Consider the following 56,774-nt stretch of genomic DNA (forward strand, 5'->3'; position numbering starts at 1 on the left):
GCACGAGCTCGGGCGCTGCACGCGCTCGGGCGGTCCACGAGCCCTGGCGGTGCGCGAGCCATAGCCGTAACGGCTGTCGGCCGCGGCGCCGGTCCGGCGGGGCCGTGCCCTGCGGCCGCTACCGGTCCCGTGTCTTGCGCAGAAGGCGGTCCATCGCCATCGAGAGCTCCGCGTCCACGACGCTCTTCGCCAGCGGACGCAGCCGGTCCGCACCACCCTCCGCGGTGTGGGCGCTCAGCATCCCGACGAAGAGTTCGGCCAGCGCGTCCGCGTGGGTGCGGACCCGGCTGCCCGCGTCCAGGACCACGGCGAGCGGTACGCCTTCCCGTACGAGTGCCGCCGAGACGTCCAGCAGGCGGCGGCTGATGTGGACGATCTCGTCGCCGTCCGTCGCCAGATAGCCGAGGTCCAGCGCGGCGGCCAGGTTCTCGGGAGTGACCTCGCCCTCGAAGTAGTCGGCGAGCTCTTCCGGGCTGAGCCTGACCGGCGTCTCCTCGGTGGGTTCGCCGAGGCCGAGCACCTCGCCGACGTCGCGTCCGCTCTCGAAGGCGGTGGCGAGATCCGCGATGCCGTTGAGCGTGTGGCCGCGTTCCAGCAGCGCGGCGATCGTACGGAGCCGGGCCAGATGATGCTCGTCGTACCAGGCGATACGGCCCTCGCGGCGGGGTGGCGGAATCAGTCCGCGCTCGCGGTAGAAGCGCACCGTGCGCACCGTGATGCCTGCCTCCTTGGCCAGCTCCTGCATGCGGTACTCGCGCCCTGCTCGTCCTTCTGCCACGTCGGCCAGCCTATGTTGTACCGGCAGTAACTCACCCGGCCGGACCCCTACCGCTGGGTATGGTGCTGCTCTACTCTCCAAACTGTGCCAGTGATCGCTGGCATGGTTGTGACGTTCAGCGGGAGGCGGCGGCATGGGCCAGCGCGAGCACGTACGAGTGGCGGTGATCGGATCCGGGTTCGGCGGCCTGGGGGCCGCGGTCCGGCTGCGCCGCGAAGGGATCACCGACTTCGTCGTCCTGGAGCGGGCGGACTCGGTCGGCGGGACCTGGCGGGACAACAGCTATCCCGGGTGCGCCTGCGACGTGCCCTCGCATCTCTACTCGTTCTCCTTCGCGCCCAACCCCGACTGGCCGCGCACCTTCTCCGGGCAGCAGCACATCCGCGCCTATCTGGAGCATGTCGCGGACACCTTCCGGCTCCGCTCCCACATCCGCCTCAACCACGAAGTGCTGATGATGCACTGGGACAAGGACGAGCTGCGCTGGGAGATCGAGACCTCGAAGGGGACGCTGACCGCCGATGTCGTGGTCTCCGCGACCGGGCCGCTGTCGGACCCGAAGATTCCGGAGATTCCGGGGCTCGCCGACTTCCCCGGCAAGGTCTTCCACTCCTCCCGCTGGGACCACGACTACGACCTGCGCGGCAAGCGCGTCGCGATGATCGGAACCGGTGCGTCGGCGATCCAGATCGTGCCGTCGATCCAGCCGGAGGCCGCAAAGCTGACGCTGTTTCAGCGGACCCCGCCATGGGTGCTGCCGCGCATGGACCGCGCGATCACCGGTGCCGAGCGATGGCTGCACCGCCGGCTGCCGTTCACCGGCGCCGCGCGCCGCGGGCTGCTCTGGGGGATCAGGGAGCTGCAGGTCAGCGCGTTCACCAAGCGGCCGAACGAGCTCGGTCTCATCGAGTCGATCGCCAAGCGCAACATGGGCCGCTCGATCAAGGACCCGGTGCTGCGGGCCAGGCTCACGCCCTCGTACCGCATCGGCTGCAAGCGGATCCTGCTGTCGAGCGAGTACTACCCGGCCCTCGCGCAGCCGAATGTGGATGTGGTGGCCTCCGGGCTGGCGGAAGTACGCGGGTCGACGCTGGTGGCGGCCGACGGCACCGAGACCGAGGCCGACGCGATCATCTTCGGTACGGGCTTCCGTGTGACGGACATGCCGATCGCCGAGCGTGTGGTGGGCGCCGACGGGATCACGCTCGCCGAGGCGTGGAAGGACGGGATGGAGTCACTGCGCGGCGCCACCGCGGCGGGCTTCCCCAACTGGATGACGATCATCGGCCCGAACACCGGGCTCGGGAACTCCTCCATGATCCTGATGATCGAGTCGCAGCTGAACTATCTGGCCGACTACATGCGGCAGTTGAACGTTCTGGGCGGGCGCGCGGCGCTCGCGGCCCGGCCGTCCGCCGTGCACACCTGGAACCGGCGGGTGCAGGAGCGGATGGAGCGGACCGTGTGGAAGTCCGGCGGCTGCAACAGCTGGTATCTGGACGCCAACGGCCGTAACACCACGCTCTGGCCGGGGACGACCGGAGAGTTCCGGCGGGCGACGCGTGAGGTGGACCTCGCGGAGTACGAGGTCGTCCGGGTGTCCGCGAAGGGCGCCGAGCCGGCAGTGGACGCCGAGTCTGCCGTCGAAGGTGTGGAGTCCGCGGAGTCCGCGGAGGCCGTGCGATGAGCCGGCTGCTGCGGCGCACGGACGCTCGTCCCGTCGCCGATCGCGAACTGACCGCCGTCTCCGCCGACGGGTCGCAGCTCCATGTCGAGGTGCACGGTCCCGAGGGCGCGCCCATCGTGGTGCTCGCCCACGGCTGGACCTGCTCGACGCACTTCTGGGCCGCGCAGATACGGGACTTGGCGGCCGATCACCGGGTGGTCGTCTACGACCAGCGCGGTCACGGCCGTACGCCGACCGCCGCGGTCGGTACGGATCTGCTCGCCGACGACCTGGAAGCGGTACTCGGAGCGGCACTGGCTCCGGGGGAGAAGGCTGTGCTGGCCGGGCACTCCATGGGCGGGATGACGCTGATGGCCGCGTCGGGCCGGGCCGCCTTCACGGAGCACGCGGCCGCTGTCCTGCTGTGCAGCACGGGCAGCGCGAGGCTGGTCGAGGACTCGCTGGTGCTGCCGCTGCGCGCGGGCCGTACCCGGACCCGGCTCACCCGGATGATCCTCGGGGCGCGCGCCCCGCTCGGCCCGGTGACACCGCTCTCGAAGCGCATTCTCAAGTACGGGACGATGGGCCCCGGTTCGGCGCCGGAGCGGGTGGCGGAGTGCGCGCGTATCGTGCACGCTTGTCCGCGGGCGGCCCGGGTGGCCTGGGCGCATGTGCTCGCCGAGCTCGATCTCGACGCGGGCGTACGGGAGTTGAGGGTGCCGACAGTGGTGGTGTCCGGCACGGCCGACCGGCTCACGCCGATGGTGCACGCGCGGCGGCTGGCCGCCGCGCTGCCCGAGTGCGTGGAACTCGTGGAGCTCGCCGGGATGGGACATATGACACCGGTGGAGGCGCCGGAGGTCGTCACCGCGAAGATCCGCGAGCTGGCCGGTACATACGTGAACGCGAACGCCAACGGGGACGGGAGCGCGACCGTGAACGCGAAGGCGACCGTGAAGCAGAATGCCAAGGAGGAGGAGGCCGCATGAGCAGGACCAGCCTGGAGGGACAGGTCGCGGTCGTCACGGGCGCGGCGCGGGGTGTGGGTGAGCTGCTGGCCCGCAAGCTCTCCGCGCGCGGCGCGAAGGTGGCGCTGGTGGGGCTGGAGCCCGATGTGCTGAAGGAGGTCTCGGAGCGGCTGCACACCGAGAGCGACCACTGGTACGCGGACGTCACCGACCACGAGGCGATGGCCCGGGTCGCCGAGGAGGTCAAGGCGCGCTTCGGCAAGGTCGACATCGTCGTCGCGAACGCGGGTGTCGCGTCCGGCGGCCCGTTCGTCGACTCGGACCCGGTCGCGTGGCGGCGGGTGATCGAGGTCAATCTGATCGGGAGCGCGGTCACGGGCCGGGCGTTCCTGCCGGTGCTGGTGGAGAGCCGCGGCTACTTCCTGCAGATCGCGTCGCTGGCGGCGATCACGCCGGCGCCGATGATGACGGCGTACTGCGCGTCGAAGTCGGGCGTCGAGGCGTTCGCGCACAGCCTGCGCGCGGAGGTCGGGTACAAGGGTGTGCGGGTCGGAGTCGGCTATCTGTCCTGGACGGACACGGACATGGTGCGCGGCGCGGACCAGGACGAGGTGATGCGGGAGCTGCGGCAGCGGCTGCCGTGGCCCTCGAACAAGACGTATCCGCTCGGCCCGGCGGTGGACCGGATCGTGGCCGGGATCGAACGACGGTCCTCGCATGTGTACGCGCAGTGGTGGCTGCGGGGAATGCAGTCGGTGCGGGGTTACCTGCCGTCGCTGATCGGGGCGGTGGGGCAGCGGGAGATGCGGCGCTTCGAGCCTCGGCTGGGGGGCGTCGGGAAGGGGCTCGTGGGGGCGGGCGGGGCGGCGGACGAGGAGGCCCGTACGCAGCGTCATTGATCGAAATGCGAGGTATGTTCTTGCGTGCCACGCTGGTCGAGGCCCAGGGGGCGTAACAGCCCCCGACCCCCCTCACACCCTTCTAGGAGTGAATCTTCATGGGCATGAAGGACCAGTTCAAGGACAAGGCCTCGAAGCTCGAAGAGCAGGCGAAGCAGACGAAGCGGCAGGCGAAGCGACAGACGAGCGGTGCGAAGGACCAGGCGCCGGAGCGGGGTTCGCAGCCGCAGCGTGGTACTCAGCCGCAGCGGGGTTCGCAGCCGCAGCGTGGTTCGCAGCCGCGGGAGGAATCCTCGGAGCGGATTTCGCGTGGCCGGGACCAGGACATGACCGGTAAGGCCATGCAGGACGCCGAGGACAAGTTCCACCAGGACTACGACATCTGACGCGAGCGCTTTCGCTGTGCCGCGTGGATGAGGGGCGCATCCGTGACGACGGGTGCGCCCCTTCCGCGTACGCGGCGCAGTTGCGGTGAACGGCACGTACCCCAAGGCTCAACGCTCCCTCACACCCCCCGCGGCGGGAGCTTCGGGCGGCGCAGGTCCGGGACGTTCTCGTAGCCGGGAGGCTCCGCCGGGGGGTGTGTCTTCAGCAGGTCCAGGCAGAGGCCGATCGCGTCGTCCATCTGGGCATGGCGGCCCTCCGCCCAGTCCAGTGGAGTGCGCAGCGCGTCCAGGTCCGGCTCCACGCCGTGGTTCTCGATCGACCAGTCGTACTCGTTGAACCAGGCCGCGTTCATCGGGACCGTGATCACCGTGCCGTCCACCAGGCGGTGGCGGCCCGTCATGCCGACCACCCCGCCCCAGGTCCGGCTGCCCACCACCGGGCCCAGGCCCAGGAGTTTGAACGCCGCTGTGATCATGTCGCCGTCCGAGGACGTCGCCTCGTCCGCCAGCGCGACGATCGGACCGCGCGGCGCGTTGGAGGCGTACGAGACGGGCTGGGCGTTGCGCGTCAGGTCCCAGCCCACGATCTTCCTGGTCAGCTTCTCCACCACCAGTTCGCTGATGTGGCCGCCGGCATTGCCCCGTACATCCACGATCAGTGCCGGCCGGGACACCTCGAGGCGCAGATCGCGGTTGAACTGCGCCCAGCCCGAGCCGCCCATGTCCGGGATATGCAGGTAGCCGCATTTGCCGCCGCTCAACTCCCGTACGACCTCACGGCGTTTGGCCACCCAGTCCTGGTATCGCAGCGGCCGCTCGTCCACCAGCGGGATCACCGCCACCCGGCGCGAAGGACCCTCGCCCTCCGGCGGCTGGAAGGTCAGCTCGACCGTCGTGCCGCCCGCCGCCGCGAGCATCGGGTACGGACCGGCCACCGGATCCACCCGACGGCCGTCGACATGCGTGAGGATCGCGCCCTCGCGGATACCCGTACCGGCCAGCGGCGAGCGCGCCTTGGAGTCCGACGATTCGCCCGGCAGGATCCGGGCGAGGATCCAACTCCCGTCCCGGCAGACCAGATTCACGCCCAGCAGACCTATCGGCCGCTGGTAGTGCGACGGCCCCTCGTTCCGCCGGGCCGGTGTGACGTACGCATGGGACGTGCCCAGCTCGCCGAGCACCTCGCGCAGCAGATCCGCGAACTCGTCGGGCGAGGCGACCCGTTCGACCAGCGGACGGTACTGCTCCAGCACCGCGTCCCAGTCGATGCCGCACATCCCCGGCTCCCAGAAGTACGCGCGGATGATGCGGCCCGCCTCGCCGTACGCCTGGCGCCATTCGGACGGCGGATCGACATCGTGCAGGATCCGGCGCAGATCCAGATAGACCGTCGAGTCGCTGTCGCCCGGCTCCGTGGCCGGGACGGCCCGCAGCTCACTTTCGTCCACGACCACCAGCCTGCTGCCGTCGCCGCTCACCGCGAACCAGTCGAGATGGCCGACCAGTTCGGTCTTGCGGGCCTTGGTGATGTCGAAGTGCTCGAGCGTGGGACGTCCGGAGGTGTCCGCCGGATTGGCGAAGGTCTCGCCGAGCGCGCCCGAGATCGGCCAGCGCAGCCAGACAAGTCCGCCACCGCTGACCGGATGGAGCGCGGAGTACTTGGAGGCCGTCACGGGGAAGGGCGTCACCCGGCTCTCCAGGCCCTCGATCTCGACCGTCACCGCCATGCCGTCCTCGGCCTCGGAGTCGACCAGCGGGTCGAGTCCGCCGGCCGCGGGCCGTCCGTCCGGCGAGAGCGCGAACGGCGACGGTGTCGCGGAGGACAGCGGTACGAGATAGGGGCGGCAGCCCAGCGGGAAGGACAGGTCCCCGGTGTGCACGTCGTACACCGGGTCGAAGCCCCGCCAGGAGAGGAAGGCGAGATAGCGGCCGTCCCTGGTGAAGACCGGATTCTCGTCCTCGAAGCGGCCGTTGGTGACGTCGACGATCGTACGGTCGGTGATCCGGGCCATCTTGATCTGCCGCAGCGAGCGGCCGATGCCCGGGTGCGACCAGGTCAGCCACGCACCGTCCGGTGAGAACGACAGGTCCCGCACCGGCCCGTTGGTGGAGTGGATCAGCTCCGTCACCGCTCCGCCCCCGGAGCTCTCGGCCGAGGAGGTGTCCCCGGAGCCTTCGGCCGTGGAGGTGCCCCCGGACTCCTCCGTGGCGTCGATCAGCAGCAGCCGCCCGTCGTGCGAGGCGATCGCGATCCGCTCACCGAGGGGGTCCGACACCAGCTCATGGACGCGGCCCAACTCGCCGGAGGCCAGCCGCCGCGGCTCCCGGCCCCCGCTCGCCCGTGGCAGATACGCGATCTCGATGGCGTCGGCACCGTCGGCGTCCGTGACATAGGCGACCTGGCCCGCGCTTCCGAGCATCTCCGGCATCCGTACCCGTACGCCTGGGGTGTCCGCGATCGTGCGGGCGGGACCGTCGCGGTGCGTGAGCCAGTACAGGCTGCCGCGTACGTTGACGGCGCTGGCCCGTCCCGTCTCGTCGACCGAGATCGCGTCGGCGTGGCTGGCGGCCGGCACCTGGTAGCTGCGGCGTCCGGCGCGCGGGCCGCCGAGCCGTACCTCCAGCTTGCGCGGCACCGCGCCCGGATCCGTCAGATCGTCGGCGATCCACAGTTCGCCCGCGCACTGGTAGACGACCCTGCGACCGTCGCTCGAGGCGTGCCGCGCATAGAAGGCGTCATGGTCGGTGTGGCGCAGGAGATCGGTTCCGTCGGGCAGGCAGGAGTAGAGATTGCCGACGCCTTCGTGGTCGGAGAGGAAAGCGATCCGCCCCGAGACGAACATCGGACAGTCCAGATGGCCGTTGAGGTCGGCGAGCAGCCGCTTGCCGTGCAGCCACAGTCGGCCCGTCGCTCCGCCCCGGTACCGCTTCCAGGCGGCCGGTTCGTGCGGCGGCTTGCCGGTGAGGAGCAGCGAGCGGTGCTCTTCCTCGATGTCCGCGACCTGGAGGTCGGCGACCGGGCCCCAGGGCAGCCGTCGGCCGGGGGAGCCGTCGGTGGCCACCTTGTAGGCCCAGGAGAAGTAGGAGAAGGGCTGGCTGTGCGAGGAGACGGCCAGGATGTTGCCGTCCGGGTCCCAGCCGCAGACCCGCGTGTCGGTGGAGCCCCAGTAGGTCAGCCGGCTGGCCGGTCCGCCGGCGACCGGTGCGAGATGGATCTCCGGGTCGAGGCTGCGCCAGGTCGTGTACGCGATATGGCGGCCGTCCGGGGAGAAGCGCGGATGACCGACTCTGGTCCGGTCGACGGTGAGCCGCCAGGCCCGTTCCGGCCGGTGCCCTTCCGGCACCAGGGGCGCGACCCAGAGATCGTCCTCGGCGGCGAAGCACAGCAAGTCGTCGTGCAGATGCGGGAAACGGAGATACGCGACGTCGTCACTCACCCTTCAATGCTTTCCGTGCCGGGTGGGTGCGGCAACTTGTGGGAGGGGGTGAATCCTCTTCGGAATCGTGACCGACACCACATGCGAAACGATTTCGTTTCGCTGAGGGGCTGGACTATCGTCGAGCTGTACGAAACCGTTTCGTTCGCATGCGGCAGGAGGTCGGCCATGACGCGCACCCGGCTCACGCCTGAGCGCGAGGCGGAGCTGTACGAAGCCGTCCTCGACCTGTTGCGCGAAGTCGGCTACGACGCCCTGACGATGGACGCCGTCGCCGCCAGGACCCGGTCCAGCAAGGCCACGCTCTACCGCCAGTGGCGCAGCAAGCCGGAGCTGGTGGCCAGGGCGCTGCGGCACAACAAGCCGGTGAGCGTCGCCGATATCGACACCGGCACCCTGCGTGGTGACTTCCAGGCGGTGCTCGACCGCACCGACGACTGTCAGATGGAGAAGGACTCCGCGCTGATGCGGGGTCTGGCCCAGGCCATCCATGGAAACCCCGATCTCCACCAGGCCCTGCGGGAACTGCTGATCGAGCCCGAGATCACCGGACTCGACACGCTGTTGCGGCGGGCCGTGGAAAGGGGCGAGGTCAGGGTGGACAACCCCGCACTCGACTTCGTCCCGCACATGCTGGTCGGCGCTTTCGTCGCCCGGCAGCTGATCGAGGACCGGACCCCCGACCGGACCTTCCTCACCGACTACCTCGACGCCGTGTTCTTCCCCGCCCTCGGCGTCTGACCCACAGACCTCCCCGCACCACCGGCTCCACCCTCCCTGCACCACCAGTTCCACCTTCCTGACGCGCGCCGCTCTCGTCGTCGGGCCGGCTCCCCATGCCCTGTTCACACCACTCAACGGGAGTACGCCCTCGTGGCCACGTTTCTCTACAAACTCGGGCGGTCAGCCTTCCGGCGCCGCCGCCTCGTCGCCCTGTTGTGGGTGGCGCTGCTGGCACTCGCCGGGGTCGCCGCGGCCTCCGCGTCCACCGCCACCTCCTCGTCCTTCTCCATACCGGGCACGGAGGCGCAGAAGGCCTTCGACCTGCTGGAAAAGCGCTTCCCCGGGGCCAGCCCCGACGGCGCGACCGCCCGGGTCGTCTTCCAGGCGCCCGACGGCCGGAAGATGACCGAGCCGGCCAACAAGGCCGAGGTGAACAAGGCGGTCGCGGAGCTGAAGTCCGGCTCCGGCCAGATCGCCTCCGTCACCGACCCGTACAGCGTCAAGGCGGTCTCCAAGGACGGCAGGACGGCGTACGTGTCGGTCTCGTACAAGGTCAGCTCGATGGAGCTGACCAAGGAGACCCGTAAGGCGCTCGAGGAGACCGGCACCGAGGCGCGTGACGCCGGGCTGACGGTGGAGATCGGCGGCGACGCGCTGCAGACCGTCCCGGAGAACGGGGCCGGCGAGATCATCGGCGTCGGCATCGCCGCGGTGGTGCTCGTGATCACCTTCGGCTCGCTGGTAGCCGCCGGACTTCCGCTGCTCACCGCGATCATCGGCGTCGGTATCGGCATCTCCACGATCACCGCGCTGGCGAACGTTCTGGACCTGGGCTCCACCACCTCCACGCTGGCGACGATGATCGGCCTCGCGGTCGGCATCGACTACGCGCTCTTCATCGTCTCCCGCTACCGCGCCGAGCTGGCCGAGGGCCGCGAACGCGAGGAGGCGGCAGGCAGGGCCGTCGGCACCGCCGGCTCCGCGGTCGTCTTCGCGGGCCTGACCGTGGTCATCGCGCTCGTCGGCCTCGCCGTCGTCAATATCCCGATGCTCACCAAGATGGGCTTCGCCGCGGCCGGCACGGTCGTGATCGCGGTCCTCATCGCGCTCACCCTCATCCCGGCGCTGCTCGGCTTCGCGGGCAAGCAGGTACTCGGCCGCAAGGCGCGCAAGGGCCGGCCGGCCGGCGACAAGCCGAACATGGGCACCCGCTGGGCGCGCTTCGTGATCCGTCGGCCGGTCGCCGTGCTGCTGGTCGGTGTCGTGGGCCTCGGTGCCATGGCCGTACCCGCCGCGTCGCTGGAGATGGGTCTGCCGGACGACGGTGCGCAGCCGGTCAGCACCACCCAGCGCAAGGCGTACGACCTGCTGTCCGACGGCTTCGGCCCCGGCTTCAACGGTCCGCTGCTGGTGGTCGTCGACGGCGACAAGGCCGCGGCCGACCGTACGGTCAAGGAGATCGAGGGCCTCGACGGCGTCGTGGCCGTCACCCCGCCGGCGTTCAACAAGGCCGGCGACACCGCGATGGTCACGGTCGTACCGAAGGACCGGCCGTCCTCGGTCGAGACCGAGGACCTCGTCCACTCCATCCGGGCCGGCAGCGGCGACGATGTGCTGGTCACCGGCGCCACCGCGATGAACATCGACTTCTCGCAGAAGATGAACGACGCGCTGGTGCCCTATCTCGCGCTCGTCGTCGGTCTCGCCTTCCTGCTGCTGATGGTGGTCTTCCGCTCGGTGCTGGTACCGCTGAAGGCGGCGCTCGGCTTCCTGCTCTCCGTCGTCGCGGCGCTGGGCGCGGTCGTCGCCGTCTTCCAGTGGGGCTGGCTCGGCTCGCTCTTCGGCGTCGAGCAGACCGGCCCGATCATGTCGATGATGCCGATCTTCATGGTGGGCGTCGTCTTCGGTCTCGCCATGGACTACGAGGTCTTCCTGGTCACGCGGATGCGTGAGGCGTACGTCCACGGGGAGCGGCCCGGCGAGGCGATCGTCACCGGCTTCAAGTACGGGGCCCGGGTGGTCACCGCCGCCGCGGTGATCATGATGGCGGTCTTCTCGGGCTTCATCGGCTCCAGCGAGCAGATGGTGAAGATGATCGGCTTCGGTCTCGCGATCGCGGTCCTCTTCGACGCCTTTGTGGTCCGGATGGCGATCGTGCCCGCGGTGCTCGCGCTGCTCGGCCACAAGGCGTGGTGGCTGCCGCGCTGGCTGGACCGGGTGCTGCCCAATGTGGACGTGGAGGGCGAGAAGCTGCACAAGGAGCTCGCCGACAGTCCCGAGGACCCGGACGAGGAGCGCGCGTTGGCGCGCGTCTGATCAGGCTCTCTCAGAGAGCGCAAAACTCCGGGGGCGCCGCTTGAGCGGAGCGTGCGTCCCCGGCAGCGCGTCGGCACCGTGGGGACGGGGGCCGCCGCGGAACCCGGTGGCCGTGCCCGTCATGCTGTGGTGGCGGGTGCGGCCACCGCGTATATGTGCCGCAGGAAGCGGATCAGCGACGTGGTGTCGAACTGCACCACCGCTACTCCATCCGGGGTATGGAACTCCACTATCGTCTGGACCCGGCCGCAGGGCCAGACCTCGATGTCGCCGAGGCGGGCGGGTGAGCGGAGCCCCGTCTCCAGCAGTGCCCGGGGGAAGGTCCAGTCGCGGCCGCTGGGGAAGGCGAAAGACACCGCCTCCGGGTTCTCCGCCGGGTCGTAGCGCAGTGCGACGCGCACGGAGCGGAACTGGGGAGCATCGGTGACGATTCGGGCTCGTGCATGATCTTCGACGGCTAGGGTCATTGGCCGGCTCCTCACACTCGCCCGATATGCCCTCTAATGTCCCATATTTTGGGCCGAGGGCGCCAGTTCATTTGTGACAGACCCGCTCTTGCAACTGATGTGCAATAGGGCACTATCATTGAACAGTTATTCATCTGTCCGAAGCGGAGTCCTCCATGCATGTCCCCGACGGATTCATCAACGCACCTGTGTCGTTGGCCGCCGGAGTCGTTGCCGCCGGTGCCGTCGCCGTCAGCCTGCGCGGCGCCCGCCGTGAGCTGGACGAGCGCACCGCGCCGCTGGCCGGCCTGGTCGCCGCCTTCATCTTCGCCGTACAGATGCTGAACTTCCCCGTCGCGGCCGGCACCAGCGGACATCTGCTCGGCGGCGCGCTCGCCGCCATCCTGGTCGGTCCGTACACGGGTGTGCTCTGCATATCCGTCGTCCTGCTGATGCAGGGCATCCTCTTCGCGGACGGCGGCCTCACCGCGCTCGGCGTGAACATCACCGTCATGGGTGTGGTCACGGTCGTCGTCGCCTACGCGCTCTTCCGCGGCCTGGTCAAGGTGCTGCCGCGGAAGCGCCGCTCGCTCACCGTCGCCTCCTTCGCCGCCGCGCTGATCTCCGTACCGGCCGCGGCCTGCGTCTTCACCGCGATCTACGCGATCGGCGGTACCACCGACGTCCCCGTCGGCAAGGTGCTGACCGCGATGGTCGGCGTTCATGCCCTGATCGGCACCGGCGAGGCCGTGATCACCATGCTGACGGTCGGCGCCGTCATCGCCGTACGCCCGGACCTGGTGTACGGAGCCCGGGGCCTGGCCGCTCCGCTGAAGCTGCGCGTCGGCGGCGAGCTGGTCGACGTCCCCGCCGCCCGGCCGGTCCCGGTCGCCGCCCGGTCGACGCGCGCGGTCTGGGCGACCGGCCTGGTCACCGCCCTCGTCCTCGCGGGCTTTGTCTCCTTCTACGCCTCCGCCAGCCCCGACGGCCTGGAGAAGGTCGCCGCCGACAAGGGCATCGACAAGAACGTCGAGGAGCACGCCGCCAAGGACTCCCCGCTCGCCGACTACGGCGTCAAGGACATCGCCGACGCCCGGATCTCGGGCGGCCTCGCGGGCGTGATCGGCGTCTGCGTCACGGTCGTCGCGGGCACCGGCATCTTCTGGTCCGTGCGCCGCCGCCACACGACGGACGCCGCGCCCACCCACGTACCGGAATCGGTCTGACATGGGCGCGGGCCACGCCCACAAGCTCTACCGGCACGGGCACTCCCCGGTCCACGACCTGCCTCCGCACTGCAAGCTCGCCGCCGTCTTCTGCTTCGTGCTGGTGGTGGTCTCCACGCCGCGCGAGGCGGTCTGGGCCTTCGGGCTGTACGCGCTGCTGCTCGCCGCGGTCGCGGCCCTGGCGCGCATCCCCGCCGGATTTCTGCTGCGCCGGCTGCTCATCGAGATCCCGTTCGTGGCCTTCGCGGTCCTCATGCCGTTCGTGGTCCCGGGCGAGCAGGTGTCCGTACTCGGCATCTCGCTGAGCGTCCCCGGCCTGTGGGGCGCCTGGAACGTCCTCGCCAAGGGCACGCTCGGCGTCGCCGCCTCCGTGATCCTGGCCTCGACGACCGAGCTGCGCTCCCTGCTGCTCGGCCTGCAGCGGCTCAAGCTGCCGCCGATGCTGGTCCAGATCGCGTCCTTCATGATCCGTTACGGCGATGTCATCACCGACGAGATGCGCCGCATGTCGATCGCGCGCAGGTCACGCGGGTTCGAGGCGCGCGGCGTGCGCCACTGGGGCGTCCTCGGCAAGTCCGCGGGCGCGCTCTTCATCCGCTCCTACGAGCGTGGCGAGCGGGTCCATCTGGCGATGGTGAGCCGGGGATACGCCGGGACCATGCCGGTCATCGACGAGGTGACCGCGACCCGTGCGCAGTGGACCGGTGCCGCCGCACTCCCGCTGACCGCCCTCGCGGTCTGTCTGCTTGGCTGGACCCTATGACCGCGCCCTTGTCGTCCGCGTCCTCCGCGTCCTCCACGCCGTCCGCGTCGTCCTTGTCCTTGGAAGTCTCCGGCCTCGCCTACGCCTACCCCGACGGCCACCAGGCCCTGTTCGGCGTCGACCTCGCGGTCGGACGCGGCGAGCGCGTCGCCCTGCTCGGCCCCAATGGCGCGGGCAAGACCACGCTCGTGCTGCATCTCAACGGCATCCTGGCGGGCGGGGTGGGTTCGGTGTCGGTCGCGGGCCTGCCGGTCGCCAAGGCGAACCTCGCCGAGATCCGCCGCCGGGTCGGCATCGTCTTCCAGGACCCGGACGACCAGCTGTTCATGCCGACGGTCCGCGAGGACGTGGCCTTCGGCCCGGCGGCGGCGGGTATGCGCGGTGCGGAGCTGGAGGCCCGGGTCGTCTCGGCCCTGACGCAGGTCGGCATGGCCCCGTTCGCGGACCGGCCGCCGCACCATCTCTCCTTCGGCCAGCGCCGCCGTGTCGCGGTCGCCACGGTGCTGGCGATGGAGCCGGAGATCCTGGTCCTCGACGAGCCCTCGTCCAACCTCGACCCGGCCTCGCGCCGCGAACTGGCCGACATCCTGCGGTCGTTGGACGTCACCGTACTGATGGTCACGCACGACCTTCCGTACGCGCTGGAACTCTGCCCGCGTTCGGTGATCCTCAGCGAAGGCGTGATCGTGGCGGACGGACGTACGCAGGACCTGCTGGGCGACGAGGAGCTGATGCGGGCGCACCGCCTGGAGCTCCCGTTCGGTTTCGACCCGAAGTCCGTGACAATGGGCTCGTGAACGAGGAAACGAGCGGAACGGCGGCGGCATCGCTGCTCCTTGACGACCAGCTGTGCTTCGCGCTGTACGCGGCCCAGCGCGCGGTGACAGCCGTCTATCGACCGCTCCTCGACGAACTGGGCCTGACCTACCCGCAGTACCTGACGATGCTGGTGTTGTGGGAGCGGGGGGAGATCCCGGTCAAGGAGCTCGGCGCCGCGCTGCGGCTCGACTACGGCACTCTCTCGCCGCTGCTCAAGCGGCTGGAGGCGGCGGGTCTGGTGCGGCGTGAGCGCTCGGCCGCCGACGAGCGTTCGGTACGGCTGGTGGTCACCGACCAGGGCGAGGCGCTGCGTTCACGCGCCGAGCGGGTGCCGGCCCGGCTGCTGCTGAGCACCGGTCTCGAGGCGCCGGAGATCGCGCGGTTGCGCGGTGAACTGCACGAGCTGACACGGCGGGTCGCGGTGGCGACGAATTCGGCTACCCCCGAGTAATACCGCTTCAATTCCCTTCGATACATTGTGCGCGATGTACTTATCGCTTTGCCATCAACTCGGGGACGCACAGTGAGCGACCGCGCCGACACCCGGCCGACAAAGATCATGTACGTCGCGGAGGCCACCGCGCACGGCGGCCGCGACGGCTATGTGACCAGCCATGACGGGCAGCTCGAGCTGAGCGTCGCGATGCCGCGGGCGCTCGGCGGCGACGGTCAGGGCACCAATCCGGAGCAGCTCTTCGCGGCCGGTTACAGCTCCTGTTTCCACAACGCACTCGTCCTGGTCGGCCGCAGGGCGGGCGTGGACCTGACCGGCTCCACGGTCGCCGCGAAGGTGGGGATCGGCCCCAACGAGGCACAGGGGTACGGGCTCGCGGTCGCGCTCAATGTCTCGCTGCCGCTGGTCGACCAGGAGCTTGCCGCAGACCTGGTGACGGCGGCGCACCAGGTCTGCCCGTACTCCAACGCGACCCGCGGCAACATCGACGTCTCGATCATGCTGAGCTGACCCTGCCCGGTCCGTGCTGAGCCGACCGGTCCGTGCTGAGCCGACCCGCGAGTCGAGTGGTCCGGACCACCCTGCACCATGGGGGGATGAGCGGCAGCGGGAGAGCAGGCGCGGTGGACGTCCGGGGCACGGTGGCGGAAGGCTTCGAGCCGGTTCACGACGCCTTCATACGCAACTTCGAGCAGCGCGGCGAGCGCGGCGCGGCCGTCGCCGTCTACCGCGACGGGCGCAAGGTCGTCGATCTGTGGGCGGGCAGCCGCGACGTGGACGGTCAAGCCCCGTGGGCCGTGGACACCGCACAGGTCGTCCGCTCCGCCACCAAGGGCGTCGCGGCGGCCGTGGTGCTCCTGCTCCACCAGCGCGGCCAGATCGACCTGGACGCCCCGGTCGGCACGTACTGGCCGGAGTTCAAGGCCGCCGGCAAGGAGCGCGTGGTCGTACGCCAGCTCCTCTCGCACCGCGCCGGGCTGCCGGTCCTCGACCGCCCGCTCACCCCGGCCGAGGCCGCGGACGGCGCGAGCGGCCCGGCCGCGCTCGCCGCACAGCGCCCCGCCTGGGAGCCCGGCACGGACCACGGCTACCACGCGCAGACCTACAGCTGGCTGCTCGGCGAACTGGTGCGCCGGGTCACCGGCAGGACCATCGGCCGCTGGGTCGCCGAGGAGATCGCTCGCCCGCTCGGCCTGGACTTCTGGATCGGGCTGCCGCAGGAGGAGGCCCACCGGGTCGGCCGGATCGGCGCCGTCGACGAGCCGCCCACGGCGGACGGCGGCGGCCTCAAGCTGCGCCCCAAGCGCGCGGTCTCCGAGGCCTACGCCAACCCCGAGTCGCTCAGCCGCCGCGCCTTCGGAGTGATCGACCCGCTTCCGGACGAGAACGACCCGCTGTACCGCGCTGCCGAACTCCCCGCCTCCAACGGCATATCCACCGCCCGCGCGCTCGCCCGCTTCTACGCGGCGACGATCGGTGTGGTCGACGGCGGACCGCGGCTCTTCGCGCCGGCCACCGTGACCCTCGCCCGCACCGAGGAGTCCGTCGGCCCGGACCGCGTTCTGGTCGTGGCCACCCGCTTCGGCCTCGGCTTCATGCTGCACGGCCCGGCCTGCCCCCTGCTCGGCCCCAGCTCCTTCGGCCACCCGGGGCGCGGTGGCTCGCTCGGCTTCGCCGACCCGGAGTCGGGCATTGCGCTCGGCTATGTAACCAACGGCATGCGCAAGGGAGTTACGGCCGATCCGCGGGCCCAGGCGCTGATCAGGGCGGTACGTTCAGCGCTATGAGCAGCGCTATGACACGTTTCGAGGGATACGGCGTACTGATCACGGGCGCGGCGCGCGGTATCGGTGAGGCGACCGCCCGTCGGCTCGCCTCCGAAGGCGCCCGCGTCCTGGTCACCGATATGGACGCGGAACACGCCGCGAAGACGGCCGGGTCCATCCCCGGGGCCGACTCCTTCGGCTGCGACGTGGGCGACCGTACGGCGGTCGAGGCGGCCGTCGCGTACGCCGTCGAACGCTTCGGCACCCTCGACGTCCTGGTCAACAACGCGTTCTCGTGCAGCCCCGACACCCCGCTCATTGAGGACCAGTCGGACGAGTCCTGGCACCGGGACCTGGACACCAGCCTGACCGGCGCCTTCCGGTGCGCCCGCGCCGCACTGCCCCATCTCGCCGCCGCGGGCGGCCGGGGCGCGATCGTCAACATCGGCTCCGTCAACAGCGAGCAGGACTTCGGCAACCACGCCTACAGCGCGGCCAAGGCGGGCCTCGCCTCACTGACCCGCACCCTGGCCGGCGACGCTGCCCCGCGCGGCGTACGCGTCAACCAGGTCAACCCGGGCACGGTCCGTACGCCCTCCTGGTCGGGCCGCGAGGCGAGCCTTGACGCGCTGAGCCACATCTACCCGCTGGGACGGGTCGGAGAGCCGGAGGACATCGCGGCGGCGGTGGCGTTCCTGGCCTCGCGCGACGCGGCCTGGATCACGGGTACGACGCTGCGGGTGGACGGCGGACTGCTCGCGGTGAACACGTCGTTCGGGCAGATCATCGCGCGGGAGTGAGCCGGTGGCCCCCCGAGCCGGTCCCTCGGCCGGATCCCTGGGGCCTGTCCGGCGGATCATGTGACCGTCGCGGCTTCGGGTCGTTGGCATGAGCATGGGGCGTGGAGATTCAACGCATGGGGAGTGGGCCCGGCTGAAGCCGCATCTGCCGAAGTCTGGGCGGCGCGGTGGCCGTTGGGCGGAACAATCACCGTCGCAGCGATCCGCTTATGGCTCCGACCATGATCCTCCGGGCAGACCCTAGCCCTTCGAGTCCGGCTTCCAGTCCTGGACGAGGAGACCGAGCAGCACCTCGTCCAGGAACTCGCCCATCACCCAGGCCGAGGAGCGCAGTACGCCCTCGCGGACGAAGCCGTTGCGCTCGGCGGAGCGCAGCATCGCGGCGTTGTCCGACAGCGTCTCGATCTGCAGCCGCTGCAGGCCGCGCACGACGAAACCGTAGTGGCACAGCACCGCGACCACGTCGCTGCCGTAGCCCTTGCCGCGAGAGGACGGCAGCAGCCCCAGCCCGATGTGCGCGGACCGATTGTGGTTGTCGATGTCCCACAGCACCGCGGTGCCGACCAGTGTGCCGCCGTCCAACTCCACCACGGAGAACGGGACGTGCCCCTGCTCCTTGTCGTCCACCACCAGCCGCGCGTCCTTCGAGCCGGGCGTGATCGGCCGCCACGGCCGGCCTTCGGCCCGCGAGGAGTTGACCACGTCGTCGTAGAGCTCAGCCCGCAGGATCGGGATGTCGTCCTCGTGCCGGGCCCTGAGCCCGACCTTGCTGCCGCTTAGCATGCAAGCTTCCTATCCGACCGGGCTCGCCGACGGCAAACCAATAAGGGCAACTGCATTGGCACCCCCAGGCCCCCATGGCCTGGGGGCGCGTCGCGGGCCCGCAAGGATCCGCCGGACAGGCCCGGGGCCTGTCCGGCGGATCGGATGCTGCCGGACAGGCCCCGGGCCCGGAAGGACTCAGCGCTTGAGCATGAAGGTGAAGTCGCCGGAGAGCTTGCCGCTCAGGCGCACGGAGGATACGAGATTCCCCTCGGCGATCAGTCTCTCGACCTCGGCTCGCGAAAGGCCGAAACCTTCCGCGATCAGTCGCACCGGCCGCACAGGAATCCGCGCCGCGAAACCGACCGAGACCTCGATCGCCTCGCCCTCCGGCTGATGCGGCTGATCCGGCCCGCCGCTGTCGAGGCGCCAGGCGTTGTCCCAGTCGAGGGCGATGCGATTGCGGCGCCGCACGACCGGGTCCTGGAGCAGCTCGGCCGCCAGGCCAGGGTCGTTGTTGTGCAGCAGGTCCAGGAGCTCAGGTCGTACGGAACGGACGTTCATCCGTTCCAGGACAGTGAGCTTGGTGGTGTCCCCGCACCCAGTGCACAGCGCGAGGAGCCAGGCGTCGAGGAGCTTGTGGTTCGCGTTGACGCGGAATTTGCCGTTCGCCCGGAAGCGCTCGGAGGCGCACCTGTGGCAACGGCGGAGAACGATTGGCAGGCAGGTGGGCACGACCACCCAGTTTTTGGACACAGAAATACACCGGTTCCAGTGAGAGGACCGCAGCGAAAAGGAGCGCGGCGCACATGTGCGACGCGCGACGGATCAGCGCTCGGGGGGTCTCACTTGGTGTACAACGGCACGTCCTTGACCGGATGGCTACGGGCGGGAGCACGCTAACGGCACACAGAAGTGCGGTTCCACTGATTTTCCGGGCGGGTGGCGATGCCTCGCGGCGGGCGCCCGCACCACCCTCGACCGACCGGGCAGGTCCTAGGCCTGGCCCGCGGCGACGCAGAACTCATTGCCCTCCGGATCGGCCATCACGATGTGGTGCCCGTCGACCTCCTCCCGGACCGTCCCGCCCGCCTTCACCAGCCGTTCGGACTCGGCCCGGATCCTGGCCCACCGCTCCTCGGGACTGCCGTGGCCCGGCACCCGGATGTCGATATGGAGCCGGTTCTTCGCCGTCTTCGGCTCGGGGACCTTGAGGATGGAGAGCCGGGGGCCGACGCCGTCGGGATCGCACAGCCACGCCCCGTCGCCCTCGGAGTCGTCCTCCGGCAGGTCGAACTGCGCGAGCCACTCCTCGCGGGTCTTGAACGGAGCGGGCGGGGGCTCGTCCACATACCCCAGCGCCAGCTTCCAGAACTCCGCGAGCAGCTGCGCGTCCGTGCAGTCGAGGGTCAAATCGATTCTGGCTGCCATGACCGGACCGTACTGCCCGCCTATGACAATCGGGGTGCCGCGCGGCGCTGCCCGGCCGCCAGCACGAAGGTGACGGTGATCAGCAGCGCCCATGCCCCGAACTTCGCCACGGACACCGGCTGCCAGCCGCTCAGCTGGTCCGGATAGCTCCAGGCGCCCGCGTACGTCGCGATGTTCTCCGCGACCCAGAGGAAGAACCCGATGAGAACGAACGACAGAGCGAGCGGCATACGGTGCTCCTGCGACCCCACCCGGTAGTGCACCCAGGTCCCTGCGGTCGCCAACAGCAGCGTCGCGGCCAGTGCCCAGCGGAGGTCGGGCAGCCAGTGATGGCTGAAGAAGTTCAGATAGACGGCACCGGCGAGCACCGCCATGATCCGGGGCCGGTAGCCGTCCAGGCGCAGTTCGAACAAGTGCCAGGCCCGGCAGACGTAACTGCCCACGGCCGCATAGAGAAAGCCGCCGTACAGCGGCACACCCGCGACCTTCGTCAGCGCCTCCTCCGGATAACTCCAGGACCCCATCCGCACCTTGACCAGTTCGAAGAGCAGCCCGATGAGATGGCAGCCGGTGATCACAGCCGTGTCGCGTGCACTGTCCCAACCGAGCTTCCTGGCCGCCACCGCGAGCAGGATCCCGTAGATCAGCACGAGGTCGTAGCGCGCGATGGGCAGTGCGGGCAGTAGGCCCGAGACGGCGATGCCGCCGACGAGCGCGATGGCGAAGGCACAGCAACGGGCCTGCAACAGGCCGAAGCGGAGCAGCTGACGTATTCGGTGCCTGATCATCCCCATGCCGGGTGGGACGCCCGCGGCATCCCTCGCGGTTCAGCCGGCCCGCAGCATCAGGCCGATGCCCACCACCATCAGTCCCGCCGCCGTGATCCTCGGCGCACCGAACCGTTCCTTTCGTGGTGTACCCGGCCATGCCCATGCTGACCAGATGCGCGCGCAACCGGAACGCGACGGAGACCTGCCCGCGTTCCGGTTGCTCCTCCGTCCGCACCGACGTGGATCGGTCGGAGCAGGGTCAGCCGTTCTTCACCTTGGCGCAGATGGCGTAGACGGTCAGGTCGACGGGGGTGGCGGCGTCAAGCACGGCACCCACCCAACCGCGACCGTTCGCAGCGGGGTAACTGCTCCGGAGAACGACGGAATCGAGGCTGTTCACCCGGACGCCACCACCGAAGACCTTCCATCCGGACGGGCACAGGACGGTGTGCTCTTCACCGCTGGGCGACTCCGGGAAGTCCTTCTGGACGATCTTGTACTTCAAGCCGCCGCCCTGAGCGTCATCCCCGCCCGACTGTGCGTGGGCCGTGAGGCTCGTGCCCATCAGGGCCGCCGCCGTCAGTGCACAGACGCCGAATATGCGCGCTATACGCATGTATTCCTCCACTAGCTGCTGATGATCCGATTTGGATCATTTGTCACCCTAGCTGCGTGTGCACGTACCTGCTGAGTCGTCGTAGTACGAACGGAGCAACCCACGCAGGAGCGGGCAACCGAGGAACGAACCGCTTGCGCAGCCCCCCCTCACGGCTGACCCACTCGCGGGAAACCGAGCCGGCGCACCCGTGCGGTCAACACCAGCAGCTTCGACGACTACGGCATGCCCGAAGGCGTCAACTACGGAGGGGACACCTCCAAGAGCGGCGACGAGACCTGTACTCGCCCTGAGCACACGCCTCGTGAGGCGGCGGAGCGGCTTGGCGGATGTCCTGGCCGGTTGGGGATCGAGCATGATCGGGGGACCGTACGACTACGACTACGGCTACTCGGGGAGGCTCGCAGGTTCCCGGAGTGAGCTCACCGACGAGCACCAGCTACAGCGAATCAACTGCAAGTTGGTCGACGACGACCGGGACCTCGAGCCCCAGCTCGCGCAGAGCCTCGGCGAAACGAGCGTGCGCGTCGGTGTGGTGACTGCTCATGGCCCGCACGCCAGCGGTGGTTGTGCGGGCCATGCGAGCTGCTTTTCCGGTCGTCCGGCGGATCAGCCGGCCTGTTCTCTTGCCGTCCGGCGGATCAGCGGGCCTGCAGCACCGAGGCGACCACCGGGCCTGCCGCGTCGCCTCCGTGCCCGCCGGACTGCACGACCGCGGCCGCCGCCAGATCGTCGGCGTACCCGGTGAACCAGCTGTTGGACTTGCCCTGACCGTCGACCTCCGCCGAGCCGGTCTTGGCGCCCTTGTCGCCACGGACCCCGGCCATCGCGGCCTGGCCCGTGCCGTACTGCGCGGTGGCTCTCATCATCTCGCGCAGGGCACTCGCGATGGAGCCGGGCAGCGGCTGCGCGGTGGCCAGTTCACGGTGGTCGAGGGACTGCGGGACGATCACCGGCTGGTGGAAGCCGCCGCTCTTCGCGGTGGCGGTGATGGACGCCATGTTGAGCGCGTTCATCGTGACCTTGCCCTGTCCGATGTACGAGGCCGCGGTCTCCGCACCCGCCGACTCGGGCACATTGCCGTCGACGGTGACGATGCCCGTCTGCCAGTCGAGGCCGATGCCGAAGTACTTGCGTGCGGTCTCGCCCAGCGCGGTACCGGCGATGTTCTTCTCGGTGAGCGGCTTGACGGCCTTGATGAAGGCGGTGTTGCAGGAGCGGCGGAAGCTGTCCTTGAGAGTGCCGTTCTTGATCTCGAACTTCTTGAGATTCTCGAACGGCACGCCCTCCCACGAAACGGTCGGCGGACACTCCACCTTGGCGCCGGGGCCCTGGACGATTCCGTTGTCCATCAACATCGTCGAGGTCACGATCTTCATCGTGGAGCCGGGCGCCTGCGCGCCCTGCACCGCCGCGTTGAAGCCGCTCGCCGGGTTGTTGGCGATCGCCCGGATCTCACCCGTACTCGGCTTCACCGCGACGACCGAAGCCTGCGCGTACTTCTTCACCGCCTGCTCGGCGGCCGCCTGCACATCCGCGTCCAAGGTGGTGGTCAGCTTGCCCTCTTTGCCCTTGGTCAGGGTCAGCAGGGTCTGGTCGGGCGTGGAGGCGTTCGCGGACGAGATGACCAGCTCCACGCCGGCGGTGCCGCCCGCGTCCTCGCCGTACTTCTTGCGCAGGCTGTCCAGGACGGGCCCGAGCGACGGGTACTTCTCCTTCGTCAGCTCCCGGCCACGGCTGTCGACGGCCTTGATCGGCGGGGCCGAGGCCTGGGCCGTCTTGAGACTGGTGCCCTTCGTCAGCTTCGGGTGAACCACAGTCGGCGCCCAGTCGACGAGCGGCCTGCCGGTGGTCTGCCCCCGCACCACGGTCAGCTCGGAGGCGTACGACCAGGGCTTGCTCTGCCCTTCGAACGTCACCGTCGCCTTGACGGTGAACGGCACCTTCGCGCCGACCGGTGTACCGGGGGTGATCACGGCGGCGGAGACACGGGCCTGATCGCGGTACCCGGCGAGCAGCGGTTCGGCTTCGGCGGAGTTGTTGGTCAACTGCGCCGCTTCCGGCGCGTTGCCCCCGGCCCACGCGGCCAGGAAGTCCTTGGCGGTCTCGCTGATCTCGTCCGCGCTGGGCGGCCCGGTCTTCCTCGGCGCCGACGCGGTCTTGGCGTCGGTCCCGCCATTGCCGCCACTGCCGGTCAGCCCGCTGTACAGGTTGTAGCCGCCGTAGCCCACGCCACCGGCGACCACCAGAAACACGCCGCCGACGATGGCGACTTTCGCTCCACTGCGCATTGCTGCGGTCCCCTCCCCCAGGAGCACATCTCCTTGACTGTGCCTATTGGAAAGCGTGTTCAAGGAGATGCATCGCGTGAACTCTACGGGACAGGAGTGACGGGGGCGGTGGCCGTTATCGGACCGCGACGATCGGGCCGGGAACCGCGGGATCAGTCCGGCTTTCGGTGTGCGGGGTCCGGCAGGCGCGGCAGTCTCCTGGTACCGGCGAGCGGAAGACCCGGTCGCAGTCACGCTCCAGCCAGGCTGCGACACCAGGTTCGGTTCGCCGCGGGTCCAGCGCGGCGAGTGCCGGATGCGTGAGGGAACGGCAGCGGTCACCGAGCCGATCGGTCCTGGCCGGCGCGGGGCGCAGCGCCCGCCACGCGCCGGGCAGGGCGATCAGCAGGACGACGGAGAGGGGGGCGAGGAGGACCGCCGTCCAGCCGAGGAACCCGTGCGGCGAGACGTCGCCCAGGGAACCCATCAGAAAGCCTCCGCTCCCGGCCGCGAAGATCACGAACAGGGAGCCGACGCAGGAGGGTATCTCCTGCCTGTGCTGCCGCCGCACCCAGCGCGGGAGTCCGTCCTTGTAGGCGCGGTAGAAGCTGTTGCTCGGCGGGACCTGTACGGCTTCTCGGTTGATGTGGCCGAGCGTGGCCGGGGTGCCGTGCTGCCGTATGGCCTCCAGCAGGCGGGCTGGGACGGGATGCGAGGGCGTCCGCGCCAGGTCCCTGCCGGCTGCGGTCAGCCGCACCACACCTTTGGTGTTGAGCACGATCAGGCCCTTGAGCAGCAGCGCGGCCGCCGCGGGGCGCTCGGCCGTGTGGCCGGTCGCGACGGCGTACGCGTAGTACGGGTCGAGGTCGAAGGCGGCAATCCGCGCGACAGCCCTGCGGTCGCGGACCCGGCGCATCACCCACAGCGCCCCGAGTTCCCCGTAGGGGACCAGGATGACGGCCAACGTGAGCTTGAGAAGGGTGAGTTGATGCACGTCACGAGGTTAGGCGGCGGCCGGTCGCAGGGTCGAGCGATGAGACCTGCGCCATGTGGACGGGCTACATGGGGTGTCGGAGGGCGCGCTGGTATCGGCGACGGTACAAGCGTTGTGCGAGCAGAAGCAGTGGGAACAGGGGCCGCCACGCACCCTTGGGGGCGCGGCTGGTCAAGGAACGCAGGGTCAGGGTGACGTCGCCGTCGGGGGCGTTGGACACGATGAAAGCTTCCTCACCGGACACTGGGTGACCGGGCAGTGTGCCGTAGGCGAAGCCGCATTTGTCAGGGGTGTCGACGACGGCGACGACCCGGACCGGTTCCTGAACAGCCAGCGGTCCCCACCCCGCCGTGATGCTGTATTCGGCCCCCTCGGTGACCCGTTCACCGGCGCCCGCCAGCGGTGTGACGCTGAAGCCGCTACGGCGCTTGATGCCCCAATGCAGGACGGCGTCGGAGGCGGCGCGCCAGTCGCTGTCGCCGTGCCCGATGACCACGGTCCGCTCGTAACGGCGGTAGCCCCGGATCCCGGTCGACCACATGTCGTCGCCGGGACACGTCGCGCCGGGCGGGGCGTAGGTGAGGGTGTCAGCCAACGGCCCACCACGTGCTTGGCGGCGGCCTGCCGGTCTGTCCGAGGGCATTGGGGCTCCTTCCACGGCGGCTGGTGGCTGGTAGATGAGCCTAAGGCCATCTCGGGACGACCGATACGACGACCACCAACGATGACGGCGGGGCCGGCACCAGTGGGTGCCCACCCCGCCGTCATTACCGCTACACCCAGGTGTCCAGCCACATCCGTTCCGCCAGTCCTCCACCGGGATCGGCCTCCCCGTGATCAAGGCGCCCCTGCCTGGAGGCGACCGAGAAGCCGCTGCCGTCGGCTTGCACTCAACTGCCTTGCCGGTCAGGGCAGTCTGGGAGGAATTCGCTCAGGCCGGAGGGGGGCATGTTTCGCGGAGTGGAGTCGTCTGTGAAATTGTCGACGGTGTACCTGTCGCGCACCTCGTCCGTTGCGTTGGCGATCCCGTCGCTCTGGCTGCCGAGGCGCGCTTCCGTCTGGTAGACGCCGTCGCCGGCGTAGGAGTAGACAGCCAGGTCGGGATAGCGGTCGTGGTTGTAGTCGGCGACGGCGATGCCGCGCGTCTCACCAAGGTCGAGGTCGCGGGTGCGCTGGCCGCCGCCCGCAACGGAGAACGGCCCCCACCGAACCTGGGCGACGCGCGGGTCGATCGGATCGTCGCCGCGCCACTTTCCCGTGGCCACCACCACAAGGTCGGTCCACCCGTCCTGGTCGAAATCTGAGACAGCGGCCAGGACGTCGTGCTGATCTTTCCCGGCGCTGCCGACCAGTTGCCTGGCCCCCACTGGTGTGCCGTAACCGGAGTCTTTGCCGAAGGCGATGGTCAGCCGCTTCCCGACATATGACGGATCGGAGACGCGATCGGCGTGCCCGTCGCCGTCCACGTCCACGACGAGATCGTTCGATCGCGTCAGACAGGGCTCGATCGAGGGCTTTCCGGTGGGGCGCGGGGGTGCGGGCGGGTCGATGGCGCACGCGGCGATCGGCAGCAACGCCGCTCCCATGGCCACCGCCACGGCCCCCCGCGTGATCCGGATCCGGACACGCGGGTGCGTGTGGGTCTTCATACGGGTTCAGACGCCGGTGGGTCACGAGCAGTTGCGGTGCACGCTGGTTGGCGAACCGGGGTTCACCGCGATCATTGAGACCTGCGGCTGCACCCCCATGCCCAGTGTGTAGTTCCGTCCGGGAATCTCAAGGTCCCCGACAGGATCCATTTCTGACGGCTCATCAGTTTCTTCTGTTGCTTGCAGCCCTCTTTCACTGCCATGTGAACTGTGAAATTGTACGGTCACACTTTCCGCGGGCATGACAGCTCCGGGAGTGCTCAACTTCCGTTGCCATCACGGTCCGCACCCCCCACCGCCGTGCCCCACGCACGGCTGCCGACCGGCCTGGAGGCCATCGCTATGCGCAGACCCCCCACCCTCAGGAAACTCGCCCAACTGCTGATACCTACCGTGGCCGCCGCCGGCCTGGGGCTCACCATGCTCGCCCCCAATGGCGCGGCGGCCCCGGCCGGCGCCGGGGCACCCAATCCCGCACCGAGGTCGGCCCCCGCCCCACAGCCCGCCTCCGCCACCGTGCTTGCCGCCGATCTCGCACCCGGACACGCCGTCGACCCCGCGCGATCGGCCACGAAGACCTCGAACGCCGCGCAACGCCCTCCGCTCCCCGCGGCCCAGAACGCCGCAGCGCGCAAGCAGGCCCGCTCTGCGGCGAAGGCCGCGGCGGACTGCAACGTCAGCGACTTCACCTCGAAGACCGGCGCTGCCCTGGTCGAGCAGATCAAGCGGTCGGAAACCACCTGCATCAACACGCTGTTCAGCGTGACCGGTGAGGACTCCAAGGCCCTCTTCCGCGAGGAACAGATGGTCACGGTGGCGAACGCGCTCAAGGATGTCGCGACCAACTACCCGGGGGACAACAGCACTTTCGCAACCCAGGTGGTGCTGTACCTGCGCGCCGGCTACTACATCCAGTACAACCAGCCGGAGAACGTCGGCGAATACGGCCCGACGCTGAAGAGCGCCATTCAGGGCGCCCTGGATGCCTTCTTCGGCTCGTCCCACGCCTTCGACGTCACCGAGGCCAACGGAGAAACCCTGGCCGAGACGGTCACCCTGATCGACAGCTCCGGAGAGAACACCCGCCACCTCGACGTGGTCAAGCGTCTGCAGAAGGACTACAACTCGTCGTACGACCAGTTCTACGGGATGCTCGCGGCGGTCAACAACACCTACACCGTGCTCTTCCGCGGCCACCAGCTGCCGGAGTTCGTGGAAGCCGTGAAGGCGGACCCGAGCGTCCTCACCGGACTGCGTGACTTCGCCGTCGCCCACGACGATCTGCTCGGCACCGACAAGTCCTACCTGGCCAGCAACGCCGGACGCGAACTCGGCCGCTTCCTGCGGCACGCCGACCTCAAGGACACCGTCAAGCCCTTGGTCAAGGAGCTGCTCGGCCGCAGCGAGATCACTGGACGCACCGCCCCGCTCTGGGTCGGCCTTGCCGAGATGACGGACGAGCACGACAAGGAGAACTGCGCCGAGTACGACACCTGTGACCTGCAGAACCGCGTGCGCGGCGCCGTGCTGACGGTCAAGCACGCATGCGGTCCGAGCGTGAAGATCCTCGCACAGGAGCTGACCGCGTCCGAACTGTCGGCCACGTGCGACAGCGTCCTCAAGCAGGACCCGGTCTTCCACAACATCGTCAAGGACAACGGTCCGGTCAAGGACGACAACAACACCAGCATCGAGATCGTCGCCTTCAACTCCAGTACCGACTACAAGACCTACGCCGGTGTCGTCTTCGGCGTCGACACCAACAACGGCGGCATATACCTGGAGGGTGACCCGGCAGCTGAGGGCAACCAGCCGCGCTTCATCGCCTACGAGCAGCCGGCCCAGGACGACGCCTTCCAGATCTGGAACCTCAACCACGAGTACACCCACTACCTCGACGGCCGCTACGACATGTACGGCGACTTCGCAGCCGGGCAGACCACCCCGACCGTGATGTGGATCGAGGGTTTCGCCGAGTACGTCTCCTACTCGTACCGCGGCATCACCTACGACAGGGCGATCGAGGAGGCGGGCAAGAACACCTACAAGCTCAGCCAGCTCTTCGGGACCACCTACGACAACGCCGACACCACGCGTATCTACCAGTGGGGCTATCTGGGCGTCCGTTACATGCTCCAGTCGCACCCCGAGGACGTGGCCACCCTGCTCGGCCACTACCGCGCAGGCGAGTACGACGCGGCCCACAGCCTGCTCCGCGACACCATCGGCACCAAGTACGACGCCGACTTCGCCGACTGGCTGAGCAAGTGCGCCGGCGGCGACTGCGGCCAACTGCCGGCCCGGAGCGGCCGGTGACCGGGGCCTCGGCCACCGGCAAGAACTGAGCCAGGAGAGCCTGGTGTCCCGCGCATCGTTCGTGCGCGGGACACCAGGCAGCGGCAGTTCGGGGCCGGACCGACCGGCCCCATTCCTGGGCCGTCCGTGGGCCGTCCAAGGGCCGCCCAGGACGACCGGCGAGCGCCAACAACGACCACGGTGGGCACAGCACCTGCGGAGCCGTTACCGCCGTAGTTCCTGCTACACCCAGGTGTCCAGCCACATCCTGTTCCGCCAGTCCTCCACCGGGATCGGCCTCCCCGTGTACAGCGGATAGAAGTAGATGAAGTTCCAGATGATCAGCAGCACCAGCACCCCCGCGCCGATCGCGCCGATCGCCCGCCTGCGTTCGTCCGAGCCCGGTGGACCCAGGATCGCGCCGATCATCATCGCGACGGCCAGACACAGGAACGGCACAAACACCACCGCGTAGAACAGGAAGATCGTGCGTTCCTGGTAGAAGAACCACGGCACCCAGCCCGCCGCGATGCCGCAGGCGATCGCGCCCGCGCGCCAGTCCCGGCGGAACAGCCAGCGCCACAGGATGTAGCAGATCGCGAAGCAGGCCGCCCACCACAGCAGTGGTGTGCCGAGCGCCAGTACCTCGCGTGCGCACTTGTCCGCGGCGTCCGGCGGGCAGCCTCCGGTGCCCGCGTTCGGGTCCTCGTAGAAGTACGAGACCGGGCGGCCCAGCACGATCCAGCTCCACGGGTTCGACTGGTACGTGTGGCCGGAGGTCAGATTGACGTGGAACTCGTAGACCTCGTTCTCGTAGTGCCACAGGCTGCGCAGCCAGTCCGGCAGCCAGGTCCAGCTGCCGCCCCTGCCGTCCGTCTGGGCCCAGTTCCTGAAGTAGCCCTTGTCCGTGACGATCCAGCCGGTCCAGGACGCGATGTACGTCGCGATCGCGACCGGCACCGTCGAGACGAAGGCCGGCACCACGTCCTTCCTCAGCACCGCCTGGTACGGGTGCACCGCACCCGCTGTCCGGCGGGCGCCCACGTCCCACAGGACGGTCATCAGGCAGAACGCGACCATCACATACAGGCCGTTCCACTTGGTGCCGGCGGCCAGGCCCAGCATCAGGCCCGCAGCCAGCCGCCATGGACGCCAGCCGAGGCGCAGCGTCTCCGCGACCGTCGCATCCGGGCGCAGCACGCCCTCCTCGTCCGTCGGCAGCGCCGCCGCGAGCCGTCGCCGCGACCAGTCCCGGTCGATGACCAGGCAGCCGAAGGCGGCCAGCACGAAGAACATCAGCACCTGGTCGAGCAGCGCCGTGCGGCTCATCACGAAGTGCAGTCCGTCCACGGCGAGCAGCGCACCCGCCAGGCAGCCCAGGAACGTCGAGCGGAACAGCCGCCGGCCGATCCGGCAGAGCATCAGCACCGACAGCGTGCCGAGCACGAAGACCATGAAGCGCCAGCCGAAGGGCGTGAACCCGAAGAAGTGCTCGCCGAGGCCGATGACCCACTTGCCGACCGGCGGATGCACCACATATCCGGGGTCGGTCGGGATCGGGACGCTCGACGGGTCCTTGAGGATCAGCTTGTCGACGTCCTTCGGCCAGCTGCCCTCGTACCCCTGATTGATCAGGGCCCAGGCGTCCTTCGCGTAGTACGTCTCGTCGAATATCACCGCCTTCGGCCTGCCGAGGTTCCAGAACCGCAGCACGCCCGCGACCAGCGCCACCAGCAGCGGCCCGCCCCATGCCGCCCAGCGCAGCAGCGGGTTCACGACCGACGGCGGGATGCCGAAGACCGGCCACAGCCGCTCGGAGGGGCGCGTGTAGGGCGGCACCAGGCGTTCGCGCAGCCCGATCACGGGCCTGGGCGCGTAGCCGAATCTGCGCAGCCGCTGCTGCCAGCCGGGTGGCTGCTGATCGGCGTCCTTGCCCTGCTGGGTCTGTGGCGCGGTACTGGTCACCGCGCCATCGTAGGGAACGCGACTGTGCGAGTCGTACGTCCGGTCCTGCGAGGATGGCGTATGTGACAACTGTGCTCTCCCGGGGGACGACCCCCGGACCCCCGACAGGCGTGCTGGTACTCGCAGGGACCCCCATCGGTGATGTCGCCGACGCACCGCCCCGGCTCGCCGCCGAGCTGGAGCGCGCCGACATCGTGGCCGCGGAGGACACCCGGCGGCTGCGCCGGCTCACCCAGGCGCTCGGGGTGCACACGCAGGGGCGCGTGGTGTCGTACTTCGAGGGCAATGAGTCCGCCCGTACGCCGGAGCTGGTCGAGGCGCTGACCGGCGGCTCCCGGGTGCTGCTGGTGACCGACGCCGGCATGCCGTCCGTCTCCGACCCCGGTTACCGGCTGGTCGCCGCCGCCGTCGAGCAGGACATCAAGGTCACGGCGGTGCCGGGCCCGTCCGCCGTACTGACCGCGCTGGCCCTGTCCGGGCTGCCCGTGGACCGCTTCTGCTTCGAGGGTTTTCTGCCGCGCAAGGCGGGCGAGCGGCTCGGCCGGCTGCGCGAGGTCGAGAACGAGCGGCGCACTCTCGTCTACTTCGAGGCCCCGCACCGGCTCGACGACAGCCTCGCCGCGATGGCCGAGGTGTTCGGCGCCGAGCGCCGGGCCGCCGTCTGCCGCGAGCTGACGAAGACGTACGAGGAGGTCAAGCGCGGCGGTCTCGGTGAGCTGGCGGATTGGGCTGCCGAGGGCGTACGTGGCGAGATCACTGTCGTCGTCGAGGGTGCGCCCGAGCCGGGGCCCGGGGATCTCGACCCCGCCGAGCTGGTGCGCAGGGTGCGGGTGCGCGAGGAGGCAGGCGAACGGCGCAAGGAGGCCATTGCGGCCGTCGCCGCTGAAGCGGGGCTTCCCAAGCGCGAGGTCTTCGATGCCGTGGTGGCGGCAAAGAATGCGGATCGGCCGGTCCCTGCGGACGGTAAAGGACTATCGTAAAAAGCAAAGGGCAGACCGTGTCCTGAGCTTTTCTGCATGGGAACGCCAAAAACCAGACCATTAATCGACAGGCGCTGATGCGCTCCCGCCGGTATGGGCGTCCACTGGGTCAGTGGAGAGGAGCTGGCATGAGTGAGATCACAGGCACCGCCAAGGTCCACGAGGCGTATGCCTTCGCCTGCATGCGCTGCGGGCACGGCTGGGAGCAGTCCTACGAGATAGAGCACCACGTCGACACCACCGGCCAGGAATTCGTTGTCTATAAGGCCGCGGGCGCGCGAGTGCCGTCCCCGCTCTCGAGCCCGACCTGCATCAACTGCGGCGGACATGTCGTACGGATCATGCGGTCCGGACAGGTCTCCTCGGTACGGAACCTGATGTCGCCACCCGCTGAGAAGAAGTCCGTCCCGGCCGCCGCTGCGGCGCCCGTGGAGCGCGAGTCGGTGGAGAGGGAGTCGGCGGAGAGGGCGGTGCCCGAAGTGGCGGGCGCCGAGCAGACCCAGCCGGCGGAACCTCACCACTGGCACCTCTCCGACCTTCTGCACCCGTTCCACCGCAAGTGAGGCTGCTCCACCGGGAGTGAGACGCAGGGCGCGAGCCTCGTAGGATCGCGCCCATGAGTTCGAAGTCCGCACCACCGCCGCTGCCCGCACCGCTCGGCGTGCCGGTCACCGATTCGCACACCCACCTGGATATGCAGGAGGGCACGGTCGAGGAGGCGCTGGCGAGGGCCGCGGCCGTCGGCGTGACTGCGGTGGTCCAGGTGGGCTGCGACATCAAGGGCTCCCGCTGGGCCGCGGAGATGGCCGCCGCGCACGACAGCGTGCACGCCGCCGTCGCCCTGCACCCCAACGAGGCGCCGCGCATCGTGCACGGCGACCCCGATGGCTGGTCGCGGCAGGGTGCGCGGGAGGCGGGCGGCGACAGCGCGCTGGACGACGCGCTCACCGAGATCGACCGGCTGGCCGCCCTCCCGCAGGTGCGCGCGGTCGGCGAGACCGGCCTGGACTCCTTCCGTACGGGCCCCGAGGGCATGGCCGCCCAGGAGCGCTCGTTCCGGGCCCATATCGAGATCGCCAAACGGCACGGTAAGGCGCTGGTCATCCACGACCGTGAGGCGCACGCCGATGTCCTGCGGATTCTCGCGGAGGAGGGCGCCCCCGAACGCACTGTCTTCCACTGCTATTCGGGTGACGCGGAAATGGCCGAAGTGTGCGCGGCCGCGGGCTATTTCATGTCCTTCGCCGGCAATGTGACCTTCAAGAACGCGCAGCCGCTGCGCGACGCGCTCGCCGTCGCCCCGGCGGAGCTCGTACTCGTCGAAACGGATGCACCGTTTCTCACACCGGCGCCGTACCGCGGTCGGCCCAATGCGCCGTATCTCATTCCGGTCACGCTGCGCGCGATGGCGGCGGTGAAAGGCCTCGACGAGGACACGCTGGCCGCGGCGATCTCGGCCAATACGGCTCGCGCATTTGATTACTGAGGGTTAAATCGGAGAGTGCCGCCGGCTCCGGCGGCGGGCTCGGCGCGGAAAAAGTCACCACTCTGCGTAGTCGAGCCGCTTTGGAGAGTGACCATAGCTTCGCTAGTGTCCCGGCCCTGCAACGCCGTCGCGCGGACCGGACCGGACCTACGGAGCGTCGTGAGCAATTCGCAGGGCAGTGACCGAAGAGGGCGCGGCCGTCGCCGCGCCGCCGCCAGGACTGGGGAGCCGTACGAAGCGCCCGCGCCGTTGTACGAGGCGCCCGAGCCGATGCCGTACGAGCCGCCCGAGTCGTCGTACGAAGTGCCCGAGCCGTCGTACGAAGTGCCCGAGCCGTCCTACGAAACGCCCGAGCCGCCGTCGTGCGACGTGCCCGAGCCCCGGTTGTGCGAAGCGCTCCCGCCGTCGCTGCCGAGCCGGAGCCCGGGTGCTGCCGTGCCGGCCATGGACGCCCCCGCCAGGGCGGGTGGCCGCGCCGAAGCCCGTCGCGCCGCCCGCCGCCGCAGGACCGTGGAGAAGCCCGGCACCCTCCGCCGGCTCGTCCCGCAGGCCCTCGTCGTCGCCTTCCTGGCCGGCGGCACCTCGGCCTTCGTCGCCAACGACAAGGCGGTACAGGTCAGCGTCGACGGCGTACCGCGCACCATGCACACCTTCGCCGACGATGTTCAGGAGCTCCTCGAGGACGAGGGCCTCGACATCACCGGGCACGACATCATCGCCCCGGCCCCCGGCGCGGCCCTCGCCAGCGGCGACCAGATCATCGTCCGCTACGGCCGGCCCGTGATGCTCACCCTCGACGGTCGGCGTCGCCGGGTGTGGACCACCGCCCGCACGGTCGACGGCGCGCTGCGTCAGCTCGGAGTGCGGGCCGACGGTGCGTATCTGTCCGCCTCCCGCTCCTCGGCGATCTCCCGCACGGGCCTCGCGCTGGACGTACGCACCGAGCGCACCGTGACCTTGATGGCCGACGGGAGCGAGCGCACCATCCGTACGAACGCGGCGAGTGTGCGCGAGGCGCTGGACGAGGTGGGCATCGCGCTGCACGGGCAGGACACCACCTCCGTGCCGCTCACCAGCTTTCCGCGTGACGGCCAGACGATCAGCGTCACGCGGATCACCGGCGCCAAGGCGGTCCGCGAGGAGCCGATCGACTTCGAGATCGAGAAGACCGGGGACTCCTCGCTGGCCGCGGGCACCGAGGTCGTCGCACGGCCTGGGCGGGCGGGTACGCGCCGGGTCACGTACGCCCTGCGGACGGTCAACGGGGTGCTGCAGAAGCCGAAGAAGATCGCCGAGGAGGTGGTGCGGGAGCCGGTCGCCCAGCAGGTGAAGGTGGGCACCAGGCGGCTGCCGGACTCCGTGCCGGGCGCGGACGGGATGAACTGGGGCGCTCTCGCGCAATGCGAGTCCGGAGGGCGGCCGGGGGCGGTCGATCCGTCGGGCGCCTACGGCGGGCTGTACCAGTTCGACACCCAGACCTGGCATGCGCTGGGCGGCAGCGGTCGGCCGCAGGACGCGGCCGCGGCGGAGCAGACGTACCGGGCGAAGAAGCTCTTCGTACAACGGGGGGCGAGTCCGTGGCCGCACTGCGGCCGTAGGCTGTATCGGTGAGCACCACTGAGCCCGACGCACTCCTCGGCCCCGCCGACATCCGTGAACTGGCCGCAGCGCTGGGCGTACGCCCCACCAAGCAGCGCGGCCAGAACTTCGTCATCGACGCCAATACGGTCCGCCGGATCGTACGGACCGCCCAGGTGCGGGAAGACGACGTCGTCGTCGAGGTCGGCCCCGGGCTCGGGTCGCTGACCCTGGCGCTGTTGGAGGCAGCGGACCGGGTCGTCGCCGTCGAGATCGACGATGTGCTGGCGGGCGCGCTGCCGTCGACGATCGCGGCCCGGATGCCGTCGCGCGCCGACCGTTTCTCGCTGGTCCACTCCGACGCGATGCTCGTCGAGGAGCTGCCGGGGCCGCCGCCGACCGCGCTGGTCGCCAACCTCCCGTACAACGTCGCCGTGCCGGTCCTCCTCACCATGCTGGACCGCTTCCCGACGATCGAGCGGACGCTGGTGATGGTCCAGGCGGAGGTCGCGGACCGGCTCGCGGCCAAGCCGGGCAACAAGGTGTACGGAGTGCCTTCGGTGAAGGCGAACTGGTACGCGGAGGTGAAGCGGGCGGGCTCGATCGGCCGGAACGTCTTCTGGCCGGCCCCGAATGTGGACTCGGGCCTCGTGTCCCTGGTCCGCCGCACCGAACCGCTGAAGACAACGGCCTCGAAGGCGGAGGTCTTCGCGGTGGTCGACGCGGCGTTCGCGCAGCGCCGCAAGACGCTGCGGGCGGCGCTGGCGGGCTGGGCCGGATCGCCGGCCGCGGCGGAGGCGGCGCTGGTCGGGGCCGGGATCTCCCCGCAGGCGCGCGGGGAAGCGCTGACGGTCGAGGAGTTCGCACGGATCGCGGAGGCCAAGGCGTGAGCGTCACGGTACGGGTCCCGGCGAAGGTGAACGTCCGGCTGGCGGTGGGCGGGGCGCGGCCCGACGGCTTCCACGACCTCGCGAATGTCTTCCTGGCGGTCGGCCTGTACGACGAGGTCACGGTGACCCCGGCCGAGTCGCTGACGATCACGTGCTCGGGCCCGGACGCGCATCAAGTCCCCCTGGACCGTACGAACTTGGCGGCGCGCGCGGCCGAACTGCTCGCGGCCCGCCATGGACTGTCCCCGGACGTCCACATACACATCGCCAAGGACATCCCGGTCGCGGGCGGCATGGCGGGTGGCAGCGCGGACGGCGCGGGTGCGCTGCTGGCGTGCGACGCGCTGTGGGGTCTTGGCTCGACGCGCTCCGAACTCCTTTCGATCTGCGCCGAGTTGGGCAGCGATGTGCCGTTCAGCCTGGTGGGTGGCGCGGCGCTGGGCACCGGCCGCGGCGAGCAGCTGACCGAGCTGGAGGTCGGCGGGGACTTCCACTGGGTGTTCGCGGTGGCGGACGGCGGCCTGTCGACGCCGGCGGTGTACGGGGAGTTCGACCGTCTCAACGAAGGCATCGCCGTCCCCGAGCCGATCGCGTCCCCCGCGCTGCTCGAAGCCCTGCGCACGGGCGACGCAACGGCGCTGGCGGGCGCGCTCGCCAACGACCTGCAGCCCGCGGCGCTCTCGCTGCGCCCTTCGCTGTCCGCCACCCTCGCGGCGGGCACGGCGGCGGGCGCACTGGCGTCCCTGGTCTCGGGCTCGGGCCCGACGACGGCGTTCCTGACGAAGGACGAGGACGCGGCGCGGGGGGTGGCGCAGGCGCTCCTGTCCTCGGGCACGTGCCGTACGGCACGGGTGGCGCCGTCCCCGGCGAGGGGTGCGACGGTGGTCGGGGCCTGAGGGCCACGCCCGGACCCCCTGCCCCGCACCCCCGCGTGCGAGGGCGGGTGGGTGGAGGTACTCAGATCCCGGTTGAGTACGAGCGCCCTCACCGGCCCCCGTGCCCCCGCGGCACCGTACTCGCATGGGATCAAGCGTTCGTGAGCTCGCCGCTGCCACGCCCGGGACCCGGGACCGGTACATCGACCTGTTGCGGGTCGCCTCGCTGGGGACCGTCGTGCTCGGGCACTGGCTGATGGCCGTCGTCACCGGGGACGGTGTCGGGAATCTCCTCGCCGTCGTGCCCGAGCTGCAGCTGCTCACCTGGGGCCTGCAGATCATGCCGGTGTTCTTCTTCGTCGGCGGCTTCTCGCACGCCCTCTCGTACCGCTCCCTCGCCAGGAAGACCGACGGTTCCGTCTACGCCGCCTTCCTGCGGGCCCGGCTGCAGCGGCTGCTGCGGCCCACCATGGTCTTCATCCTGGTCTGGGGCGCGGCCGCGCTGATCGTTCAGCTTCTCGGCAGTGGCAGTGATTCGGCCGGGTTGACCGGTGTAGCGCTGCGGCTCGTCGCCCAGCCGCTCTGGTTCATCGGTATCTACCTGGCGATGGTCGCCTTCACGCCGCCGCTGCTGAAGCTGCACGAGCGGTACGGCTGGGGCGCCTTCGGCGCGCTCGTCGCCGGTGCCGCGCTCGTCGACGTGCTGCGCTTCTTCGGCGGGGTGCCCTTCGTCGAGTTCCTGAACTTCGCCTTCGTCTGGCTCGCCGTCCACCAGCTCGGCTTCCTCCGCGCCGACGGCCGGATCCGGATGCCCTCCGCGCTCGCGGCCGCCGGACTCGTCGGTGCCGCGGGGCTGGTCGCGTTCGGTCCGTACCCCCTGAGCATGGTCGGGATGCCCGGCGAGAAGGTCTCCAACATGGCCCCGCCCACCCTCGCGCTCCTCTTCCACGGCCTGTGGCTGGTCGGCGCGGTGGAGCTGCTCCGTACACCCGGTACACGCTTTGTGCAGCGGGCCAGGGTCTGGCGGGCCGTCGTCGTCGCCAACGGCATCGCGATGACCGCGTTCCTGTGGCATCTCACCGCGATGCTCGGTGTGTACGGCGCGATGCTCGCCCTCGGCATACCGCTGCCCGCCCCCGCCTCCGGCGCCTGGTGGGCGCAGGTCCCGGTCCGTATCGCGGTGGCCGCCGTGGTGACCGCGCTGCTCGTCGCCGCCTTCCGCACCTTCGAGCGGCCGGTGACCGCGGCCCCCGGAGCCGCCGGGAAGGGCGGATCGGGGCCTGCCGCCGCCCTCGGGATCACGCTCTGCCTGTTCGGCGTGCTGGGTCTGTCCATGGTCGGCTTCGGCGGCATGCTGGAGGGCAGGTCCGCGATGCTGGTCGCCGTACGGGTCACCGCGCCCGTCGCCGTCGCCATGGCGCTCATCGGCTGGCTGCTGGTCGAGACGGCGGGCAGAGGCCGCCGGACCGCTTCCTAGGAGCCACCTCTTCCTGCGACCTTTCCCCGGACCGCTTCCTGGGAGCCGTGCGCAAGGGGTGTGACCGGTCGCAGCCCGGCTGTGCGCAGGGCTGCGACCGGGCCCCGGATCAGGGAGCGCTGATCAGATCGTGCGGAGGCACCTTCACCGTGCGGGCGCCGGGCTTACCGCCCAGTACGACCTTGCGGAGCGCGACGTTGTTCTTCAGGTTCGTCTCCTGGAGGCGGTGTTCGGGGTTGGCGATCACCTGGATGTAGTAGGTGCCGTTCGGCAGGTCGGTGACGTCGAAGGACTGGCCGGGACGGTACTGGGTGTACGTGTCGCCGGAACCGACGTCGAGGACCTCGCGCACGGACACCGAGTTCTGCTCGCCGCAGGCGGTCGACAGATCCGTGTTGTTCGGGTGCCAGTTGGCGTTCTTCACCGTGTAGTCGATGGCGTCGGTGTTGGCCAGGCAGAAGGCCTCCTTGCCGCTGCGCACGATCTCGGCCTGGTTGGCGCTGAGCAGGCGGTAGCTGGCGAAGTCCTTGAAGTGCCAGTGTTCGTGGCCCACTCGCGGGTCCCACTCCATGGCGCCCGTGGGCGTGTACCCGATCTGCTTGCCGTTGGCGTCGTAGAAGTACTGGTAGGCGTCCATCAGGTTCTTGCCGGGGCTGCGGAAGCCGTCGACGACCAGTGGCGCGGGGCCCGCGTTCCAGACGTTGGCGCTGAAGGCCAGATAGTCCTTGCCGGGGACGTCCCCGTCCTCGCCGTCGGAGATGGCGATATCCCATGCCGGGAGCGAACGCAGGTCGGGCTTGGGCACGTTGGGCACGCTCGCCCGGCCGGTCGGGCGGTGGGCGTTGGGCTGCAGCGCGGGCGCGTTCCGGGAGCCGTCGGTGTGTCCGGGCCCGTCTCCCAGGTGCGTCGCCGTGCCGCGGTCCTGCAGAGCGTGCGACAGCGCGGGCGGGGCGGGGGCGTCCGCACCGCGTCCGTCGACGCCGTAGTGGCTCGCGTGGCCCGACGCCGCGGCGCCGTGCCCGGAGCCGTGCCCCGAGCCGTGCGCGGAGTGCCCGGCCATCGCCGAGTGCGCCGAGCGCGAGGCCGCCGGCCCGCCCCCGCCCTCGGTGACTTTCCGTACCTTCACCTTGATCGTCTTCTGTTCGTTCGCCATGCCGAACAGGTCGCGGTAGGTCTTCGCCACGGAGACCTTGGCGGTGTACTCGCCGGGAGGCAGATCCGCCGGGGCGGATTCGCGGCCCCGGCTGGTGTTGGCCGCCCAGCCCTTCTCGACGCCCCATACGGAGCCGAGCGTGAAGGGGTTCCTGGGGCATTCCTCGGGGTACTTCGAGGTGGCCGGGGCGTCCGGCCGGATCCGTCCGGCTGCGCTGTTCGGGCAGAACGCCTGGGTGGTGTCCAGTACCTTCGCGCCGGACGCCTTGCTGATCGTCACCTTGAGGAAGCCCGGCAGGCCGGAGAAGTCCTTCACCAGACCCGCCGGAAGGGGCTTGGTCCGCGTCTTCTTCCCCTCGTGGATGATCTGCGCGGCGGTCACGGGCTTCTTGTAGGACGGGCGCGTGACCTTGAACTCCAGCGGCCCCCCGTCGACGGTGACGTACGTCCCGAGGTCCAGATTGACCCCGGGCTCGCCCTCATAGCGGTCGAGTGTCACGGAGCCGGCGGCGGCGATCAGCTTGAGCTTGGGTGCGGTGGTCGTCGGCGCCGCTCCGGCGACCGGAGCGGCCCCGGTCGCGGCAGCGACCGCGGCGAGTGCCACGGCGACAGCCGCTGTACGGCGTAGGCGGGTACCAGAGGATATGGAAGGTCTGGTCATCGGTTCCTCGTCTGCGAGTGCCACGATGCATCGGACTGGTCTGAACCCACGGCCGACCGGCCGGACACGCCCCCGATGTGCCCGCTCCCTCAGGTGTGGCCCGGTACGACCTGTGTGGCCTGTGAGAGTTGGGCAGGGGTGTCCTGGTTGCTCGCGACAGGAAGGCGCTGAACGTTGGCCGAAAACGGGCCACCGGTCGTCCACGGGCCGTCGGAACCCGGTGATCCTCGGCTGCCGGAAACAGGTCCGGCCGGGCGACTACCCTGGACGTCGATCCATCCCCCGTCCCAGGAGTGAAATGGCCGTCAACCTCGTCAATGTCGAGGCAGTCAGCAAGGTGTACGGAACACGTGCCCTGCTCGACAGGATCTCCCTCGGCGTGTCCGAGGGGGACCGCATCGGCGTCGTCGGCCGCAACGGCGACGGCAAGACCACCCTCATCCGGATGCTCGCCAAGCTGGAGGAGCCCGACACCGGACGGGTCACCCAGAGCGGCGGGCTGCAGCTCGGGGTGCTCACCCAGCACGACTCGCTCGACCCCGAGGCCACCGTCCGGCACGAGGTCATCGGTGACATGGCCGACCACGAGTGGGCGGGCAACGCCAAGATCCGTGACGTACTCACCGGGCTCTTCGGCGACCTGCACCTGCCGGGCTTCGAGCAGGGTCTGGACACCGTCATCGGGCCGCTCTCCGGCGGTGAGCGCCGCCGGATCGCGCTCGCCAAGCTGCTCATCGCCCAGCAGGACCTGATCGTCCTCGACGAGCCCACCAACCACCTCGACGTGGAGGGCATCGCCTGGCTGGCGAAGCATCTGCAGGCGCGCCGCTCGGCGCTCGTCTGCGTCACCCACGACCGCTGGTTCCTCGACCAGGTCTGCACGCGGATGTGGGACGTCCAGCGCGGAGCGGTGCACGAGTACGAGGGCGGCTACAGCGACTACGTCTTCGCGCGCGCCGAGCGCGAGCGCATCGCGGCGACGGAGGAGGCGAAGCGGCAGAACCTGATGCGCAAGGAGCTCGCCTGGCTGCGGCGCGGCGCCCCCGCCCGTACCTCCAAGCCGCGCTACCGCATCGAGGCCGCGAACGAGCTGATCGCCGATGTGCCGCCGCCGCGCGACACCTCCGAGCTGATGAAGTTCGCCAACGCCCGCCTCGGCAAGACCGTCTTCGACCTGGAGGACGTGACCGTCCAGGCAGGCCCGAAGGTGCTGCTGAAGCACCTCACCTGGCAGCTCGGCCCCGGCGACCGTATCGGCCTCGTCGGCGTGAACGGCGCCGGCAAGACCTCGCTGCTGCGCGCCCTGGCGGAGGCGGCCCGCAGCGACGGCGACAAGCAGCCCGCCGGCGGCCGCGTCATCGTCGGCAAGACCGTGAAGCTGGCCTATCTCTCCCAGGAGGTCGGCGAACTCGACCCGGCCCTGCGGGTACTCGAGGCCGTGCAGCAGGTACGCGACCGGGTCGACCTCGGCAAGGGCCGTGAGATGACCGCGGGTCAGCTGTGCGAGCAGTTCGGCTTCACCAAGGACAAGCAGTGGACGCCTGTGGGTGACCTCTCCGGCGGTGAGCGGCGCAGGCTGCAGATTCTGCGGCTGCTGATGGACGAGCCGAACGTCCTCTTCCTCGACGAGCCCACCAACGACCTCGACATCGAGACGCTGACCCAGCTCGAGGACCTGCTCGACGGATGGCCGGGTTCGATGGTCGTCATCTCGCACGACCGCTTCTTCATCGAGCGGACGACGGACAGGACGTTCGCGCTGCTCGGCGACGCCACACTGCGGATGCTGCCGCGCGGTATCGACGAGTATCTGGAGCGCAGGCAGCGGATGATCGAGGCCGCCGTGCCGACGCCGGCGCCCGCCTCCGCCGCGGTGGAGAAGCCGGCGGCCAAGTCCGCGGGCGACGCCCGCGCGGCGAAGAAGGAACTGCAGAAGATCGAGCGGCAGCTGAACAAGATCTCCGACCGGGAGACCAATCTGCACGCCCAAATCGCCGATAACGCCACGGACTTCGGGAAAGTGGCGAAACTGGATGCGGAGCTGCGTGAACTGATCGGTGAGCGCGACGAGTTGGAGATGCGCTGGCTCGAACTCGCCGAGGACGCGTAAAGGAGCGGTGCAGAGCGCGTAACAACCGCATCACGGGCCGGTCCTCCCTTGGGAACAGGGGTGGACCGGCCCCTTGTTCGAGCAGGGCCGAGTGATAGAAAGAAGCTCCGCTCGACTGACCTGAAACAGCGCTATCCATGTCCGAATCGCTCCTTCTCGGAGCAAACGCTCGCCGGAACAGCGGGGGAGACCGGCTCGGGCAGTGGGCCGCACCAAGGGGGACGTACCGATGACTCAGCCGCCCGGCCAGCAACAGCCGCAGGGTGGCTTTGGCGTTTCCCAGGGCTCGCAGCACGGGTTTCCTCAACCGCCTGCCCAGCCTCCGCAGATGCCGCCCACGCCGCCCGGCCCGTACAACCAGCCGCCCGGTCCGTACGGTCAGGAGCCGGGGCCGTACAACCAGCCGCCCGGTCCGTACGGTCAGCAGCCCGGGCCGTACAGCGGCTACTCGACCCAGCCGCAGTACGCGGGCGGACCCACCCCGCCCGGCGGTGGCTCCGGCTTCTTCAAGGGCAGGCTCGGAGTCATCATCGGCGCGGCGGTCGCAGGCCTGCTGGTGCTCGGCGGCGGTACCTGGTTCGCGCTCAGCGGTGACGGCAAGGACGACAAGGCCGGCGTCAGCAAGAGCAGCGACCATCCCAAACCGTCCGGCTCGGCGTCCGTCGACCAGGGCACCGCCGACGGCACCCCCGGCGGCCAGGACCCCAACGCCCGGCGCAGGCCGGGCGAGGCGAAGGTTCTGATCCTGTCGACGAACGACATCGACGTGCCGGGCAACGGCACCGAGATCTTCGGCCCGTGGATCGTCGGCGACACCGTCGTCAAGGTCACGTACCGGGAGGTCACCGCCCAGTCGGTGACCGACGGCAGGAAAAAGTGGAGCCTGAAGCTCGGCACTCCCGCGTGCCTGGCCGCCCCCCAGGCTTCGGCCGAGGGAAAGATCGTCATCGGCGTCAAGAACGGCACTACGGAGAAGTCCGACTGCAGCGATCTCCTGATGATCGATGCGAAGACGGGCAAGACGGGCTGGAAGAAGCCCATACCCAAGCCCAAGCAGCTCACCGGCTTTTCCGACTTCATCCTCGCCGTCAGCGGGAACACGGTCACCATCGCAGGCGACGACAGCTCCTACGGCTTCAGCCTGAGCGACGGCAAGCAGCTCTTCGGCAAGCCGTCCTCCCGCTGCCTGCCCCACGGTTTCGCGGGCGGCACCAGGCTGATCGCCGCCGCGAGCTGCCCCACCAGCGACGCGGAGAACTTCAAGCAGGAGATCCAGGAGGTCGACCCGGCCACCGGCAAGGCCAAGTGGACGTACGCGCTTCCCTCCGACTGGGAGGTCGACAAGGTCTACTCGGTCAGCCCGGTCGTCGTCTCCATCAAGCTGGACGCCGACGAGTCCGGCAACGACATCAAGCGGCGGGTCCTCTCTCTTACGGACAGTGGAAAGCTGCGCTCGCAGCTCCAGGTCGGCAAGGACAAGTTCGAGCCGCACTGCAGCAGTAGTTCGACCATCGCTTTCCGCGGTGACATCCAGGGGTGGTGCACCGGCGTCGCCGCGGACGCGTCCACCCTCTATCTGGCAACGGAGCCGGCCGAGACCAACGAGGTCGTGGCCTTCAGCCTGGACACCGGCAAGCCCAAGTGGCGTTCAACGGCGGGACTCGACCGCACGATGATGCCGGTCACCGTGGAGAACGGCAGCGTCGTGGTCTACATCGCCCCGACCTTCAGCCTGGGTGGCGCGGTCGCGACCATCGCGCCGGCGGGCGGTGCACCGAAAGCCGTGCTGAAGCACCCGCTGTCGACCGCCGAGATCGAGGCCGGCTTCAGCAAACCGCGGACGGTGTATGCGGACGGCCGGTTCTTCCTCACCGCTACCGGGATCACCGGGCTCGACGACGCCAGGGAGAGGGAGACGACAACACTGATGGCCTTCGGCAAGTGACCGCGTTCTGAGTCGTCCGGACATCCCAACTCCTTCTCCCATCTCCCCATTTCCAGAGGTAGACACTCATGACACAGCCGCCGAACCAGCCGCCGCAGCAGCCGAACCAGCCGCCACAGGGAGGCTTCGGAGCTCCTCAGCCGCCCGCGCAGCCGCCGCAGATGCCGCCCGCCCCGCAGGGGCCGCCGCCCGCGACCCCTCCCGGGGCGCCCGGCTACGGCTACCCGCAACAGCCGCCCGCCCAGCCGGGTTACGGCTACCCGCAGCAGGCTCCCGGCCAGCCGGGTCCGTACAACCAGCAGCCCGGCCCGTACAACCAGCAGCCTGGTCCCTACGGCGGCTATCCGACCCAGCCGCAGTACCCCGGCGCGCCCACCCCGCCCGGTGGCGGCGGTGGCATCGGCGGCTTCTTCAAGGGCAAGCCCGGTGCCGTTGTCGGCGCGGCCGTCGCCGCGCTGCTGGTGATCGGCGGCGGCACCTACCTCGCCGTCAGCGGCGGTGACGACGAGAAGGACAACAAGCAGAACGTCAGCAAGAGCGACGACCCCAAGCCGACGGGCTCGGCGTCCGTCGACCAGGGCGACGGCAGCGGCGACGGCCGTGAGGCCAACGACGACCTCAACGCCGGGCGCAAGCCGGGCGAGGCGAAGGTCCTGTTCCTGACGAAGAACGATGTCGACCTGCCGCGCAACGGCGCCGATGTGTTCGGCCCGTGGGTCGTCGGCGACACCGTCGTCAAGGGCATGTACAAGGAGGTCGTCGGCTACTCGGCGACCGACGGCACGAAGAAGTGGAGTCTGCCGCTCGGCGCCGAGATCTGCTCCGCGCCCGCGCAGACCTCTGCCGACGGCAAGATCGTCGTGGGGGTCAAGGACGGCCTCACCGAGAAGTCCAAGTGCCTCAATCTCCAGATGATCGACCTCAAGACCGGCAAGGCGGGCTGGAAGAAGCCGATTCCCAAGGCCAGTGGCGCCTTCAGTTCGCTCTCCGACTTCACTCTGTCGATCAGCGGCAACACCCTCGCGGCGGGGGGTAGCGGCAACTCCTACGGCTTCTCGATGGCCGACGGCACGCAGCTCTTCAAGGGACCGAGCGAAGGCTGCAAGCCGTTCGCCTTCGCGGGCGGCCCCAAGCTGATCGCCGCGGCGAGCTGCCCGACGTCGGACTACAACAAGCCCAAGCAGCAGCTGTCGGAGGTCGACCCGGCCACCGGTAAGCCCAAGTGGACGTGGAACGCTCCGGTCGGCTGGGAGGTCGACAAGGTCTACTCGGCCAGCCCGCTGGTCATCTCCCTGACGCAGCGTGAGCCGAAGAAGTGGTCCATCGTCGCGCTGAAGGACAACGGCACGGTGCGCTCGCAGATCGACGGCGGGAAGGACAAGTTCCAGCCGCGCTGCGGCGGTTCGTTCGTGGTCTTCGGCCAGAACCTCGAGGGCTGCACCGGCGTCGCCGCCGACGCGAGCACGTTCTACATGTCGACCGAGCCGGCCCGGGCCGGCGGGGCCAACGAGGTCGTCGCGTTCAGCCTCGACACCGGCAAGCCCAAGTGGCGTTCGCCCGCGGGTGGCGACACCTCGATGACGCCGCTGGGCATGCAGGACGGGAGCGTACTCGTCTACAAGGACGCGTCGTACGACAAGGGCGGTGCGGTCGCCACGATCGCGCCTACGGGTGGCGCGCCGAAGGTGCTGCTGCAGCACCCGGCCTCGACCGCTGAGATCGAGAACTCCTTCTACTCCGCCAAGATGGTGTACGCGGACGGCAGGTTCTTCATCGCGAGTGGCCGCGTCAGCGCCAGCAACGACGCGGAGGAGAAGGAGACGAAGACCTTGATGGCCTTCGGTAAGTGACCGCGTCCTGAGTCCTTCAGACCCAACTCCCTTTCTCCAGAGGTAAGTACGCCATGACGCAGCCGCCACCCCCGCCGAACCAGCCGCCACCCCCGCCGAACCAGCCGCCGGGGCCGCCGCCGCAGGGCGGGTTCGGCGCTCCGCAGGATCCGCCGCCCGGCGGCTTCGGAGCCCCGACGCCGCCACCCGCGCAGGGCCCTTCGTACGGCTATCCGCAGACGCAGCCGCCCGCCCAGCCGCCGCAGGGCCAGCCCGGTTACGGCTATCCGCAGGCGCCGGGCCAGGCGCCCGGCTACGGCTACCCGCAGACGCCTCCGGCCGGACAGCCGCCGGCCCAGCCGGGCTACGGTTACCCCACCACGCCCATGCAGCCGCAGTACGCGCAGCCGCAGTACGCACAGCCCGGCGGCAGTGGCGGTGGTGGCGGCAAGAAGCTGAGCACGCAGATGCAGATCATCATCGCGGCGTCGCTCGCCGTGGTGCTGATCGTCGTCGGCGGCATCTGGTTCGCCTCCAAGGACGACGACGGCGGCGGCAAGAAGGACGAGAGCAAGAACAGCTCGGGCGGCGGCTCCGAGGGCTCCACCGGCGGTTCCACCGGCGGCGGCAAGGCCGCCGACGGCCCCGGCAAGGAGCAGGCTCCCGCGAACATCCACTCCAAGGTGGCCTTCCAGCTGCCGGAGCCCGCGCGTACCGACCTCACGAGCGTCAAGGGCTCCTGGGTCACCGACAAGGCCTACGTCAAGCCCGGGATCAATTCGATCGTCGGCTACGACGTGGCCAAGGGCACCCCGCTGTGGACCGTCCCGCTCCCGGGTCAGGTCTGCGCGGCCTCGCGCCATGTCTCCAAGGACTTCAAGGCCGCGATCGTTTTCGAGGCCGCCAAGCGGACTCCGCCGAAGAACTTCCAGCCGTGCACCGAGGTCGGCGTCGTCGATCTCAACACCGGCAAGCTCTTGTGGAGCAAGTCCGTCACCAGCGCCAAGTCCGGTGACTCCAAAGCCCAGTTCGGAGAGATCACCCAGAGCGGCACCACGGTCGCCGCGGGCGGCTCCGACGGCGGTGGGGCGTTCGACCTCAACAGCGGCGCGGTCCGCTGGAAGCCCACGGTCAACGGCGAGCAGTGCTACGACATGGGGTACGGCGGCGGCGAGGCGCTCGTCGCGGTCCGCAAGTGCGGTTCGTACGACAACGCGCAGGTCAGCATCCAGGGCCTGAACCCGGCCAACGGCACCCCGCTGTTCTCGTACAAGCTGCCGCCCGGCGTCGGCTACGCGAGCATCGTCTCCACCAAGCCGCTGGTCGTCGCCGCCAACGTCGGCGACACGGGCTCCGGCGGCATCTCGGACTTCTTCTCGCTCGACGAGAAGGGTGCGCTGCGCGCCAAGATCCCGGCCGCCGGTGACAAGTACGAGGCGCGGTGCGATTCCACCGAGGTCGAGGAGTGCCAGAAGGTCGTCGTCGGAAACGGCAAGATCTACCTGCCGACCGCGGACCACGAGGGCACGGGGGATTACGGCGACACCAACGAGATCCTCTCCTTCGACCTCGCCACCGGAAAGCCCACCAGCGACCGGGCCAACGCGGGCGACCGGTACACGATGTTCCCGATCCGGATGGACGGCGGCAACATCATCGCCTACAGGTGGCCCCCCTACGACAAGGGCGGCCAGGTCATCAGCATCGACGGCGGCACCTTCAAGCAGACGGTGCTGATGGACAATCCGGCCGACAAGTCGGTCCGTGAGGCGGAGACCAGCTTCTCCTCGGACTACGCCGAGTACCGCTACGCGAACGGCCGGCTGTACATCGGCGCGGTCCTGATGAGCAAGCCGACGTCATCCGGCGCGTCGTTCGGGAAGAAGTACCTGGCTGTCGCCTTCAGCACGGCCGACTGATTTCCGACCGGGCGTACGCCGCACGCGGCACAACTCCGGTCAGTGGCCCGGCACATCGGTTCTCCGATGTGCCGGGCCACAGTCATGACTAGCCCTGTTGTAGCCCTGTTTGGCGAAGAATTCGGCATTCTGGGGGGCTTCTGCCGAGTTAGGGGCGCGCAACGTCGAACAAGCGTGTAGCTTGCCGGGGCAGGAGGGCCGGGGGGCCAGCTCGCGGGGATGGGGGTTGCTCGATGGGCGTGCGGCTCGTGGTGGTCGATGATCACCGACTGCTCGCCGAGGCACTCGCCTCGGCCTTGAAACTGCGTGGGCACCGGGTGCTCGCTGCTGCCGCACCGGGGGCCGGCGCGGCCGAGCTGGTGGTGGCCAGGGCGCCCGAGGTGTGCCTGCTGGGCACGGCGACCCCCGCGGAACCGGGCGCCTTCGACCCGATCGTGAAGATCAAGCGGGAGCGTCCGCAGGTGGCTGTGGTGGTCCTCGGCCCGGTGCCGAGCCCGCGAGGGATCGCCGCGGCCTTCGCGGCCGGCGCCTCCGGTTATGTGCGTCACGACGAGCGGATCGAGGGCGTCGAGCGGGCGATGGTCAAGGCGCGGGCGGGCGAGGCCGTGGTGGCTCCGCAGCTGCTGCAGGGCGCGTTCGCCGAGCTGCTCAACCCGGCCGCGCAGCCGGACGACGAGGGGCAGCGACTGCTGCAGCTGCTCACTCCGCGCGAGGTCGAGGTACTGGTCAGGGTCGCGGAGGGCGAGGACACCCGGCTCATCGCGGCCGGGATGGGGATAGCGCCGAGCACGGCCCGTACGCATGTGCAGCGGGTGCTGATGAAGCTGGGAGTGGGCTCCCGGCTGGAGGCGGCGGCGCTGGCGGCGCGCACCGGACTGCTGGACCGGGCGACGATCGCCTCGTCGCCGGGACCGGTGGCGGAGTAGGCGTTACGCGTCCTCGGGGTCTGTGACCTCGGGCTTGGTCACCGACGTCCTCGTACCGAAGATCGGCACGGCCGGCTCGGGTCTCACCTGGTTCACCTGGTTCGCCTGTTTCGCATGGCCCATCTGGTTGAAATGTCCTAAGTAAGCGCATGCTGCATGCCCATTGACGATGACTGTTGGCTTGTGATTTGTTATGTGCGGTTCTGTTTGCTGGGAGGCTGAGGGAGCTCCAGAGTGAAGAAGACGTCGACCCGGCTCGCCGACGGTCGTGAGCTGCTCTACTACGACTCCCGCGACGACGCCGTACGCGACGCCGTGGACCGGCGGCCGCTCGACCCGATCTCCACCACCTCCGAGATCCGCCGCGACCCGCTGCTCGGCGACTCGGTCGCCATCGCCTCGCACCGTCAGGGCCGCACCTACCATCCGCCGGCCGACGAATGCCCGCTCTGCCCGTCCAGGGACGGCCGCCTCAGCGAGATCCCGGCCGCCGACTACGACGTCGCCGTCTTCGAGAACCGCTTTCCCTCCCTGGCCGGCGACTCCGGCCGCTGCGAGGTCGTCTGCTTCACCTCCGACCACGACGCCTCGTTCGCCGACATCGGCGAGGAGCAGGCCGCGCTGGTGCTCGAGGCCTGGACCGACCGCACCGCCGAGCTCGCCGAACTTCCGCAGGTGGAGCAGGTCTTCTGCTTCGAGAACCGGGGCGCGGAGATCGGGGTGACGCTGGGGCACCCGCACGGCCAGATCTACGCGTACCCCTTCGTCACCCCGCGCACCGCGCTGATGCTGCGCTCGGCCGCCGGACATCGGGCCGAAACCGGCCGCAATCTCTTCGACGACGTGGTCGCCCGCGAGCGTGAGCAGGGCGTACGGGTGGTGCTGGAGGGCGAGCACTGGGTCGCGTTCGTGCCGTACGCGGCGCACTGGCCGTACGAGGTGCATCTGTACCCGCTGCGGCGTGTTCCGGACCTTCGGGCGCTGGACGACGCGGCGCGCACAGAGTTCCCACAGATCTATCTGGAACTATTGAGGCGCTTCGACCGGATCTTCGGTACGGGCGAGCCGCCGACGCCGTACATCGCGGCCTGGCACCAGGCGCCCTTCGCTGATGTCAACCGGAGTGACTTCGGGCTTCATCTCGAGCTTTTCACCATCCGCCGGACTTCCGGCAAGCTGAAGTTCCTCGCGGGTTCCGAGTCCGGTATGAGCGTGTTCATCAATGACGTGCCGCCGGAAACCGCGGCCGAGCGACTGCGAGAGGTAGCGAGCGAGTGAGTGGCATGCCGCAGAAGAAGTACCTGGTAACGGGTGGCGCGGGATACGTCGGCAGCGTGGTGGCGCAGCATCTGCTGGAGGCCGGCCACCGGGTGACCGTGCTCGACGACCTCTCGACCGGGTTCCTGGAAGGGGTTCCGGCGGGCGCCGAGTTCATCGAGGGCCGGATCCAGGATGCGGCCAAGTGGCTGGATTCCTCGTACGACGCGGTGCTGCACTTTGCGGCCTTCTCGCAGGTCGGCGAGTCGGTGGTGAACCCCGAGAAGTACTGGACCAACAACGTGGGCGGGACCATGGCGCTGCTTGCCGCCATGCGGTACGCGGGCGTGCGCAAGCTGGTCTTCTCGTCCACCGCGGCGACATACGGCGAACCGGTCTCCACGCCGATCACCGAGACCGACCCGACGGCCCCCACCAGCCCGTACGGTGCGTCCAAGCTCGCCGTCGACCACATGATCACGGGTGAGGCCGTGGCGCACGGCCTCGCGGCCGTCTCCCTTCGGTACTTCAACGTGGCGGGCGCGTACGGCCCGTCGGGCAACATCACCTGCGGCGAGCGTCACGACCCCGAGTCGCATCTCATCCCGCTGGTGCTTCAAGTCGCCCTCGGCAAGCGTGAGTCGATCTCGGTGTTCGGCGACGACTACCCGACCCCGGACGGCACCTGCGTCCGCGACTACATCCATGTCGCCGACCTCGCCGAGGCGCATCTGCTCGCGCTGGACGCGCCGACCGCCGGCGAGCACCTCATCTGCAACCTCGGCAACGGCAACGGCTTCTCGGTCCGCGAGGTCATCGAAACCGTACGCAAGGTCACCGGCCATCCGGTCCCGGAGGTCGTGGCCCCGCGCCGCGGCGGCGACCCGGCGGTGCTCGTCGCCTCCGCGGCCACCGCGCACAAACTCCTGGGCTGGCAGCCGAGCCGCGCCGACCTGGCGGGCATCGTGTCGGACGCCTGGGCCTTTGCCCGTGGGAGGGAGAACGCGTCATGAGTGACGGTGTGTGGGCGGCCCCCGGCCGGGTGAACCTGATCGGTGAACACACCGACTACAACGACGGTTTCGTGATGCCCTTCGCGCTGCCCCACACCACGGTCGTCACCGCGGCGCGCCGCGACGACGGCGTACTGCGGCTGCACTCGGCGAACGTCGAGGGCGGCCCGGTCGAGCTGCGCGTCGGGGACCTCGCGCCGGGGCGAGGGGCGGGCGGCTGGACCGACTACCCTGCGGGCGTCGTCTGGGCGCTGCGCGAGGCGGGCCACCCGGCCGGTGGCGCGGATCTGCACTACGAGTCCACCGTGCCCACGGGCGCGGGCCTCTCCTCCTCGGCGGCGCTCGAGGTCGTCACGGCTCTCGCTCTGAACGACCTGTACGAACTGGGCCTGGAGCGGTGGCGGATGGCCCGGCTGTGCCGGCGTGCCGAGAACGTCTACGTCGGCGCGCCCACCGGGATCATGGACCAGACGGCCTCGGCGTGCTGCACGGACGGGCACGCGCTGCATCTGGACACCCGGGACCTCTCCCGGCGCCAGATCCCCTTCGATCTGGCGGCGTTGGGCCTGGAACTCCTGGTCGTCGACACCCGCGTCAAGCACGCCCACAGCGACGGCGAGTACGGCAAACGCCGCGCGGGCTGCGAGGCGGGGGCGGCGGCGCTCGGCGTTCCCGCCCTGCGGGACGTTCCGTACGAGGGCCTGGCCCAGGCGCTGGACCGGCTGGACGATCCGGAGGTGCGCGGCCTGGTGCGGCATATCGTGACCGAGAACCACCGGGTCGAGCGGGTGATCGCCCTTCTGGAGGCGGGCGAGGTGCGCGCCATGGGCCCGGTGCTGACCGAGGGGCATGCCTCGCTGCGGGACGACTTCCGGGTCTCCTGCCCGGAGCTGGACCTGGTGGTCGACACATCGCTGGCGGCGGGCGCGCTGGGCGCGAGGATGACGGGCGGCGGCTTCGGCGGCTCGGCGATCGTCCTGACGGATGTGCCGACGACGCCGACGGTGACGAAGTCGGTCCTGGAGGCGTTCGCGTCCGCCGGCCACGCGGAGCCGAGGATCTTCCCGGCGATGCCTTCCCGGGGCGCGACGCGCCTGTCGTGAGCCCTCGGCCGCTACGCCAGCCGCTTCGTGAGGATGAACTCCGTTGCCCCCGGCGGGTAGTCGTCCACCCTGCCCACCACCTCGTACCCACGCCGGCGGTAGAACTCCGGCGCCTGGAAGTCCCAGGTCTCCAGGCGTGCGTACACGCAGCCCCGGTCCTGCTTGGCCGTCCGTTCTGCCTCGTCCAGCAGCCGCGTGCCGAGGCCCGTGCCGCGATGGGTGTCCGCGACCCAGAGCAGATCCACATGGAGCCAGCGTCCCCAGGTGAGTGCCGTCAGTCCGCCCGCCAGCTCGGCCGTGCCCGGTTCGAGCGCCCAGACCTCCAGCGGCACTTCGTCGTCGTGCGGTGTACCCCGCAACTCCCGTATCGCCGGTGACCGCCCCGAGTTGCTCTGGTCCAGCCGCTCACCGAGCAGCATCCGCCGATCTTTGTCGACTTCTGTCGCAATACGAAACATGCGGCCCACCCTAAACACCCTGGCCAATCAGTTCTGCAAATAGCCTTCCGCTCCGGGCCCCCAGCCGTACGCTGATGCTCAGCACCGGTGGGGGCCGGTGTTGATCAGGGGGCGAGACAGTCGGGTACGACGCCCGGGGCGGGGTATCAGTCACAGCACGGCGGCGGCCGAGCGACCGCTGAACTACCCCAATTTCCCGGGCGGCGTACCCCGCGCCGGTCCGTCCTCCGACACTGGGGGTGTCTGTGGTTCGTATCCGGGTTCTGGTGGTGGACGACCACCGCATCTTCGCCGAGTCACTCGCCGCCGCTCTTGCGGCCGAGCCCGATGTGGATGTCGCCGCGGCCGGCAGCGGCCCCGCCGCGCTGCGGTGCCTGGAGCGGGCGGCCGCCGACGGCCGCAGATTCGATGTGATGCTGGTCGACGCCGACCTCGGCGCCCTCGCGGTGCCGGGCGGTCGTGCCGTAGCCGTCGCCCGTGCCGTGTCCGACAACGGCGAGGGGGGTGTCGTCGACGGTATTTCCCTGGTCGCCGGCGTCCGTTCCGGCCACCTCGCCGTCCGTACGGTCGTGCTCGCCGAGAAGGACGACCCGCGTCGCGCCGCGCTCGCTCTCCAGGCCGGCGCCTCCGGCTGGGTCGCCAAGGACTGCTCGCTGCAGCGGCTGCTCGCGGTGATACGGGGAGTGCTGAGGGACGAGACCCACTTGCCCCCCGCTCTGCTCACCGGCGTACTGCGAGAGCTGACCGCGGCCCGCAAGCACCGCACCGAGAGTGAACAGCTCGTCGAGTCGCTCACGCCGCGCGAGCGTGAGGTGCTGCGCTGCATGGTCGCTGGCCTGGGGCGCAAAGCAGTGGCCGAGCGCCTCTTCCTGTCTCCGCACACCGTTCGTACGCATATGCAGAACGTTCTCGGGAAGCTGGGCGTGCACTCCACGCTCGCCGCGGTCGCTCTCGCGCGCCGCGCCGGGGTCGGTCCGGTCGACCTAGCCGGGAATGTTGTCGAACGGGGCGGTCAACTGGCGTAGCAGCGCGGCCAGTTCGGCCCGCTGCGCCCGGGAAAGCTCGGAGAGGATCGCGCGCTCCTGCGCAAGCAGCCCGGCCAGCGCCTGGTCGGCGCGGTCCCGCCCCTCGGGCGTGAGGCGCACCAGCACACCGCGCCGGTCGCTGGGGTCGGGCAGCCGCTCGACCAGATCCTTCTTGGCGAGCCGGTCGATGCGGTTGGTCATGGTGCCGGAGGTGACCAGGGTCTGGGTCAGCAGCTGTCCTGGTGAGAGCTGATACGGAGCCCCCGCGCGCCGCAGCGAGGTGAGTACGTCGAACTCCCACGGCTCCAGATTGTGCTCGGAGAAGGCGAGCCGGCGGGCCCGGTCGAGATGGCGGGCGAGCCTGGAGACGCGGCTGAGTACCTCGAGCGGTTCCACGTCGAGGTCGGGGCGCTCACGGCGCCATGCTGCGACCAGTCGATCGACCTCGTCCTCCATGTCGATCAGTGTAGAGGGTCTGTCGACGTGAAGTCTCTTGACATCAAGATATATTCGGGCGCAGGCTTGGGCATGGTCGGGCCGGAACCTCATTCCGCTTCGGCACACCGTTCCTGCAAGGGGGCTCGAACATGCATTCCGCACCAACCTGGGATCCAGAGCAGTACCTGCGCTACGCCGGGCACCGCACACGCCCATTCGTGGACCTTCTCGCCCGAATACCCCGGCTGCCCAATGGCGACCGTCCCGCCCGTATAGCGGACATCGGCTGCGGACCCGGCAATGTCACCGCGCTCCTCGCCGACCGCTGGCCCACCGCCCACATCACGGGCTTCGACCTCTCTCCGGAGATGCTCGCGATCGCGGAGAAGGAGCACGCAGGTGCCACACCCGGCGGCGGCTGGCTGGACTTCCAACCCGCCGATGCCGCGCACTGGACGCCCGACGAGCCGTACGACCTGATCGTCTCCAACGCGGCACTGCAGTGGGTGCCGAACCATCCCGAGTCCTTCCCGGTCTGGATCGAGGGACTCGCTCCCGGCGGCACCTTCGCCTTACAAGTCCCCGGCAACTTCACCTCCCCCAGCCACGCCCTCCTCGGCGAGCTCTGCGAAGCCCCGCAGTGGCGCGGCCGGCTCGGAGACCGCGGGCGACGCTTCGTCCACATCCTGGACCCTGCCGACTACCTCGCCCACCTGGTGAACCTCGGCTGCGAGGCGGACGTCTGGGAGACCACGTATCTCCAGCTCCTCGCCGGGGAGGATCCGGTGCTGGACTGGGTCAAGGGCACGGCGCTGCGTCCGGTCCTCACCGCGCTCGGCGACGACGTCACGGCCGAGGCCGAATTCCTGGGCCAGTACCGCGATCTGCTCCGCAAGGCGTATCCGCCGGGCCCGCACGGCACGGTGTTCCCGTTCCGCCGGATCTTCGCCGTCGGGCGAAAGGGGTTCTGATGCTCACCGCCGTCGACCACGTCCAACTGGCCGCGCCGCCCGGCTCGGAGGACGCTCTGTGCGCGTACTACTCCGATGTCCTGGGTATGACGGAAATCCCCAAGCCTCCCGTGCTTGCGGCCCGCGGCGGCTGCTGGTTCCAGCAGGGTCCCGTCCAGCTCCATCTCGGCATCGAGGCGGACTTCCGGGCCGCCAGGAAGGCCCACCCCGGACTGCGGGTCACGGGCATCGAGGCGTATGCGGCGCGGCTGGAGGAGCGCGGCGCGAAGGTGGTCTGGGACGATGGCCTCCCGGGTCACCGCCGTTTCTACTCGGAGGACCCGGTCGGCAACCGGCTGGAGTTCCTGGAGCCGGCGTAGCAGCGGGCATGCGCGGACCGACGCGCACTACGGTCGGCGAGGGGTTTTCCCTGGAGTAGGGCTTCAGGGAAGGCCCCTCGCCTTGGTGCGGTGCGACGTCAGCCGCTCGGACCGACTGGATCAGCCGCCGGACGGGCAGCCGGACCGGTCAGGGGACAGGCAGCCGGATCAGCAGCCGCCGAGACCCGCGAAGCGCGCGGTGATGGCCACGGTCTCGGAGTGCCAGTGGCCCGGCCTGTAGGTCTCACAGGGGCCGTCGGTGTGCCGGTCCCACTTGAAGTAGTAGCGGTACGTCCCACGGCAGTTGTTGGTCACCCGCGTCGTCGTGGTGGCCCAGCTCGACGTGTTCTTGATGGTGATGCACGACGGGACGGCGGTGGCCTGGGCGGGCGCGGCGGCTGCCGGAGCGACACCCATCACTCCGGCGATCGCTCCAGTGGCCATGAGGACGGCGGCAGGGCGCGCCAGTGACTTGAGGTTCTTGGGCATGCGAATTCCCCTCTTCATTCGGGTTGGTCGGACCCGTCCTCGGGTTGGTCGGGCCCGAGCGATGGCGAAGGTACGTCTGTGGCGAGGGGGGACGAAAGAGTTCCGAATGGCCTATGTGTAGTTCAGCGGCCAATGGTCGAAAAGTGGTCTGCGGAACGGCGGGTAAATGGCCTGTACAGAGCCACGGTTGGCTGAATGCTGGTGGGGGGCAGGGGCCGGAAAAGAATCTCCGACTTCCGTGAACCGATCCGACCCGCCCGTCCGATGAGGGGATGTGGCGTACGTGGAGGGGCAGCACCCCAGTGACGGGGACCTGCTGCGCGCGGTGGAGGACGGCGACAGCCGTGCCTTCGAGCTGCTCTACCGGCGCTACGAGCCGTGGTTGGTCGCCCGGCTCCAGTACCGGTGTCCTGATCCCGGCGTCGTCGACGACGTCGTACAGGAGACCTTCCTCGCCGTGTGGCGGGGCACCGCGCGCTACCGCGAGGAGCACGGCGCGGACGCGGCCGGCTGGCTGTGGCGCATCGGATCCCGCCGGCTCGTCGACATCCAGCGAGGGCACGGCGCACGGCAGCGGCTGACCCGGGCACTCGGCCGGTTCCGGCACCAGGAACAGCCCTCCGCCGAGGACGAGGCGCTGCACGGCATCCCGCACGGCGAACTCGCCCACGCCCTGGAGAAGTTGCCGGCGGAACTCAAGGCGGTGCTGCAGGCCACCGTGGTCGACGGCCTCACCACCGCCGAGGCCGCGAAAGTGCTGCGGATTCCGGCAGGCACCGTCAAAACCCGTGCGATGAGGGCACGCCAGCGGCTCCGGAAGGAGCTGGCATGAGCGGATCAGGAGAGGACATGAGGGGCGCAGGAGAGGAGCAGGCGATGACTTCCCCGTGGGACACCGGCAGCCGGGGGAGCCAGGGACGCCCCGTACCGCACAGCCGCGTACACCTCCCGGACGCCCTGCTGCGCGACTACACCGCCGGGGAGCTCGGCCCGCCCGCTCTCGCCGGCGCCGAAGGGCACCTGGCGCAGTGCGCGCACTGCCGGGCACGGCTCGCCGCGTACGCCGACACCTCCCGCACCGAGGCGGGATGGGCTCGGCTGGCCATCGCCAAGGACGTGCCCCGGCCAGGGCCCGCCGAACGTGCGCTGCACCGGCTGCGGGTACCCGGCCACACGGCACGGCTGATCACCGCGACACCCGCACTGCGCCGCTCCTGGCTCACCGCAGCCGTGGTCACGCTGCTGCTCGCCCTGGTCGTGGCCCGGCTCGGGCACGCGGCTTCCGCCTCGCTGCCGTTCTTCGTGGTGGCGCCCGCGCTGCCGGTGATCGGAGTCGCCCTCTCCTTCGGCCCGCGCAGCGATCCGATGTACGAGATCACCCTCGTCACCCCCGTGTACGGACTGCGGCTGCTGATGCTGCGCACGGTCGCCGTGGTCACCACGGCCCTGGTCCCCACGGCCGCCGCGGCCGTGGCGCTGCCCGGCCCCGCCCTGGAGACGCTCGGCTGGCTGCTGCCCTCCCTCGCGCTGACGTCGCTCACGCTGGCGCTGTCGGCGCGCATCGACCCCACCGCGGCGGCCGGCGTCGTCGGCGGGGCCTGGACGCTCTGCCTGCTGGCGGCCTTCGGGCCCGT

The 56,774-nt window shown here is 69.9% G+C and carries 51 protein-coding genes (1 of these 51 running past the window's edge); 34 read left to right on the top strand and 17 right to left on the bottom strand.

Annotation, left to right across the window (positions count from 1 at the left end; translation table 11 throughout):
- Positions 1-118 precede the first annotated feature (118 nt).
- Positions 119-745, bottom strand: a complete 627-nt coding sequence (locus tag ACFYXH_RS10310) for a MerR family transcriptional regulator (RefSeq protein ID WP_389561830.1) — start codon at positions 743-745, stop codon at positions 119-121.
- 166 nt (positions 746-911) lie between these two features.
- Here ACFYXH_RS10310 and ACFYXH_RS10315 point away from each other — a divergent pair, with 166 nt between their 5' ends.
- From ACFYXH_RS10315 to ACFYXH_RS10330, 4 genes are all read left to right on the top strand, one after another.
- Positions 912-2,465: a flavin-containing monooxygenase gene (locus ACFYXH_RS10315; protein ID WP_389561648.1), complete on the top strand. Its 1,554-nt coding sequence runs from the start codon at positions 912-914 to the stop codon at positions 2,463-2,465.
- Positions 2,462-3,433, top strand: a complete 972-nt coding sequence (locus tag ACFYXH_RS10320) for an alpha/beta fold hydrolase (protein WP_389561649.1) — start codon at positions 2,462-2,464, stop codon at positions 3,431-3,433. Before ACFYXH_RS10315 ends, ACFYXH_RS10320 begins: the two co-directional genes overlap by 4 nt.
- Positions 3,430-4,311, top strand: a complete 882-nt coding sequence (locus ACFYXH_RS10325; protein WP_327324159.1) for an SDR family oxidoreductase — start codon at positions 3,430-3,432, stop codon at positions 4,309-4,311. The genes ACFYXH_RS10320 and ACFYXH_RS10325 overlap by 4 nt, the downstream gene beginning before the upstream one ends.
- A 98-nt stretch (positions 4,312-4,409) precedes the next feature.
- Positions 4,410-4,697: a hypothetical protein gene (locus ACFYXH_RS10330; RefSeq protein WP_389561650.1), complete on the top strand. Its 288-nt coding sequence runs from the start codon at positions 4,410-4,412 to the stop codon at positions 4,695-4,697.
- 119 nt (positions 4,698-4,816) lie between these two features.
- Here the strand turns inward: ACFYXH_RS10330 and ACFYXH_RS10335 are convergent, their stop codons facing one another.
- A complete protein-coding gene (locus ACFYXH_RS10335; protein WP_389561651.1) occupies positions 4,817-8,134 on the bottom strand; it encodes a S41 family peptidase in 3,318 nt (1,105 codons plus the stop codon).
- 168 nt (positions 8,135-8,302) lie between these two features.
- On the opposite strand from ACFYXH_RS10335, the gene ACFYXH_RS10340 reads away from it, so the two are divergent.
- Entirely contained in the window at positions 8,303-8,875 is a 573-nt protein-coding gene (locus ACFYXH_RS10340; protein ID WP_389561652.1) for a TetR/AcrR family transcriptional regulator, read from the top strand.
- Between the two features lie 132 nt (positions 8,876-9,007).
- Positions 9,008-11,173, top strand: a complete 2,166-nt coding sequence (locus tag ACFYXH_RS10345) for an MMPL family transporter (protein ID WP_389561653.1) — start codon at positions 9,008-9,010, stop codon at positions 11,171-11,173.
- Positions 11,174-11,292: 119 nt separating this feature from the next.
- On the opposite strand, the gene ACFYXH_RS10350 is transcribed toward ACFYXH_RS10345, so the two are convergent.
- Complete coding sequence (locus tag ACFYXH_RS10350; RefSeq protein ID WP_389561654.1) at positions 11,293-11,640, bottom strand: SsgA family sporulation/cell division regulator; 348 nt, start codon at positions 11,638-11,640, stop codon at positions 11,293-11,295.
- 155 nt (positions 11,641-11,795) lie between these two features.
- Between ACFYXH_RS10350 and ACFYXH_RS10355 the strand changes: the two genes are divergently transcribed.
- The 7 genes from ACFYXH_RS10355 (at position 11,796) to ACFYXH_RS10385 (ending at position 17,447) form a co-directional block, all read left to right on the top strand.
- A complete protein-coding gene (locus ACFYXH_RS10355; protein WP_389561655.1) occupies positions 11,796-12,845 on the top strand; it encodes an energy-coupling factor ABC transporter permease in 1,050 nt (349 codons plus the stop codon).
- 1 nt (position 12,846) lies between these two features.
- A complete protein-coding gene (cbiQ, locus tag ACFYXH_RS10360; RefSeq protein ID WP_389561656.1) occupies positions 12,847-13,608 on the top strand; it encodes a cobalt ECF transporter T component CbiQ in 762 nt (253 codons plus the stop codon).
- Positions 13,605-14,405: an energy-coupling factor ABC transporter ATP-binding protein gene (locus tag ACFYXH_RS10365; RefSeq protein WP_389561657.1), complete on the top strand. Its 801-nt coding sequence runs from the start codon at positions 13,605-13,607 to the stop codon at positions 14,403-14,405. The genes cbiQ and ACFYXH_RS10365 overlap by 4 nt, the downstream gene beginning before the upstream one ends.
- Positions 14,402-14,878: a MarR family winged helix-turn-helix transcriptional regulator gene (locus ACFYXH_RS10370; RefSeq protein WP_389561658.1), complete on the top strand. Its 477-nt coding sequence runs from the start codon at positions 14,402-14,404 to the stop codon at positions 14,876-14,878. Before ACFYXH_RS10365 ends, ACFYXH_RS10370 begins: the two co-directional genes overlap by 4 nt.
- A gap of 108 nt (positions 14,879-14,986) precedes the next feature.
- A complete protein-coding gene (locus ACFYXH_RS10375; RefSeq protein WP_389561831.1) occupies positions 14,987-15,391 on the top strand; it encodes an organic hydroperoxide resistance protein in 405 nt (134 codons plus the stop codon).
- Positions 15,392-15,477: 86 nt separating this feature from the next.
- The gene (locus tag ACFYXH_RS10380; RefSeq protein ID WP_389561659.1) at positions 15,478-16,668 is read left to right on the top strand and encodes a serine hydrolase domain-containing protein; all 1,191 of its coding nucleotides are present in this window, start codon (positions 15,478-15,480) and stop codon (positions 16,666-16,668) included.
- 8 nt (positions 16,669-16,676) lie between these two features.
- A complete protein-coding gene (locus ACFYXH_RS10385) occupies positions 16,677-17,447 on the top strand; it encodes an SDR family NAD(P)-dependent oxidoreductase (RefSeq protein ID WP_389561832.1) in 771 nt (256 codons plus the stop codon).
- Between the two features lie 240 nt (positions 17,448-17,687).
- On the opposite strand, the gene ACFYXH_RS10390 is transcribed toward ACFYXH_RS10385, so the two are convergent.
- The 9 genes from ACFYXH_RS10390 to ACFYXH_RS10430 all read right to left on the bottom strand — a co-directional run bounded on the left by ACFYXH_RS10390 (position 17,688) and on the right by ACFYXH_RS10430 (position 25,888).
- Positions 17,688-18,230: a GNAT family N-acetyltransferase gene (locus ACFYXH_RS10390; RefSeq protein WP_389561660.1), complete on the bottom strand. Its 543-nt coding sequence runs from the start codon at positions 18,228-18,230 to the stop codon at positions 17,688-17,690.
- A 177-nt stretch (positions 18,231-18,407) separates the two neighbouring features.
- Positions 18,408-18,965: a DUF1062 domain-containing protein gene (locus ACFYXH_RS10395; RefSeq protein ID WP_389561661.1), complete on the bottom strand. Its 558-nt coding sequence runs from the start codon at positions 18,963-18,965 to the stop codon at positions 18,408-18,410.
- A 240-nt stretch (positions 18,966-19,205) separates the two neighbouring features.
- A complete protein-coding gene (locus ACFYXH_RS10400) occupies positions 19,206-19,640 on the bottom strand; it encodes a VOC family protein (RefSeq protein ID WP_389561662.1) in 435 nt (144 codons plus the stop codon).
- Between the two features lie 20 nt (positions 19,641-19,660).
- Positions 19,661-20,434 (bottom strand): DUF817 domain-containing protein, encoded by a 774-nt coding sequence (locus tag ACFYXH_RS10405; RefSeq protein WP_389561663.1) that lies wholly within the window; start codon positions 20,432-20,434, stop codon positions 19,661-19,663.
- 235 nt (positions 20,435-20,669) lie between these two features.
- Complete coding sequence (locus tag ACFYXH_RS10410; RefSeq protein ID WP_389561664.1) at positions 20,670-21,026, bottom strand: hypothetical protein; 357 nt, start codon at positions 21,024-21,026, stop codon at positions 20,670-20,672.
- A 641-nt stretch (positions 21,027-21,667) separates the two neighbouring features.
- Positions 21,668-23,317 (bottom strand): penicillin-binding transpeptidase domain-containing protein, encoded by a 1,650-nt coding sequence (locus ACFYXH_RS10415; protein ID WP_389561665.1) that lies wholly within the window; start codon positions 23,315-23,317, stop codon positions 21,668-21,670.
- Between the two features lie 115 nt (positions 23,318-23,432).
- Positions 23,433-24,290 carry a hypothetical protein gene (locus tag ACFYXH_RS10420; protein WP_389561666.1) on the bottom strand — a complete coding sequence of 286 codons (858 nt, stop codon included), beginning with the start codon at positions 24,288-24,290 and terminating at the stop codon, positions 23,433-23,435.
- Positions 24,291-24,354: 64 nt separating this feature from the next.
- The gene (locus ACFYXH_RS10425; RefSeq protein WP_389561667.1) at positions 24,355-24,885 is read right to left on the bottom strand and encodes a DUF1990 family protein; all 531 of its coding nucleotides are present in this window, start codon (positions 24,883-24,885) and stop codon (positions 24,355-24,357) included.
- A gap of 295 nt (positions 24,886-25,180) precedes the next feature.
- Positions 25,181-25,888 (bottom strand): FG-GAP repeat domain-containing protein, encoded by a 708-nt coding sequence (locus ACFYXH_RS10430; RefSeq protein ID WP_389561668.1) that lies wholly within the window; start codon positions 25,886-25,888, stop codon positions 25,181-25,183.
- Positions 25,889-26,281: 393 nt separating this feature from the next.
- On the opposite strand from ACFYXH_RS10430, the gene ACFYXH_RS10435 reads away from it, so the two are divergent.
- Complete coding sequence (locus tag ACFYXH_RS10435; RefSeq protein ID WP_389561669.1) at positions 26,282-28,255, top strand: collagenase; 1,974 nt, start codon at positions 26,282-26,284, stop codon at positions 28,253-28,255.
- A 222-nt stretch (positions 28,256-28,477) separates the two neighbouring features.
- On the opposite strand, the gene ACFYXH_RS10440 is transcribed toward ACFYXH_RS10435, so the two are convergent.
- Positions 28,478-30,199: a dolichyl-phosphate-mannose--protein mannosyltransferase gene (locus ACFYXH_RS10440; protein WP_389561670.1), complete on the bottom strand. Its 1,722-nt coding sequence runs from the start codon at positions 30,197-30,199 to the stop codon at positions 28,478-28,480.
- Positions 30,200-30,261: 62 nt separating this feature from the next.
- Here ACFYXH_RS10440 and rsmI point away from each other — a divergent pair, with 62 nt between their 5' ends.
- From rsmI to ACFYXH_RS10475, 7 genes are all read left to right on the top strand, one after another.
- Positions 30,262-31,179, top strand: coding sequence for a 16S rRNA (cytidine(1402)-2'-O)-methyltransferase (gene rsmI / locus ACFYXH_RS10445; RefSeq protein ID WP_389561671.1), 918 nt, complete (start codon positions 30,262-30,264; stop codon positions 31,177-31,179).
- Positions 31,180-31,307: 128 nt separating this feature from the next.
- The gene (locus ACFYXH_RS10450; protein WP_362682321.1) at positions 31,308-31,742 is read left to right on the top strand and encodes a hypothetical protein; all 435 of its coding nucleotides are present in this window, start codon (positions 31,308-31,310) and stop codon (positions 31,740-31,742) included.
- A 53-nt stretch (positions 31,743-31,795) separates the two neighbouring features.
- Positions 31,796-32,665: a TatD family hydrolase gene (locus ACFYXH_RS10455; protein ID WP_389561672.1), complete on the top strand. Its 870-nt coding sequence runs from the start codon at positions 31,796-31,798 to the stop codon at positions 32,663-32,665.
- 270 nt (positions 32,666-32,935) lie between these two features.
- Entirely contained in the window at positions 32,936-34,276 is a 1,341-nt protein-coding gene (locus ACFYXH_RS10460) for a ubiquitin-like domain-containing protein (protein ID WP_389561833.1), read from the top strand.
- Positions 34,273-35,133 carry a 16S rRNA (adenine(1518)-N(6)/adenine(1519)-N(6))-dimethyltransferase RsmA gene (gene rsmA, locus ACFYXH_RS10465; protein ID WP_389561673.1) on the top strand — a complete coding sequence of 287 codons (861 nt, stop codon included), beginning with the start codon at positions 34,273-34,275 and terminating at the stop codon, positions 35,131-35,133. The genes ACFYXH_RS10460 and rsmA overlap by 4 nt, the downstream gene beginning before the upstream one ends.
- Positions 35,130-36,029 (top strand): 4-(cytidine 5'-diphospho)-2-C-methyl-D-erythritol kinase, encoded by a 900-nt coding sequence (locus ACFYXH_RS10470; protein ID WP_389561674.1) that lies wholly within the window; start codon positions 35,130-35,132, stop codon positions 36,027-36,029. The genes rsmA and ACFYXH_RS10470 overlap by 4 nt, the downstream gene beginning before the upstream one ends.
- Before the next feature lie 124 nt (positions 36,030-36,153).
- Positions 36,154-37,485, top strand: a complete 1,332-nt coding sequence (locus ACFYXH_RS10475; protein WP_389561675.1) for an acyltransferase — start codon at positions 36,154-36,156, stop codon at positions 37,483-37,485.
- Between the two features lie 109 nt (positions 37,486-37,594).
- On the opposite strand, the gene ACFYXH_RS10480 is transcribed toward ACFYXH_RS10475, so the two are convergent.
- Positions 37,595-39,298 (bottom strand): lysyl oxidase family protein, encoded by a 1,704-nt coding sequence (locus tag ACFYXH_RS10480; RefSeq protein ID WP_389561676.1) that lies wholly within the window; start codon positions 39,296-39,298, stop codon positions 37,595-37,597.
- A gap of 298 nt (positions 39,299-39,596) precedes the next feature.
- Between ACFYXH_RS10480 and ACFYXH_RS10485 the strand changes: the two genes are divergently transcribed.
- The 8 genes from ACFYXH_RS10485 (at position 39,597) to galK (ending at position 51,400) form a co-directional block, all read left to right on the top strand.
- Positions 39,597-41,408: an ABC-F family ATP-binding cassette domain-containing protein gene (locus ACFYXH_RS10485; RefSeq protein WP_389561677.1), complete on the top strand. Its 1,812-nt coding sequence runs from the start codon at positions 39,597-39,599 to the stop codon at positions 41,406-41,408.
- 328 nt (positions 41,409-41,736) lie between these two features.
- Positions 41,737-43,353, top strand: a complete 1,617-nt coding sequence (locus ACFYXH_RS10490) for a PQQ-binding-like beta-propeller repeat protein (protein ID WP_389561678.1) — start codon at positions 41,737-41,739, stop codon at positions 43,351-43,353.
- Positions 43,354-43,421: 68 nt separating this feature from the next.
- The gene (locus ACFYXH_RS10495; RefSeq protein WP_389561679.1) at positions 43,422-45,203 is read left to right on the top strand and encodes a PQQ-binding-like beta-propeller repeat protein; all 1,782 of its coding nucleotides are present in this window, start codon (positions 43,422-43,424) and stop codon (positions 45,201-45,203) included.
- A gap of 53 nt (positions 45,204-45,256) precedes the next feature.
- Positions 45,257-47,101, top strand: a complete 1,845-nt coding sequence (locus ACFYXH_RS10500; protein ID WP_389561680.1) for a PQQ-binding-like beta-propeller repeat protein — start codon at positions 45,257-45,259, stop codon at positions 47,099-47,101.
- Positions 47,102-47,334: 233 nt separating this feature from the next.
- A complete protein-coding gene (locus tag ACFYXH_RS10505) occupies positions 47,335-48,027 on the top strand; it encodes a LuxR C-terminal-related transcriptional regulator (RefSeq protein ID WP_389561681.1) in 693 nt (230 codons plus the stop codon).
- A 234-nt stretch (positions 48,028-48,261) separates the two neighbouring features.
- Complete coding sequence (gene galT / locus ACFYXH_RS10510; RefSeq protein ID WP_389561682.1) at positions 48,262-49,305, top strand: galactose-1-phosphate uridylyltransferase; 1,044 nt, start codon at positions 48,262-48,264, stop codon at positions 49,303-49,305.
- Between the two features lie 5 nt (positions 49,306-49,310).
- Positions 49,311-50,297: a UDP-glucose 4-epimerase GalE gene (gene galE, locus ACFYXH_RS10515; RefSeq protein WP_389561683.1), complete on the top strand. Its 987-nt coding sequence runs from the start codon at positions 49,311-49,313 to the stop codon at positions 50,295-50,297.
- Entirely contained in the window at positions 50,294-51,400 is a 1,107-nt protein-coding gene (gene galK / locus ACFYXH_RS10520) for a galactokinase (RefSeq protein ID WP_389561684.1), read from the top strand. The genes galE and galK overlap by 4 nt, the downstream gene beginning before the upstream one ends.
- Before the next feature lie 11 nt (positions 51,401-51,411).
- On the opposite strand, the gene ACFYXH_RS10525 is transcribed toward galK, so the two are convergent.
- The gene (locus ACFYXH_RS10525) at positions 51,412-51,858 is read right to left on the bottom strand and encodes a GNAT family N-acetyltransferase (protein ID WP_389561685.1); all 447 of its coding nucleotides are present in this window, start codon (positions 51,856-51,858) and stop codon (positions 51,412-51,414) included.
- Positions 51,859-52,103: 245 nt separating this feature from the next.
- Here ACFYXH_RS10525 and ACFYXH_RS10530 point away from each other — a divergent pair, with 245 nt between their 5' ends.
- Positions 52,104-52,883, top strand: a complete 780-nt coding sequence (locus ACFYXH_RS10530; RefSeq protein WP_389561834.1) for a LuxR C-terminal-related transcriptional regulator — start codon at positions 52,104-52,106, stop codon at positions 52,881-52,883.
- Here the strand turns inward: ACFYXH_RS10530 and tamR are convergent.
- The gene (gene tamR / locus ACFYXH_RS10535; protein WP_389561686.1) at positions 52,842-53,339 is read right to left on the bottom strand and encodes a MarR family transcriptional regulator TamR; all 498 of its coding nucleotides are present in this window, start codon (positions 53,337-53,339) and stop codon (positions 52,842-52,844) included. The two genes, ACFYXH_RS10530 and tamR, sit on opposite strands and share 42 nt — an antisense overlap.
- Positions 53,340-53,470: 131 nt before the next feature.
- Here tamR and ACFYXH_RS10540 point away from each other — a divergent pair, with 131 nt between their 5' ends.
- Together ACFYXH_RS10540 and ACFYXH_RS10545 are read left to right on the top strand one after the other, a co-directional pair.
- On the top strand, positions 53,471-54,292 hold the full coding sequence (locus ACFYXH_RS10540) for a trans-aconitate 2-methyltransferase (RefSeq protein WP_389561687.1): 822 nt from the start codon (positions 53,471-53,473) through the stop codon (positions 54,290-54,292).
- Complete coding sequence (locus tag ACFYXH_RS10545; RefSeq protein ID WP_389561688.1) at positions 54,292-54,651, top strand: VOC family protein; 360 nt, start codon at positions 54,292-54,294, stop codon at positions 54,649-54,651. The genes ACFYXH_RS10540 and ACFYXH_RS10545 overlap by 1 nt, the downstream gene beginning before the upstream one ends.
- Before the next feature lie 168 nt (positions 54,652-54,819).
- Here ACFYXH_RS10545 and ACFYXH_RS10550 read toward each other — a convergent pair whose 3' ends face one another.
- Positions 54,820-55,140, bottom strand: coding sequence for a hypothetical protein (locus ACFYXH_RS10550; RefSeq protein ID WP_389561689.1), 321 nt, complete (start codon positions 55,138-55,140; stop codon positions 54,820-54,822).
- Between the two features lie 283 nt (positions 55,141-55,423).
- Between ACFYXH_RS10550 and ACFYXH_RS10555 the strand changes: the two genes are divergently transcribed.
- Both ACFYXH_RS10555 and ACFYXH_RS10560 read left to right on the top strand, forming a co-directional pair.
- Positions 55,424-55,972, top strand: coding sequence for an RNA polymerase sigma factor (locus tag ACFYXH_RS10555; RefSeq protein WP_362682754.1), 549 nt, complete (start codon positions 55,424-55,426; stop codon positions 55,970-55,972).
- Positions 55,969-56,774 carry the 5' portion of a zf-HC2 domain-containing protein gene (locus ACFYXH_RS10560; protein ID WP_389561690.1) on the top strand. 124 nt of this gene lie beyond the right edge of the window, so the window shows 806 of its 930 coding nt (coding positions 1-806); the start codon lies at positions 55,969-55,971; its stop codon lies off the right edge, out of view. Before ACFYXH_RS10555 ends, ACFYXH_RS10560 begins: the two co-directional genes overlap by 4 nt.

This window comes from Streptomyces sp. NPDC002730, from assembly GCF_042888805.1.
Taxonomy (GTDB): Bacteria; Actinomycetota; Actinomycetes; order Streptomycetales; family Streptomycetaceae; genus Streptomyces.

Excerpts from the sequence above, each read along its gene's own strand:
- ACFYXH_RS10380 (WP_389561659.1), top strand. The coding sequence starts at position 15,478 with ATGAGCGGCAGCGGGAGAGCAGGCGCGGTGGACGTCCGGGGCACGGTG.
- ACFYXH_RS10490 (WP_389561678.1), top strand. The coding sequence starts at position 41,737 with ATGCCGCCCACGCCGCCCGGCCCGTACAACCAGCCGCCCGGTCCGTAC.
- ACFYXH_RS10495 (WP_389561679.1), top strand. The coding sequence starts at position 43,422 with ATGACACAGCCGCCGAACCAGCCGCCGCAGCAGCCGAACCAGCCGCCA.
- galE (WP_389561683.1), top strand. The coding sequence starts at position 49,311 with ATGCCGCAGAAGAAGTACCTGGTAACGGGTGGCGCGGGATACGTCGGC.
- ACFYXH_RS10365 (WP_389561657.1), top strand. The coding sequence starts at position 13,605 with ATGACCGCGCCCTTGTCGTCCGCGTCCTCCGCGTCCTCCACGCCGTCC.
- ACFYXH_RS10390 (WP_389561660.1), bottom strand. The coding sequence starts at position 18,230 with ATGCTAAGCGGCAGCAAGGTCGGGCTCAGGGCCCGGCACGAGGACGAC.
- ACFYXH_RS10325 (WP_327324159.1), top strand. The coding sequence starts at position 3,430 with ATGAGCAGGACCAGCCTGGAGGGACAGGTCGCGGTCGTCACGGGCGCG.
- ACFYXH_RS10460 (WP_389561833.1), top strand. The coding sequence starts at position 32,936 with ATGCCGTACGAGCCGCCCGAGTCGTCGTACGAAGTGCCCGAGCCGTCG.
- ACFYXH_RS10500 (WP_389561680.1), top strand. The coding sequence starts at position 45,257 with ATGACGCAGCCGCCACCCCCGCCGAACCAGCCGCCACCCCCGCCGAAC.
- ACFYXH_RS10435 (WP_389561669.1), top strand. The coding sequence starts at position 26,282 with ATGCGCAGACCCCCCACCCTCAGGAAACTCGCCCAACTGCTGATACCT.
- ACFYXH_RS10400 (WP_389561662.1), bottom strand. The coding sequence starts at position 19,640 with ATGGCAGCCAGAATCGATTTGACCCTCGACTGCACGGACGCGCAGCTG.
- ACFYXH_RS10330 (WP_389561650.1), top strand. The coding sequence starts at position 4,410 with ATGGGCATGAAGGACCAGTTCAAGGACAAGGCCTCGAAGCTCGAAGAG.
- ACFYXH_RS10450 (WP_362682321.1), top strand. The coding sequence starts at position 31,308 with ATGAGTGAGATCACAGGCACCGCCAAGGTCCACGAGGCGTATGCCTTC.
- galK (WP_389561684.1), top strand. The coding sequence starts at position 50,294 with ATGAGTGACGGTGTGTGGGCGGCCCCCGGCCGGGTGAACCTGATCGGT.
- ACFYXH_RS10385 (WP_389561832.1), top strand. The coding sequence starts at position 16,677 with ATGACACGTTTCGAGGGATACGGCGTACTGATCACGGGCGCGGCGCGC.
- ACFYXH_RS10350 (WP_389561654.1), bottom strand. The coding sequence starts at position 11,640 with ATGACCCTAGCCGTCGAAGATCATGCACGAGCCCGAATCGTCACCGAT.
- ACFYXH_RS10540 (WP_389561687.1), top strand. The coding sequence starts at position 53,471 with ATGCATTCCGCACCAACCTGGGATCCAGAGCAGTACCTGCGCTACGCC.
- tamR (WP_389561686.1), bottom strand. The coding sequence starts at position 53,339 with ATGGAGGACGAGGTCGATCGACTGGTCGCAGCATGGCGCCGTGAGCGC.
- ACFYXH_RS10480 (WP_389561676.1), bottom strand. The coding sequence starts at position 39,298 with ATGACCAGACCTTCCATATCCTCTGGTACCCGCCTACGCCGTACAGCG.
- ACFYXH_RS10320 (WP_389561649.1), top strand. The coding sequence starts at position 2,462 with ATGAGCCGGCTGCTGCGGCGCACGGACGCTCGTCCCGTCGCCGATCGC.
- ACFYXH_RS10410 (WP_389561664.1), bottom strand. The coding sequence starts at position 21,026 with ATGCGTATAGCGCGCATATTCGGCGTCTGTGCACTGACGGCGGCGGCC.
- ACFYXH_RS10405 (WP_389561663.1), bottom strand. The coding sequence starts at position 20,434 with ATGGGGATGATCAGGCACCGAATACGTCAGCTGCTCCGCTTCGGCCTG.
- ACFYXH_RS10485 (WP_389561677.1), top strand. The coding sequence starts at position 39,597 with ATGGCCGTCAACCTCGTCAATGTCGAGGCAGTCAGCAAGGTGTACGGA.
- ACFYXH_RS10505 (WP_389561681.1), top strand. The coding sequence starts at position 47,335 with ATGGGCGTGCGGCTCGTGGTGGTCGATGATCACCGACTGCTCGCCGAG.
- ACFYXH_RS10415 (WP_389561665.1), bottom strand. The coding sequence starts at position 23,317 with ATGCGCAGTGGAGCGAAAGTCGCCATCGTCGGCGGCGTGTTTCTGGTG.
- ACFYXH_RS10455 (WP_389561672.1), top strand. The coding sequence starts at position 31,796 with ATGAGTTCGAAGTCCGCACCACCGCCGCTGCCCGCACCGCTCGGCGTG.
- cbiQ (WP_389561656.1), top strand. The coding sequence starts at position 12,847 with ATGGGCGCGGGCCACGCCCACAAGCTCTACCGGCACGGGCACTCCCCG.
- ACFYXH_RS10475 (WP_389561675.1), top strand. The coding sequence starts at position 36,154 with ATGGGATCAAGCGTTCGTGAGCTCGCCGCTGCCACGCCCGGGACCCGG.
- ACFYXH_RS10355 (WP_389561655.1), top strand. The coding sequence starts at position 11,796 with ATGCATGTCCCCGACGGATTCATCAACGCACCTGTGTCGTTGGCCGCC.
- ACFYXH_RS10525 (WP_389561685.1), bottom strand. The coding sequence starts at position 51,858 with ATGTTTCGTATTGCGACAGAAGTCGACAAAGATCGGCGGATGCTGCTC.
- ACFYXH_RS10550 (WP_389561689.1), bottom strand. The coding sequence starts at position 55,140 with ATGCCCAAGAACCTCAAGTCACTGGCGCGCCCTGCCGCCGTCCTCATG.
- ACFYXH_RS10310 (WP_389561830.1), bottom strand. The coding sequence starts at position 745 with ATGCAGGAGCTGGCCAAGGAGGCAGGCATCACGGTGCGCACGGTGCGC.
- ACFYXH_RS10545 (WP_389561688.1), top strand. The coding sequence starts at position 54,292 with ATGCTCACCGCCGTCGACCACGTCCAACTGGCCGCGCCGCCCGGCTCG.
- ACFYXH_RS10315 (WP_389561648.1), top strand. The coding sequence starts at position 912 with ATGGGCCAGCGCGAGCACGTACGAGTGGCGGTGATCGGATCCGGGTTC.
- ACFYXH_RS10375 (WP_389561831.1), top strand. The coding sequence starts at position 14,987 with ATGTACGTCGCGGAGGCCACCGCGCACGGCGGCCGCGACGGCTATGTG.
- ACFYXH_RS10340 (WP_389561652.1), top strand. The coding sequence starts at position 8,303 with ATGACGCGCACCCGGCTCACGCCTGAGCGCGAGGCGGAGCTGTACGAA.